At 65.7% G+C, this 56750-nt stretch carries 51 protein-coding genes (1 of these 51 running past the window's edge); 18 read left to right on the forward strand and 33 right to left on the reverse strand.

Annotation, left to right across the window (positions count from 1 at the left end; translation table 11 throughout):
• On the reverse strand, positions 1-550 hold the 5' end (the start) of the coding sequence (gene fliF / locus ACH2CY_RS08410) for a flagellar basal-body MS-ring/collar protein FliF (RefSeq protein ID WP_395018108.1). The gene continues 1148 nt to the left of window position 1, outside the view; the window shows 550 of its 1698 coding nt (coding positions 1-550); the start codon lies at positions 548-550; its stop codon lies off the left edge, out of view.
• A 405-nt stretch (positions 551-955) separates the two neighbouring features.
• On the opposite strand from fliF, the gene ACH2CY_RS08415 reads away from it, so the two are divergent.
• Entirely contained in the window at positions 956-2731 is a 1776-nt protein-coding gene (locus tag ACH2CY_RS08415; RefSeq protein ID WP_395018109.1) for a hypothetical protein, read from the forward strand.
• A gap of 102 nt (positions 2732-2833) precedes the next feature.
• Here ACH2CY_RS08415 and ACH2CY_RS08420 read toward each other — a convergent pair whose 3' ends face one another.
• The 16 genes from ACH2CY_RS08420 to ACH2CY_RS08495 form a co-directional block, all read right to left on the reverse strand.
• Entirely contained in the window at positions 2834-3316 is a 483-nt protein-coding gene (locus tag ACH2CY_RS08420) for a chemotaxis protein CheD (RefSeq protein ID WP_395018111.1), read from the reverse strand.
• A complete protein-coding gene (locus ACH2CY_RS08425) occupies positions 3316-4398 on the reverse strand; it encodes a chemotaxis response regulator protein-glutamate methylesterase (RefSeq protein ID WP_395018113.1) in 1083 nt (360 codons plus the stop codon). Before ACH2CY_RS08425 ends, ACH2CY_RS08420 begins: the two co-directional genes overlap by 1 nt.
• Before the next feature lie 5 nt (positions 4399-4403).
• Positions 4404-5294 (reverse strand): CheR family methyltransferase, encoded by an 891-nt coding sequence (locus ACH2CY_RS08430; protein ID WP_395018115.1) that lies wholly within the window; start codon positions 5292-5294, stop codon positions 4404-4406.
• Entirely contained in the window at positions 5294-7033 is a 1740-nt protein-coding gene (locus ACH2CY_RS08435; RefSeq protein WP_395018116.1) for a methyl-accepting chemotaxis protein, read from the reverse strand. Before ACH2CY_RS08435 ends, ACH2CY_RS08430 begins: the two co-directional genes overlap by 1 nt.
• Before the next feature lie 23 nt (positions 7034-7056).
• Complete coding sequence (locus tag ACH2CY_RS08440) at positions 7057-7569, reverse strand: chemotaxis protein CheW (protein ID WP_395018117.1); 513 nt, start codon at positions 7567-7569, stop codon at positions 7057-7059.
• Between the two features lie 4 nt (positions 7570-7573).
• A complete protein-coding gene (locus ACH2CY_RS08445; RefSeq protein WP_395018118.1) occupies positions 7574-9430 on the reverse strand; it encodes a methyl-accepting chemotaxis protein in 1857 nt (618 codons plus the stop codon).
• 27 nt (positions 9431-9457) lie between these two features.
• Complete coding sequence (locus ACH2CY_RS08450) at positions 9458-9967, reverse strand: chemotaxis protein CheW (protein WP_395018119.1); 510 nt, start codon at positions 9965-9967, stop codon at positions 9458-9460.
• A gap of 11 nt (positions 9968-9978) precedes the next feature.
• Positions 9979-11976: a chemotaxis protein CheA gene (locus ACH2CY_RS08455; RefSeq protein ID WP_395018120.1), complete on the reverse strand. Its 1998-nt coding sequence runs from the start codon at positions 11974-11976 to the stop codon at positions 9979-9981.
• The gene (locus ACH2CY_RS08460) at positions 11976-12341 is read right to left on the reverse strand and encodes a response regulator (protein WP_395018121.1); all 366 of its coding nucleotides are present in this window, start codon (positions 12339-12341) and stop codon (positions 11976-11978) included. The genes ACH2CY_RS08455 and ACH2CY_RS08460 overlap by 1 nt, the downstream gene beginning before the upstream one ends.
• 16 nt (positions 12342-12357) lie before the next feature.
• On the reverse strand, positions 12358-12654 hold the full coding sequence (locus ACH2CY_RS08465) for a lipid asymmetry maintenance protein MlaB (RefSeq protein ID WP_395018123.1): 297 nt from the start codon (positions 12652-12654) through the stop codon (positions 12358-12360).
• A 478-nt stretch (positions 12655-13132) separates the two neighbouring features.
• Positions 13133-13459, reverse strand: coding sequence for a DUF1153 domain-containing protein (locus ACH2CY_RS08470; RefSeq protein WP_395018125.1), 327 nt, complete (start codon positions 13457-13459; stop codon positions 13133-13135).
• Between the two features lie 147 nt (positions 13460-13606).
• Positions 13607-14374: a flagellar hook assembly protein FlgD gene (locus ACH2CY_RS08475; RefSeq protein WP_395018126.1), complete on the reverse strand. Its 768-nt coding sequence runs from the start codon at positions 14372-14374 to the stop codon at positions 13607-13609.
• A 3-nt stretch (positions 14375-14377) separates the two neighbouring features.
• Positions 14378-16027 (reverse strand): flagellar hook-length control protein FliK, encoded by a 1650-nt coding sequence (locus ACH2CY_RS08480; RefSeq protein WP_395018127.1) that lies wholly within the window; start codon positions 16025-16027, stop codon positions 14378-14380.
• Between the two features lie 11 nt (positions 16028-16038).
• Entirely contained in the window at positions 16039-18585 is a 2547-nt protein-coding gene (locus tag ACH2CY_RS08485; protein ID WP_395018128.1) for a hypothetical protein, read from the reverse strand.
• A 10-nt stretch (positions 18586-18595) separates the two neighbouring features.
• Positions 18596-20308, reverse strand: coding sequence for a flagellar hook-associated protein FlgK (locus ACH2CY_RS08490; protein ID WP_395018130.1), 1713 nt, complete (start codon positions 20306-20308; stop codon positions 18596-18598).
• 28 nt (positions 20309-20336) lie between these two features.
• Positions 20337-22610: a flagellar hook-basal body complex protein gene (locus tag ACH2CY_RS08495; RefSeq protein WP_395018132.1), complete on the reverse strand. Its 2274-nt coding sequence runs from the start codon at positions 22608-22610 to the stop codon at positions 20337-20339.
• A gap of 260 nt (positions 22611-22870) precedes the next feature.
• Between ACH2CY_RS08495 and rfbF the strand changes: the two genes are divergently transcribed.
• The 4 genes from rfbF (at position 22871) to ACH2CY_RS08515 (ending at position 26350) form a co-directional block, all read left to right on the forward strand.
• Positions 22871-23656 (forward strand): glucose-1-phosphate cytidylyltransferase, encoded by a 786-nt coding sequence (gene rfbF / locus ACH2CY_RS08500; protein WP_395018133.1) that lies wholly within the window; start codon positions 22871-22873, stop codon positions 23654-23656.
• 262 nt (positions 23657-23918) lie between these two features.
• A complete protein-coding gene (rfbG, locus tag ACH2CY_RS08505) occupies positions 23919-25007 on the forward strand; it encodes a CDP-glucose 4,6-dehydratase (protein ID WP_395018135.1) in 1089 nt (362 codons plus the stop codon).
• Positions 25004-25555, forward strand: a complete 552-nt coding sequence (gene rfbC, locus ACH2CY_RS08510; RefSeq protein WP_395018137.1) for a dTDP-4-dehydrorhamnose 3,5-epimerase — start codon at positions 25004-25006, stop codon at positions 25553-25555. The genes rfbG and rfbC overlap by 4 nt, the downstream gene beginning before the upstream one ends.
• A gap of 39 nt (positions 25556-25594) precedes the next feature.
• Positions 25595-26350, forward strand: a complete 756-nt coding sequence (locus ACH2CY_RS08515) for a hypothetical protein (RefSeq protein WP_395018139.1) — start codon at positions 25595-25597, stop codon at positions 26348-26350.
• 128 nt (positions 26351-26478) lie between these two features.
• On the opposite strand, the gene ACH2CY_RS08520 is transcribed toward ACH2CY_RS08515, so the two are convergent.
• Positions 26479-27039, reverse strand: a complete 561-nt coding sequence (locus tag ACH2CY_RS08520; protein WP_395018141.1) for a hypothetical protein — start codon at positions 27037-27039, stop codon at positions 26479-26481.
• A gap of 79 nt (positions 27040-27118) precedes the next feature.
• On the reverse strand, positions 27119-28063 hold the full coding sequence (locus ACH2CY_RS08525; protein WP_395018142.1) for a formylglycine-generating enzyme family protein: 945 nt from the start codon (positions 28061-28063) through the stop codon (positions 27119-27121).
• A gap of 336 nt (positions 28064-28399) precedes the next feature.
• On the opposite strand from ACH2CY_RS08525, the gene ACH2CY_RS08530 reads away from it, so the two are divergent.
• From ACH2CY_RS08530 to ACH2CY_RS08550, 5 genes are read left to right on the forward strand one after another with little or no spacing between them, the layout of a single operon-like run.
• Positions 28400-29263, forward strand: coding sequence for a hypothetical protein (locus ACH2CY_RS08530; protein WP_395018144.1), 864 nt, complete (start codon positions 28400-28402; stop codon positions 29261-29263).
• A gap of 14 nt (positions 29264-29277) precedes the next feature.
• Positions 29278-30162: an NAD-dependent epimerase/dehydratase family protein gene (locus tag ACH2CY_RS08535; protein WP_395018146.1), complete on the forward strand. Its 885-nt coding sequence runs from the start codon at positions 29278-29280 to the stop codon at positions 30160-30162.
• The gene (locus tag ACH2CY_RS08540; protein WP_395018147.1) at positions 30159-31016 is read left to right on the forward strand and encodes a CmcI family methyltransferase; all 858 of its coding nucleotides are present in this window, start codon (positions 30159-30161) and stop codon (positions 31014-31016) included. The genes ACH2CY_RS08535 and ACH2CY_RS08540 overlap by 4 nt, the downstream gene beginning before the upstream one ends.
• 1 nt (position 31017) lies before the next feature.
• A complete protein-coding gene (locus tag ACH2CY_RS08545) occupies positions 31018-31515 on the forward strand; it encodes a hypothetical protein (RefSeq protein WP_395018148.1) in 498 nt (165 codons plus the stop codon).
• Positions 31516-31525: 10 nt separating this feature from the next.
• Positions 31526-32029: an acyltransferase gene (locus ACH2CY_RS08550; protein WP_395018150.1), complete on the forward strand. Its 504-nt coding sequence runs from the start codon at positions 31526-31528 to the stop codon at positions 32027-32029.
• Here the strand turns inward: ACH2CY_RS08550 and ACH2CY_RS08555 are convergent.
• From ACH2CY_RS08555 to ACH2CY_RS08575, 5 genes are all read right to left on the reverse strand, one after another.
• The gene (locus ACH2CY_RS08555) at positions 32026-32748 is read right to left on the reverse strand and encodes a hypothetical protein (protein WP_395018152.1); all 723 of its coding nucleotides are present in this window, start codon (positions 32746-32748) and stop codon (positions 32026-32028) included. The two genes, ACH2CY_RS08550 and ACH2CY_RS08555, sit on opposite strands and share 4 nt — an antisense overlap.
• Before the next feature lie 18 nt (positions 32749-32766).
• Positions 32767-33630, reverse strand: a complete 864-nt coding sequence (locus tag ACH2CY_RS08560) for a hypothetical protein (protein WP_395018154.1) — start codon at positions 33628-33630, stop codon at positions 32767-32769.
• Positions 33631-33654: 24 nt separating this feature from the next.
• Positions 33655-34137 (reverse strand): flagellar biosynthesis regulator FlaF, encoded by a 483-nt coding sequence (locus ACH2CY_RS08565; RefSeq protein ID WP_395018155.1) that lies wholly within the window; start codon positions 34135-34137, stop codon positions 33655-33657.
• A 67-nt stretch (positions 34138-34204) separates the two neighbouring features.
• Complete coding sequence (locus tag ACH2CY_RS08570; protein WP_395018157.1) at positions 34205-34543, reverse strand: flagellar biosynthesis repressor FlbT; 339 nt, start codon at positions 34541-34543, stop codon at positions 34205-34207.
• Between the two features lie 155 nt (positions 34544-34698).
• On the reverse strand, positions 34699-36984 hold the full coding sequence (locus ACH2CY_RS08575; protein WP_395018159.1) for a flagellin: 2286 nt from the start codon (positions 36982-36984) through the stop codon (positions 34699-34701).
• 389 nt (positions 36985-37373) lie between these two features.
• Between ACH2CY_RS08575 and ACH2CY_RS08580 the strand changes: the two genes are divergently transcribed.
• Complete coding sequence (locus ACH2CY_RS08580) at positions 37374-40781, forward strand: tetratricopeptide repeat protein (RefSeq protein ID WP_395018160.1); 3408 nt, start codon at positions 37374-37376, stop codon at positions 40779-40781.
• A gap of 11 nt (positions 40782-40792) precedes the next feature.
• Positions 40793-41875: a tetratricopeptide repeat protein gene (locus ACH2CY_RS08585; RefSeq protein ID WP_395018162.1), complete on the forward strand. Its 1083-nt coding sequence runs from the start codon at positions 40793-40795 to the stop codon at positions 41873-41875.
• A gap of 109 nt (positions 41876-41984) precedes the next feature.
• Here ACH2CY_RS08585 and ACH2CY_RS08590 read toward each other — a convergent pair whose 3' ends face one another.
• Complete coding sequence (locus tag ACH2CY_RS08590) at positions 41985-44225, reverse strand: hypothetical protein (protein WP_395018164.1); 2241 nt, start codon at positions 44223-44225, stop codon at positions 41985-41987.
• 517 nt (positions 44226-44742) lie between these two features.
• On the opposite strand from ACH2CY_RS08590, the gene ACH2CY_RS08595 reads away from it, so the two are divergent.
• Entirely contained in the window at positions 44743-45195 is a 453-nt protein-coding gene (locus ACH2CY_RS08595; RefSeq protein WP_395018166.1) for a hypothetical protein, read from the forward strand.
• Positions 45196-45201: 6 nt separating this feature from the next.
• On the opposite strand, the gene ACH2CY_RS08600 is transcribed toward ACH2CY_RS08595, so the two are convergent.
• The 3 genes from ACH2CY_RS08600 to ACH2CY_RS08610 are packed head-to-tail and all read right to left on the reverse strand — an operon-like array spanning position 45202 to position 47077.
• Positions 45202-45642: a hypothetical protein gene (locus ACH2CY_RS08600; RefSeq protein ID WP_395018167.1), complete on the reverse strand. Its 441-nt coding sequence runs from the start codon at positions 45640-45642 to the stop codon at positions 45202-45204.
• A gap of 14 nt (positions 45643-45656) precedes the next feature.
• On the reverse strand, positions 45657-45989 hold the full coding sequence (locus ACH2CY_RS08605) for a rod-binding protein (protein ID WP_395018169.1): 333 nt from the start codon (positions 45987-45989) through the stop codon (positions 45657-45659).
• Complete coding sequence (locus ACH2CY_RS08610) at positions 45986-47077, reverse strand: flagellar basal body P-ring protein FlgI (RefSeq protein ID WP_395018170.1); 1092 nt, start codon at positions 47075-47077, stop codon at positions 45986-45988. Before ACH2CY_RS08610 ends, ACH2CY_RS08605 begins: the two co-directional genes overlap by 4 nt.
• A gap of 357 nt (positions 47078-47434) precedes the next feature.
• Here ACH2CY_RS08610 and ACH2CY_RS08615 point away from each other — a divergent pair, with 357 nt between their 5' ends.
• A complete protein-coding gene (locus ACH2CY_RS08615) occupies positions 47435-47866 on the forward strand; it encodes a flagellar assembly protein FliX (RefSeq protein WP_395018172.1) in 432 nt (143 codons plus the stop codon).
• Positions 47867-48031: 165 nt separating this feature from the next.
• Complete coding sequence (gene dksA, locus ACH2CY_RS08620; RefSeq protein ID WP_395018174.1) at positions 48032-48448, forward strand: RNA polymerase-binding protein DksA; 417 nt, start codon at positions 48032-48034, stop codon at positions 48446-48448.
• 13 nt (positions 48449-48461) lie between these two features.
• Here the strand turns inward: dksA and ACH2CY_RS08625 are convergent, their stop codons facing one another.
• Positions 48462-48989 carry a PAS domain-containing protein gene (locus tag ACH2CY_RS08625; RefSeq protein ID WP_395018176.1) on the reverse strand — a complete coding sequence of 176 codons (528 nt, stop codon included), beginning with the start codon at positions 48987-48989 and terminating at the stop codon, positions 48462-48464.
• Between the two features lie 285 nt (positions 48990-49274).
• Between ACH2CY_RS08625 and ACH2CY_RS08630 the strand changes: the two genes are divergently transcribed.
• The 3 genes from ACH2CY_RS08630 (at position 49275) to ACH2CY_RS08640 (ending at position 53440) form a co-directional block, all read left to right on the forward strand.
• Positions 49275-49730: a (2Fe-2S)-binding protein gene (locus ACH2CY_RS08630; protein WP_395018178.1), complete on the forward strand. Its 456-nt coding sequence runs from the start codon at positions 49275-49277 to the stop codon at positions 49728-49730.
• A 3-nt stretch (positions 49731-49733) separates the two neighbouring features.
• Complete coding sequence (locus ACH2CY_RS08635; RefSeq protein WP_395018179.1) at positions 49734-51950, forward strand: molybdopterin cofactor-binding domain-containing protein; 2217 nt, start codon at positions 49734-49736, stop codon at positions 51948-51950.
• Between the two features lie 143 nt (positions 51951-52093).
• Complete coding sequence (locus ACH2CY_RS08640) at positions 52094-53440, forward strand: hypothetical protein (protein ID WP_395018180.1); 1347 nt, start codon at positions 52094-52096, stop codon at positions 53438-53440.
• On the opposite strand, the gene ACH2CY_RS08645 is transcribed toward ACH2CY_RS08640, so the two are convergent.
• From ACH2CY_RS08645 to ACH2CY_RS08660, 4 genes are all read right to left on the reverse strand, one after another.
• Positions 53441-53671 (reverse strand): hypothetical protein, encoded by a 231-nt coding sequence (locus ACH2CY_RS08645; protein ID WP_395018182.1) that lies wholly within the window; start codon positions 53669-53671, stop codon positions 53441-53443.
• A 102-nt stretch (positions 53672-53773) separates the two neighbouring features.
• A complete protein-coding gene (locus ACH2CY_RS08650; RefSeq protein WP_395018183.1) occupies positions 53774-54694 on the reverse strand; it encodes a pseudouridine-5'-phosphate glycosidase in 921 nt (306 codons plus the stop codon).
• A 1-nt stretch (position 54695) separates the two neighbouring features.
• Complete coding sequence (locus tag ACH2CY_RS08655; RefSeq protein WP_395018184.1) at positions 54696-55649, reverse strand: carbohydrate kinase family protein; 954 nt, start codon at positions 55647-55649, stop codon at positions 54696-54698.
• A gap of 70 nt (positions 55650-55719) precedes the next feature.
• Complete coding sequence (locus ACH2CY_RS08660) at positions 55720-56367, reverse strand: DUF1013 domain-containing protein (protein WP_395018186.1); 648 nt, start codon at positions 56365-56367, stop codon at positions 55720-55722.
• Between the last annotated feature and the right edge of the window lie 383 nt (positions 56368-56750).

Consider the following 56750-nt stretch of genomic DNA (forward strand, 5'->3'; position numbering starts at 1 on the left):
GCTCCTTGTCGAGGGTCGAGCCCTGCAGGATCAGCACCACCGAGGCGGTGGGCTCGGCCTGGTCGCGGGAGAACAGCTCGCGCTTCGGCATGACGAGATGGACGCGTGCCGACTTCACCTGCTTCAGCGAGCGGATGGTGCGCGAAAGCTCGCCTTCGAGCGCGCGGATCTGGTTGATCTGCTGCACGAAGTTGGTGGTGCCGAGCGCGTCCGCGCGGTCGAAGATCTCGTAGCCGATCGAGCCGCCGCTGGGGATGCCTTCGCCGGCGAGGCTGAGGCGGAGTTTGGTCACCTGGTCCTGCGGCACCAGGATCTCGGCGCCGTCGGCCTTCAGCTGATAGGGAATGTTCTGGGTGTCGAGGCGCTGCACGATCGCCGAGGAATCGCTGGGATCGAGGCCGCTGTAGAGCAGGCCATAGCCGGGCGAGGTCATCCGCGCCACGACGAAGACGAAGAACGCAATCAGCGCAAAGCCGATGGCGCCCAGGCTGGCCAGCCGGAGCGGTCCGAGGTTGCGCAGGGTCTGCAGCAGCGAGTTCACGTCGTTCACCTTCTTTGCCGCGCCACGATCGTCACCGAAGCGAGCCGTTCAAATCCGTCGCAAATGCTCCGAAAACACCGATAAAATTTTAGGCGAATCTCGGGTTTCCAATCGCACAGCGGCTTCCGCGGGGGGCAAAATATGCCGCCACCTCCTAAAGAAAGATTAACACCGGGAAATTCTTGCCTAGCGCGGGCGATTCGGTCGGTCGGCCGCCAAATCCCCGTCGGAAGGGCCGAACCGGGGCCGTGGCGGCCGCCGGCTTTACCCATCCTTAAGCGCCGAACCGCTACTTTCGCGATCAGGGAACGCAGGCAATCTCGACGCGCCATCTGGCGGCCCAACACGTCGACAGCGGATCATCACAGTATGAATCTAGGGACTGAAGGCGGAGCCCAGACCGTTGTTGCGGGCGTGACAGCGCCCCGCAGCCACGCCGGCGCCGACCGCGCGCTCGACACCCTTGAGCGGGTCCTGGGCGAGATCGGCCAGGCCGCCCGCATGACCGAGGGCACCTTCGTCGGCATCGGCCAGCGCCTGGAATCCTCGATCAACACCATCGACGGCCTGACCGCGACCTTCAAGACCCTGATGGAAGAGCTCGGCAGCGACGCGCTGGTGCAGGCCACCGCGGACCTCTCGCAGGTCTCGGCCCGGATCGGCGCGCTGGCCCACGCCCCGCGCGACAGCGAAGCGGTGCTGGGCAAGATCGCCGGCTTGACCGAGGCGATGACCGGCCGGGTCGGCCGGATGCGCAAGGCGGTGCAGGCGGTGGACGTGCTCGCGGTCAACGCCAAGATCGCCGCCGCCCATCTCAGGACCGGCGGCGAGGGCTTCGCCACCTTCGCCGAGGAGATCACCCGCGCGATGAAGGTCGCCGAGGAGAATCTCGACGGCTTCGCCGAGCAGCTCGACGCGATGGCGGAGCGGCTCAAGGCCGCGACCGCCAACCAGCGCGCCTTGTCGCAGCAGCGCGACCAGGCGATCCGCACCATCCCCGACCAGCTGGCCCGCAGCGTTTCGGCGATCGCCGGCCGCCGCCGCCAGGCCGAGAGCACCGCCGCGGCGATCCAGCAGAAGACCGTCGAGGTCGGAACGCGGGTCGGCACCGCGGTGATGGCGATGCAGATCGGCGATACCAGCCGCCAGCGCATCGAGCATTCGGAATTCGCGCTGACCCTGGTCGCACGCCTGTTCGGCCGCGCCACCCGCAGCGCCGTCGATTTCGACCTCGCTGCGGTCCCGGCCGAAGAGAAGCATCGGCTGCTGGATGCGATCGGCGCCCTCTCTCTGGCCCAGCTCACCGACACCGCCGAGGAGCTCGACGACCAGTTGGGCGAGATCGCGGCGTCGCTCGGCCAGCTGGCCGGCGACGCGCATGAGATCGCCGGGCTCGGCCAGCAGACCTATTCCTCCGACGGTGCGCAGAGTGGGCGTGTGGCGGCCGGCAGCTTCCTCTCCGAGCTGGAAGAGGATGTGCGCCATGCCCGCGGCCTGCTCGAGGATCTCGGCAATGCCCAGACCGAGGGCGACGGCGTCATGGCCGGCGTGCTCGAGACCACCAAGGCGCTGGTGCGCAACATCAGCGCGATCCAGTCCCTGGAATCCGACATCCGCCTGATGGGCCTCAACACCACCTTGCGCAGCAGCCGCCTCGGCAACGAGGGCAGGGCGCTGACCGTGATCGCCCAGGAGCTGCGCACCTGCTCGAATCTCACCGCGACCGAGGCCGAGGCGGTGCTGGCCGATCTCGACGCCATGGTCGCCGCCGCCGGAACCTCTTCCGGCGCCGACCCGGAACGCCGCCTGGCCGAGATCACCGATCTCACCAACATCCTGGTGACCTCGGTCGATCGCCTGTCGCAGACCGCGAACGCGCTCTCCGCCGCCTTGGGTGCGCTCGACCGCGACAGCAGCAGTGTTGCCGAATCCCTGCAGCAGACCTCCAGCGAGATCCGCGCCAAGGCGGAGATCGGCGCCATCCTGAAACAGGCCTCGGCCGCGCTCGCCGGCGTGCAGAGCGGCGCGCCGCTCGACGAGGAGATGGGCGATCCCGGCGGCATCCTCGCCGCCATCTTCGGCAAGTACACGATGGCCCGCGAACGCGAGGTCCATGCCCGCGTGCTGAAATGCGAGCTCCCCGCCGTCACCGAAGCGCCCGCCGCCGCGGACGACGACATCTTCTTCTGACGAAGGCAACGCTTCCTTGATCGTCATGGTCCGCGCAGGCGGACCATCCACGAATTTGCATCCGTCGCTCTGAAGAGAAGATGGCGTGCAGCGGAACTCGCTCTAGGAAGCCGCTGGCAGCTTTTCGTGCTCGGCGAGCCAGCGGACGAAGGCCTCGCCGGTCCCGGTGTTGAACACCAGCAGCCGGCCGCGCTCGCCGCCGGTGCGCCGTCCCGCCACGGGAATCCCGCGCCGCGCCAGCTCGCCCAAGGCAAAGGCGACGTTGTTGCTGCCGACCGTGCCTTCGCCGCCGACCGGCAGCACCGCGGCGCCGCCGAACACCTTCGCCTCCAGGCTGCGCAGATGCGCGCCGAGGTCGAGCACGCCTTCCAGCAACTCCAGCATCGCGGTTTCGCCATAGCGGGCGCCGGCGCCGCCCTTGGGCAGCACGAAGTGATTGAGGCCGCCGATCCGGCGGTCCTTGTCCCACAGGGTGACCGAGACGCAGGAACCGAGCACGGTGGTGACCAAGGTCGGCTCCGCCCTGCAGATGACGTCGCCCGGGGAGAGGAACACCTTGCGGATGTCGGGTTCGGCCAAGGCCATCACTGCCTGCCGATCCGGACGATCTCGCCGGCGAGACTCTGCAGCGGCATGATCTTGTCGGCGGCGCCCCGCGCGATCGCCTCCTTCGGCATGCCGAAGACGACGCAGCTGGCCTCATCCTGGGCGATGGTAGTGGCGCCGGCCTCCTTCATCTCGGAAAGGCCGCGGGCGCCGTCGTCGCCCATGCCGGTCATGATGATGCCGACCGCATTCGCCCCGGCATAGCGCGCGGCGGAGCGGAACAGCACATCGACCGAGGGGCGATGGCGCGTCACCAGCGGCCCGTCCTTGACCTGCACGTAATAGCGCGCGCCGCTTCGTTGCAGCAGCGTGTGCTTGTTGCCCGGCGCGATCAGCACCTGGCCGCGCAGCACGGTGTCGCCGTCGCGCGCCTCTTTCACCTCGACCGCGCAAAGGCCGTTCAGCCGGCGCGCGAAGGCCTCGGTGAATTTCTCCGGCATATGCTGGACGATGACCACGCCGGGGCAATCCGGCGGCAGGTCCTCCAGCACCACGCGCAGTGATTCGGTGCCGCCGGTCGAGGCGCCGATGCAGATGATCCGCTCGGTGGTGCGCGCCATGGCGGCGCCCTTGGGCGGCGGCAGCATGGCGTCCGCCGTCAGTTTCTTCTGCGCGCCGCGCCGCTCTTCCGCATTGCGGGTGCGCGGCACGTTCTTGAGGCGGGCGTGGCCCGCCGCCTTCACCACGTCGCAGATCCGGATCTTGGAATCCTCGAGGAACTTCGGGATATCGACCCGCGGCTTCAGGATCACATCGACCGCGCCGGCCTCCAGCGCCTGCATCAAGGTCTCCGAGCCTTCCTCGGTCAGCGACGAGCACATCACCACCGGGATCGGCCGCTGCTGCATGATCTTCCTGAGGAAGGTGATGCCGTCCATGCGCGGCATCTCGACGTCGAGGGTGATGACGTCGGGGATCTCATCCTGGATCCGCTTCGCGGCGACGAAGGGATCCGATGCCGTTCCCATCACCTCGATGCTAGGATCAGATTCCAGGATCCGGGTGAGCGTCTCGCGCACCGACGCCGAATCGTCGACGACCAGGACTCGCAGCTTTTGCATGGCACTCAGTTTCGGCGAAACACCGTCGGACCGGCAAGGGTCAGCGGCAGGTCGAATCCGGCCAAGGTCTCGGAATGGCCCATGAAGAGATAGCCGCCCGGCCGCAGATGGCTGCATAGCCGCTGCAGCACTGCGTTCTGGGTCGGCTTGTCGAAATAGATCAGGATGTTCCGGCAGAAGATGACGTCGAAGTCATTGTCCAGCGGATAGCTCGTGTCCATCAGGTTCAATCGCGCATACTGCACCCGGGCGCGCAGCTCCGGGACGATGCGGGCGAGGCCGCGCTTCGGATTCTTGTCGCGCAGCACATAGCGCTGGTAGAGCGCATCCGGCACCGGCGCCATCATGGCTTCCGGATAGATGCCGGCGACCGCGGTCTCCAGCACCTGGGTGCAGAGATCGGTCGCGAGGATCTCGTATTCGAAACCGCGGTTGCGCGCGGCGAACTCGGCCAGCACCATCGCCAGGGTATAGGGCTCGGCGCCGATCGAGCTCGCCGAGCTCCAGACCTTCACCGACTTCTTGCCGGCGCGGTGGCGCGCGACGTCGGCGAGCACGCTCTCTTCCAGGATACGGAAGTGATCGGGCTCGCGGAAGAACTCGGTCTTGTTGGTGGTGACGGCGTCGATCAGGTGGACCTGCTCGTCATCCAGGCCGCCTTCCTCGAACAGGTAATGGCAATATTGCGCGAAGGTCGCATAGCCGGTCGCCTTCAGGCGACGGCGCAGTCGGCCTTCGACCATGGTGAGCTTGTTCGGCGGCATCTTGATGCCGCTATAGCCCTGGATGAACTTCGCCAGCTTCTCGAAGTCCTTCCGGCTCAGGGAATTACCGTGGGAATTCCCGTGGGCATTCCCCGAGCCGGCACTCGCGGTGTTGCGCGTGATGGCGTTCATCACACGCGTTCGAACTCGGCGTCACGGGCATCGGCGCCGCCCGAGGTCATGTCGAGCGAGAAGCCGCCGCGGCCGTTGGCCCGCGCCTTCGCCTTGACCGGCGTCTTGGCGGGCGCCGACTCATTGGCATTGGCGTGGCCGTTGCCCTTCGCGGCCTTGGCCGGCTTCGGCGTCATGGCGACGACGTTCGGCCGCGCCGGAGCGGCGGCGCGGGCCGGCGCGGCGGCGCGGGTCTGGGTCGCCTGGTCGTTGGTGCGGAAATAGGCGATCGAGGACTGCAGCTGTTCGGCCTGGGCGGCGAGCTCTTCCGAGGTCGCCGACATCTGCTCGGAGGCGCTGGCGTTCTGCTGGGTCACCTTGTCGAGCTGCTGGATCGCCTGGTTGATCTGGTCCGAGCCGATGTCCTGCTCGCGGCAGGCGGCACTGATCTCGGAGACCAGCTCCGCCGTGCGCTTGATGTCGGGCACCAGCTTGGTCAGCATCTCGCCGGCTTCTCTGGCGACCTTCACGGTCTGCGAGGAGACGGTGCCGATCTCGGCCGCCGCCGCCTGGCTGCGCTCAGCGAGCTTGCGCACTTCCGAGGCCACCACCGCGAAGCCCTTGCCATGCTCGCCGGCGCGCGCCGCTTCCACCGCCGCGTTCAAGGCCAAGAGGTCGGTCTGGCGGGCGATCTCCTGGACGATGGTGATCTTCTCGGCGATGGTCTGCATCGCATCGACCGCCCGGCCGACCGCATCGCCGCTGGCCTGCGCATCGGTCGCGGACTGGCGGGCGATCTTCTCGGTCTGGGTGGCGTTGTCGGCGTTCTGCTTGATGTTGGAGGCCATCTCCTCCATCGAGGACGAGGCTTCCTCAGCGGCCGAGGCCTGCTCGGTCGCGCCCTGCGACAGCTCCTCGGCGCTCGACGACAGCTCCTGGCTCCCCGCCGAGACGTTGTCCGAGGCGCTCAGGGCATCGGCCACGACAACGCGAAGCTGCTCCACCATGCGGTTCACATGGCCGATCAGGTCGCCGATCTCGTCGTTGGGGACCTTCTCGATCGTGGTGGTGAGGTCGCCGTTCGCCACCGCCTGCGCGAGGTTGCCGGCGCGGGCGAGGCCGCGGCTGATGATCATCGAGATCCAGATGCCGGAACCGATCGCGACCAGCAGCGAGGCGACCACGGCGGCGATCAGCATCATGCGGTTGCGCTCGTAATCCGCTTCCGCGTCCAGCTTGGCCTGGTCCATGAAGGCCTGGCTGAGCGTCGCGATCTCCTCGAGTTGGGTCTCGCCCTGCTGAACCAGCGTGCGGCCTTCGCCTTCGGAAACCGCTTCCGCCTGCGCACGACCATCGACGCCGGCCATCAGGCTGCGGATCTTGTCCTGCACCGGCAGCCACTGCTCCCAGGTCGCCTGGAAGGCCACGAGCTTCTGCGCCGCCTCGTCATGCGCGACGGCGGAGAGCTTCTTCTGCAGCGCGACGCCGTCCTGCCGCAGTTTCTGGAGCCGGTTGTCGTATTCCTGCACCTGGCTCGGCGAGTCGGAGAGGATCATGTTCTTCTCGGCCCGCACCAGGGCCAGAAGGTTGATGCCGAGCTTCTCGGAGAGCGAGACCTCCTGGGCGGCGACGTCGACCAGCGAGTCGACCGAATCGCGCAGCGCCGCGAGGCCGCTGATCGCCACGAAGGAGGAGACTGCCGAGAGCAGGATGACCACGACGAAAGTCACCCCCAGCTTCAGTTTGATGGTTGCACGCATGGGTTTCGTTCCTTTCGCTAAAATCAGGCGGCGGTCTTGGTCTTCGCGGTGGCGCTGATCAGGGCCACGTCGCTCGATGAGAACAGCCGGGCTAGCTCGAAGATGATGACGAAGTTGTCGTTGCGCCGGCCGACGCCGGCGATGTAGTCGGAGCGCCACTGCAGGCCGATCGCCGGCGCCGGCTGGATCTCGCGGCGGTCGAGGGTGATGACCTCGATCACGCGGTCGGCGATCAGGCCGAGCACCAGATTCTGCTCACCAACCGTGAACTCCAGCACCAGGATGCGGGTCATCTCATTGGCGGCCTGCGCGGGGAGCCCCAGCTTCAGCCGGAGATCGATCACCGGCACGCCGCGGCCGCGGACGTCGATCAGCCCCGCCAGATAGCCGGGCGCTTCCGGGATGCGGAACATCGGCCGCATGTCCAGGATCTCCAGCACCGCATCGACCGGTACGGCGAACACCTCGCGGTCGATGCCGAGCGTCACGAATTGCGCGTCGTGGCTGTGGCTGGCTGCCGTGGGGGATTGCGCCATGGCGTCAGACCCTTTCGAACTCGGCGTCACGGGCATCGGCGCCGCCCGAGGTCATGTCGAGCGAGAAGCCGCCGCGGCCGTTGGCCCGCGCCTTCGCCTTGACCGGTGCCTTGGCGGGCGCGGTGGAATCGTTGGCATTGGCATGGCCGTTGCCTTTGGCGGCCGGCTTGGCCGCAGCAGCCGGTTTCGCCGGAGCGATATGCGCGACCGTCGGCCGGCTCCGCGCGGGTGCCCGGGTCTGGGTCGCCTGGTCGTTGGTGCGGAAATAGGCGATCGAGGACTGCAACTGCTCGGCCTGGGCGGCGAGCTCTTCCGAGGTCGCCGACATCTGCTCGGAGGCGCTGGCGTTCTGCTGGGTCACCTTGTCGAGCTGCTGGATCGCCTGGTTGATCTGGTCCGAGCCGATGTCCTGCTCGCGGCAGGCGGCACTGATCTCGGAGACCAGCTCCGCCGTGCGCTTGATGTCGGGCACCAGCTTGGTCAGCATCTCGCCGGCTTCTCTGGCGACCTTCACGGTCTGCGAGGAGACGGTGCCGATCTCGGCCGCCGCCGCCTGGCTGCGCTCAGCGAGCTTGCGCACTTCCGAGGCCACCACCGCGAAGCCCTTGCCATGCTCGCCGGCGCGCGCCGCTTCCACCGCCGCGTTCAAGGCCAAGAGGTCGGTCTGGCGGGCGATCTCCTGGACGATGGTGATCTTCTCGGCGATGGTCTGCATCGCATCGACCGCCCGGCCGACCGCATCGCCGCTGGCCTGCGCATCGGTCGCGGACTGGCGGGCGATCTTCTCGGTCTGGGTGGCGTTGTCGGCGTTCTGCTTGATGTTGGAGGCCATCTCCTCCATCGAGGACGAGGCTTCCTCGGCGGCCGAGGCCTGCTCGGTCGCGCCCTGCGACAGCTCCTCGGCGCTCGACGACAGCTCCTGGCTCCCCGCCGAGACGTTGTCCGAGGCGCTCAGGGCTTCCGAGACCACGCCGCGCAGCTTCTCCAGCATGCGTTCGAGCGCCTGGCCCAGGGTATCGCGGTCGGAGAGCGGCTTCGCCTCGACGGTGAGGTCGCCGTTGGCGATGGCGTCCGCGATACCCGCCGTGTTGCGCAGGTTGTCGGTCATGGTGTTGAGCGCATCGACCACATCCTTGATCTCGTCATTCGACTTGACCGCGATGGTCTGGTCGAGATCGCCGATGGCGACCGCGTTGGCGAGCTTGACCGCTTGGCCGAGGCCGCGGCTGATGGCGAGCGAGATCCAGACGCCGGCGCCGGTCGCGATCAGCAGCGAGGCGATCACGGCGGAGAGCAGCATCAGGCGCTCTTCCTCGTAATCCGTCTCCGCGTCCAGCTTGGCCTGCGCCATGAAGCCCTGGCTGATCGTGACGATCTCGTGCAGGTCGGCTTCCGCCTGCTTCACCAGGTTGCGGCCTTCGCCTTCCGAGAGTTCTTCCGCGGCGGTGCGGCCGTCGATCCCGGCCATCAGGCTGCGGATCTTGTCCTGCACCGGCAACCATTGCTCCCAGCTGGACTGGAAAGCGTCGAGCTTGGTCTTGGCCTCGCCTTCGGCGACGGCGGCGAGCTTCTCGTGGATCGCGACGCCTTCCTGGCGCAGCTTCTGGATCATGTCGTCGTATTGCCGGACCTGGCTCGGGTCGTTCGCCATGATCAGGTTCTTCTCGGCGCGCACCAGCGCCAGCAGGTTGATCGCGGAATCCTGCGACAGCGCAACCTCCTGGGCGGCGCCGTCGACCAGTTCGTCCACCGAATCGCGCAGCGAGCCCAGGCCCGCGATCGCAAAGGCGGCCGAGATCGCCGAGAGCAGGATGACCACCAGGAAGGCGATCCCGAGCTTCAGTTTGATGGTTGCGCGCATGTGTCCCCTAGCTCCTCAATAATGTCTTCAGGCCGCGTCCTGCGCCGGCGCTGTCGTCTGGCTCGCCGAGGCCGCGCCGCGGTCGCCTTCGTCGAATACCCGGTCGATGTCGAGGACGGCGATGAAGTCGCCGCCATGCTTGCCGATGCAGCGGATGAACTCTGGTCGCCAGCGCATGCCGATCTTCGGCGTGTCTTCCAGCACCTCGGCACTCATCTCGGTCACTTCATGGACCTTGTCGGCGAGCAGGCCGACGGTGGTCATTTCTCCGTCCAGCAGGACGTTGATCACGATGATACGGGTGTCGATGGTCGCCGCGGTCGGCGTCATCTCGAACTTGAGGCGGAGGTCGGCCAAGGGCACGACCTTGCCGCGCACGTTCACCAGGCCGTTCAGGAAGGCCGGGCCGCCGGGTACTTCCGTCACATTGACCAGATCGAGGATCTCCTGGACCCGTCCGGCCTCGAGCGCGAATTTCTCGCCCTGCAGGGTCAGGGTCAGCACTTCCAGAGAGCGTTTGCCTTGCCAGATGGCCATGGTGTGCTCCGTTAGCTCGCCAGCTTCAGGTTGCGCTCGCGTTGCCCGCGCGCGACCAGATGGCCGATTTCCAGGATGAGGGCGACGGTGCCGTCGCCCAGGATCGTGGCGCCGGAGAAGGTGCCGACGCCCTTGTGCAGCTTGGAGAGCGACTTGATGACGGTCTGGTGGTCGCCGATCACCTGATCGACCACCAGGCCGACCCGCATGTCGTTGGCGGAGACGATGACCACCTTCTGGTACTTGTCCGGGGGCGTTGTCGCATTGAACATCTCCCTGAGGCGCAGGAACGGCACCAGGTCGCCGCGGATGTTGAGGAAATTGCTGCCGTTGACGCGGCTCTCCTCGACCGGCGGCAGCTCGACGCATTCCTCGACCGCGGAGAGCGGGATCACGTAGCGGCCCTGGCCGATCCGCACCAGCAGCCCGTCGATGATCGCCAGCGTCAGCGGCAGGCGCAGCGTGATCTCGGTGCCCTTGCCCGGGGTGCTGGCGATATCGATCGAGCCGCGCAAGGCGTCCAGGGTCCGCTTCACCACATCCATGCCGACGCCGCGGCCGGAGAGGTTGGTCACCTTCTGCGCCGTCGAGAAGCCCGGCTGGAAGATCACCTGGAACAGTTCGGAATCCGACATCTCCTGGCCCGGCTGGATCAGGCCGTTCTCTTCGGCCCGCGCGCGGATCCGGGCGCGATCCAGGCCCTTGCCGTCATCGGTGATCGAGATCAGCACCTTGTCGCCGGTATGGCGCGCCGAGAGATGGATATGGCCCTGCAGCGACTTGCCGGCTTCCTGGCGCTGGTCCGGCCCTTCGAGGCCGTGGTCGATCGAGTTGCGGATCAGGTGCACCAGCGGGTCGTTGAGGCGCTCGATCACGGTCTTGTCGAGCTCGGTCTCCTCGCCGCTGGTGGTGAGGGTGATCTCCTTGCCGAGCTCGCCCGCGAGGTCGTGCACCAGGCGGCGGAAGCGACCGAACAGCTGGGCGATCGGCACCATGCGGACACCCATCGTGGTGTCCCTGAGCTCCAGCGCCAGGCGTTCGATTTCCTCGGAGATGGACTTGAACTCGCCGTCCTGGCTGGCGGCGGCGATCTGCTTCAGCCGCGACTGCGCGATCACCAGCTCGCCGACCCGGTCCATCAGGTTGTCGAGCCGCTCGGCCGGAACGCGGATGCTGCCGCCGCTCTTCAGGGCTTCGGCGGTGTTCTTTGCCGGCTGGGCCGCCGGCGCGGGCTTCGGCGCGACGGGGGCGGGGGCGGCCGTAACGGCAGCCGGGGCGGGCGCCGGCTTCGGCGCGGCGATTTCCTCGATCTTCAGCTCCATCTCGTCCATGACGAACATGAAGACGTCTTCGATCGCGGTCTTCGGCTTGTCGGTCTCCAGCGTCACGTCCCAGCCGATATGGATCTCGGTGGCGTTGAGGGCGGCGAGGGGCGGGATCTTGTCCAGCAGCGGCGTGACCGTGGCTTGGCCCAGCGAGCGCAGCTCATCGATCAGTAAAAGCGGGTTGGTCCCGGTCGCCAGCGCGTCGGTCGGCAGGCGGAACTGCACGCGCCACTTCGCCCTGGGGGCGGCCGGCGCGGCGGCGGTCGGTGCGGCGGTCTCGGCCGGCTTCGGCGCTTCCGCCGCGCCATGGCCGCCGACCGTCGCTTCCAGCCGCGCCAGGATCGCCTGGCCGGCGGCGGGATCGGCGCTTTCCGGGCGTTCGATCAGGTTGCGGATATGGTCCTTGCCGGCCAGCGCGATGTCGGCCAGCGCGGCGGTCATCGCCACCTTGCCCTTGCGCACCAGGTCGAAGGCGGATTCGACGTGATGGGTGAAGCCCGCGACTTCGTCGAAGCCGAACATCGAGCCCGAGCCCTTGATCGTGTGCAGCGCCCGGAAGGTGCTGTCGACCAGCTCCGGATTGTCCGGCGTGCGCGTCAGGTCCAGCAGGATCTGCTCGAGCTGCTCCAGCAGTTCCTGCGCCTCCTGCCGGAAGGTGTCGGTCGGATCCCCCGCGCCGCTCATCAGCCGAGCACCTTCTTCACCACCGAGATCAGCTGGTCCTGCTGGAACGGCTTGGTGATCCAGCCGGTGGCGCCGGCCGCCTTGGCCTCGCTCTTCAGCGCGGCGTCGGATTCGGTGGTGAGGAACAGGATCGGCACGCCCTGGTAGGCGGGCAGCTTGCGCAGCTCCTTGATCAGCGCCAGGCCGTTCATGACCGGCATGTTGAGGTCGGTCATGACCATATCGACCTTGGCGCCCTTGGCCTTGGCCAGGCCCTCGGCCCCGTCATTGGCCTGGATCACGTCATAGCCGGCGCCGGAGAGGGTCAGCTTCACCATCTGGCGAATGCTGGCGGAGTCATCGACGCTCAGAATGGTCTTGGCCATTTCAATTCTCCTGAATTCAGTGCCCTGGGGCCCAGATCGTGGCGCCGGCGGCATCGATGCCGCTGCGCGCCAGCACCTGCTGGACGACTTCCGGATAGGGCTGGACGAGGTGGATCGCAGCGCCGCTCTTCTCGGCGGCAAGGATCAGCTGGATCAGGCTGATATCCGCCTCGGTGACGCCGCTCATGTCGATCTCCAGCGGAGTCTTCGCTTCAAGCCTGGCGAGGAGGTCGCGCCGGATCGCTTCGATTTCGCGGATGGTGATTGCGCCGGTGAGTTCGATCCGATCGGCGGCGCTGCGCGGTTCGGTCATGTGCGGGGTCTGCTTTTCTGCTGCGCGGTCACAACTTTCTGTGGCGCGATCTAACCACCCGAAAGTGAACAAACCGTTAGTCTGTAATCACTCTCTCAATTTGTGCGCGCAGGAACGCGGTATATGAGCTAACTGCCCCACGATTGTGGCCGACAGGAATGGCATGCCTGTGCTGTGAAAGTTGGCCTGTAGAATCGCTGATTTCGGAACATAAGCGCAGAACAAGCGCTTATCGTGAGAATGTTCATGCTGTGCGTGAATTGCTTCCCGCTGCGCGTTGTGCCGTTACAGTTTCGCGAAGAATGGTTGCAGGAGTGGAATTATAACAGCTGCGCTCCGGTCGGGTCTGATCCGACTTTTTCTCGCAACTCGGGTTGGCAGATGGACGTGCGCCGGACGCGTCGCACGCGGTGACGCGTCGATGCTGACGATCGAACTGCGGATCAAGGTATAATGGAGGCGAAGCGGGCCGCCGGCCTCAGCCGTTCGGCGTCTCGTCGGCGGCGGTCTGCTCGGTCGCGCGATAGTCCTGGAGACGCGTGGTGCGCAGGCCGCGCAAGCCGTGCCGGTCGATCGAACGCTGCCAGGAGAGGAATTCCTCCACCGAGAGCGTATAGCGCTGACAGGCTTCCTCGAGGCTGATGATGCCGGCGCGCACCGCGGACACGACCTCGGCCTTGCGACGGATCACCCAGCGCTTGATGCCGGGCGGCGGCAAGTCCTCGATACGCGCGATCCGCCGTTCGCCATGCCGGGTGAGGGCTGGCTTTTGCGGCAGCGGGGCGGGCGAGTGGTTCGGCCTCATGCGGAGTCCACTGGTTCAGACCGACGACAGGCTAAGACCGGCCGCTTAACAAAACGCTAAGCCGGTGAAGAGAAAGGAAAACTCGGATTTAGCTAAAATTGTTGGTAATCCCGGCCCGGAACCGCGCGGAACCGCGGGATCGGGGCCTCAGGTGCCGGTGGTTTCGTCGGTTTCGTCGCCGGTGTCGGTCTCATCGGTGGTCTCGGTCGGCTTGGAAATCCGGATCACGTCTTCCAGCGGCACCGAGACGTCGCCCATCTTCAGGAACACCTTGCCGTCGGCGATCACCGCCTGGTCCACCTTGCCGTAGCTGGTGATGGCGGCGTCGGTCGCCTTGCCGGTGGCGGGGTCGGTGACACTGACCGCCACGGTGTATTTCCCGTCGGGCAGCTGGTTGCCGAAATAGTCGGTGCCGTCCCATTCGACCGGGTGGGTCCCGACCTGGGCATCGACCTGCTTCAGCATGACGACGTTGCCGGCGGCATTCAGGATCTTGAGGGTAGCGGAGCCGGCCTTCTCGACCGTGTAGTCGAACTTGGCCTTGCCGTCCTGCAGCGCCACGTCGCCGCTGTCGGCGGCGATGGTGGTGCCGACGAAGCCGACCGCACCGTATGCATTCGCGGTGGATTGCAGCCCGATCAGCTGGTCCAGCTTCTTGTTGCCGTTGATCTGCTGCTCGACCGCGGAGAACTGCACCAGCTGCTGGGTGAACTGGGTCGCGTCCATCGGCGAGAGCGGGTCCTGGTTCTTCAGCTGCGCGGTCAGCAGGGTCAGGAAATTGGTGTAGTCGCCGGAAAGGCTGGCCAGCGCGTCATCGCCGGTCTTGGCGGTCGAATCCGTGCCGCTGCTCTTCGCCTGCTTGGAAATGATGTCGTAGGCCGAGGTCCCGGATGCGGCTGCGGTCGTCGTCGTCATGGCTCAGGTCTCCAGATCCACCAATCCGTCGGCGGTCGCGACCACGTCGGCCCGGACCTCCGCTTTCACCTCAGACCCGCCGGCGCCATTGCCCAGGCCCGAGCCGTTGCCCGTACCCGCGCCGTTCTGGGAACCGCCGTTCTGGCCGTTGCTGTCCCGCAGATTGAAGGACAGGCTGCCGTTGCCGGTCTGCAGCCCAGCGTCTTGCAAGGCGCGTTCCAACGCCTTGGCATCGTTGCGGAGCAGGTCCAGGGTCCCCGGCCGGTCCACCACGATGGTGGCGGTGACGTTCTTATCCTTGTCAATATCGAGCTTTACCTCGACCCGGCCGAGCTCCACCGGGTGGAGCGCGACCGTCAGCCGGCTGTTTCCATTCTGCATGGCATCCCTGATCTGCACTGCGATCTGCTCGTGGGGCGGCAAAATCTGCAGGTTCTGCCTCAGCTGGGCCATGAAGGCGCTTTGCTTGGCGGCAATATTGTTGCTCAGGCCCGTGGCGCCGGACCCGAGATACTGAGACCAGTTGGAAAGCTCGGCCTCGTCGGCGCCGAAGCTGGCGCCGGCCTGGACCGCCATGCTCTCGGCCAGCGCGTTGCGGACGCTGGTGGTGCCGGACCAGGTGACGCCGGTTGCACGCGCCATCGGCTGGACCATCGCGGCCGCGGTCTTGGCGTTGAGCTCCGGGGTGACGGTGGTGGCGGCCTTGTCCGGCGCTGCCTCGGCCTTCCTGGATCCGACGGCCGGCTTCTCCTCGCCGGCGGCGGGCTTCAGCGTGGCCAGCGGATCGGCGGCCTTGGCGAGTTCCTCGGCGGCATCCTGCAGGGCGGCGACGGCATCCGCCGCGGCCTTCTGCGTCTCCGGTCCGCCGGCATTGAGGATCGCGCCGAACTTGAGGCCGGCGGTCGCGGCCTGGCCCTGGGCCTTGCCGCCGACGGCCGCACTGAAATCGACCGCGTCCGCAAGCTGCGCTGCCAGCCCGGCCTGCAAGGCGGTGGCGGCATTGCCGCCGGCGGCGAGCGCCGGCGCATCGACCGCGACATCGGTATCGACGCTGAGCGCCTGGATCGGCAGCGGCACCGCGAGCATCGCGAGCAGGCTGGGATCGGCGCCGGGCACGACCGTCTCGCTCGGGTCGCTGCCGTCGCCTTGCTGCTGCTGCGTGCCGTCATTCGCCTGCTGCTGGCTCTGGTCGCCCGACCCGTCCGGCTGGCCGTCGCTCTCGGTCGTCCCGGTCGAAGCCGTGTTCTCGGTCGTGGTCTGCTTGCCGGCCGCGGCCTCGGCGGTCTGCTCCGTCTCGTCGGTCTCGGGCTTGGCCGCCGGCTTGGCGCAAGTCGCGTGCCCGCTTGCGGTCTTCTCCGGCTGCTTCGCCTTCGGCGCCGGCTTGTCCTGCGCCGTCGTCGGCGTGCTCTTCGCATCGCGGCGCTTCGGCGCCTGCGGCCGCGGCGTGTCGGCGCGATCGCCGGCCTCGCTGCGGTTGCTGCGCGGCTCGGCGGCGCGGCTCTTGACGGCGTCCTCGCCGCGGCGGGCGATCTGCTGGTCGAGGATCCGGGCGAAGGCGTCGCCGCTCTGCTCGGCGGCATGGCTGTTGGCGGTGCTGCTGCGGTTGTTGCCGCCGTTCACGCCGGTCAGGAAGTCGAAACGAATCTGCTGCATCGATGCCGATCTCACGTCAGGAAGTTCACCAGGGACAGCCGGCCGGTGGTGCCGACCACGCTGAACACCGCTTCGAGCTGGGTCTGCGCCGCCTGGACCTTGGCGGCGACCTCGTTCTTGTCGACCCCTTCGATCTTGTCGCTGCTGTCGACCGAGACGCTGATCTGGGTCTGGTGCGCCAGCGTGGTCGCCGACATCAGGGTGTCGTTGACCGTGTTCGAGGAATGCAGCGCCCGGAGCCCGTTCAGCGCGTCCTTCATCAGCGACTGCGCCTGGGTCATCTTGGTCTGGTAGGTGTCGGGATCGGTGACCGCCGACTGGGCGATCCTGAGCGACATGATCATCTTCTGGATCGCCGGCGCGTTGGCCGAGAAGGTGTAGTCGATGGTCAGCTGGTCGGCGATGGTGATCTGCGAACGGTCCCAGGCGCGGTCGCTGTCGCCGACCGCCTGGTGCACGTTGTAGTCGGTCGGCTTCGGCTCGCCGATCACCTGCGGCCGCGCGACCTTGGCCTCGGTGGTCAGCGCGACGCCGCCGGTGGTGCCGGTGATGACGACCTGGCCGGAGCCGACCGGGCCGGGCAGGGCGGTCGCCGCCATCGGCGGGTTGGCCGCGTTGATCTGCGCCGCGAGGTTGATAGCGATCGCATCCATGTCGGGCTCGGTGCCGTCAGTGGTGTAGCGCACCGTGCGGCCGTTGACCGTGATCTCGTAGACGTCGCCGACCCGGCCGACCGGGCCGCTGAGGGTCACCTGGTCGGTCTGCGGCGTGGCGCCGGCCGGGATGTTGGCGACCAGCGTGGTGGTGGTCGGGTTGAGGCTGGGCTGGCCGACGTCGGTGGTGAGGGCCGCCGTATAGGTGAAGGCGGTGCCCGGCGTGTCGGACTTCAGCAGCAGCTTGCCGTCCTTGACCGAAGCCGTCACGCCGATCGCCGCGGCGTTGATCTGCGACACGAACTTCGCCGCGATGTCGGACTCGGTGTCGTAGGAATTGGTGGTGACCGTGAACGGCCCCACGACCGGCGCCGTGAAGTTGATGGTGTAGATGTCGCCGTTGTCGCCCTGCAGGCTCGGGAAACCGACCAGATCCTGCTGGGCGACCGGCACCACGGTGCGCTGGGTGGTCTTCACCGTCGCCGTGTTCTCCACCGCCGAGGTCGTGGTGAAGGCGGTGGCATTGGTGAGCTGCAACTTGCCATTGCCGAGATTGGCGGTGGTCACCGAGAAGGGCGGCTGCTCGGCCGCGATCTTGGCGATGAGGCCGTTGACCACGTCGTCGATGCCGGCCTCGTTGCCGGTGGTGCGATAGGTGATCGTCACCGGCGACGTGTGCGACGGCGGGTCGGTGATGGTGATGCTGAATTCCTCGCCGATGGTGCCGATCGGGCCGGTATAGGTGGCGACATCGACCTGGTTGCCGCCCAGCGGCACGTTCGCCTGCACGGTCGCGATCACCGACGGCGTCGGGTCGTTGCCGGTCAGGCTGGAGGTGAAGGCGGTGCCCGGCGTCACCGCGGTCATGGTGAAGCCGGTGGCATCGACATCGGTGAAGTTGACGACGCCGGTCAGCGCCGGCAGGCCGCCGTAGTAGGTCGCGACCTGGTTGGCGACCTCTTGGGCGGTCAGCGGGCCGTTGACCGTGAAGTTGTTGCCGTTGACCGTGAAGGTCTCGCTCTGCAGCGCGCCGAGGTCGTCGGTGGTGACCCGCATCTGCTGCACGATCGTGCCGGGGGCGAGCTGCGTCGTGGTCGCGGTCGAAGCCGCGTTCTTGCTGCCGGTCGGATCCGGCAGCCGGGTCAGGTCCACCACCGGCGCCTGGGCGCTCGAGGAGACGCCGCCGAACAGATAACGGCCGTTGACCTGCTGGTTGAGCAAGGTCTGCACGGTGGTGAGGTTGCCGCCGACCTGGGCGATGATCGGCGAGATCTTGCCGGCCGTGGTCAGAGTCGAGACCATGGTGTTGTCCTCGCCGCCGGAGACGTTGGTGACCGAGGCGGTGACCTGGAACTGCGGGCCGGGCAGGGTGCCGGTCAGGATCAGCTGCTCGCCGTTGGCCTTGGCGGTGACCTTCAAGGCCGGCACATGGCTGTTGATCTGGTTGGCGATGTTGCCGACGATCTCGTCGAAGCTGCCTTCGGTGCCGTTGGTCACATAGGTGAACAGCGTGCCGTCGACCGAGAGCTTGTAGATGTCGCCGGTGTCGCCGACGTCGCCGCTGAACTGGATGGTGTTGACCTGCTTGGTCGGCACGTCGGAATCCGGCGAGGTGAAGGCCTGGAACATGTCCGAGGCGATCTTCTCCATCTGCGTGAAGATGCTGTCGTAGCTCTTCACGTCGGTCGAGGCGGCGTTGATGGAATCGATATAGCTCTGGCGCTTGGTCGCCTCGGCGCGCAGGCCCAGCAGGCTCTGGCCGTCGGAGCCGTAGTTGACCAGGCTGAGCGACTTCTTGCCCGACGCGAGCTGCTGCGTCAGCTCGTTCAGCGAGCCCTGCAGGTTCTTGAAGCCGTTCAGGTTGCTGAGATAGACCGCGTAGGAGCTGAATGCGTTGATGGCCATGGGCTAGCTCCTACCGCACCGCGTTCTGCAGCGTGTCGAACATCTCCTGCACCACCGTCAGCAGGCGGGCGGAGGCGGCATAGGCGTTCTGCAGAACCTGGAGATTGGCGATCTCCTCGTCGAGATTGACGCCGGTATCCGACTGATAGCGCTGGGTCGACATGTTGAGCGCGTCGCTGTCGAACTTGGCCTGGTCGCTCAGCATCTTCGCGCCCGAGATCGAGTTGCCGACCACGCCGCTCATCATGCTGGAATAGGAGACGCTGGTGAGCGCGATCCCGGTCGCGAGGAAGTTGCGGTCGGTGGTGGTCATCGCATTGACCACGTCGGCGGCCGAGTTCTTCTTCAGCTGCAGCGAGCCGTTCAGCAGTGCGGCATTCATCTGGAAATCGTAGCGGTTGCTGCCGGTGAAGAGATTGCCGTCGAGTTCGGGGATCTGGTTGTTGACCGTGGTCTGCACGGTGAACGACTGGCCGAGATTGTTGCCGACCAGCTGCAGCGAGGCGGTGCCGGGGATCGCGGTGATGCCGAGCGTGGTGTCGGCATTGATCTGGGCCGCGATCTGGGCCGCGATCTGGTCCAGGCTCTTGTCGCCGTCGGTCGCGGTGTAGCTGAAATTCTTGCCCTGGACCGTGACGGCGAAGATGTCGCCGGTCTGCAGCGCGCCGCTGAAACTGACCGTGCTGTATTGGGCCTGGGTCGGCGTCGGCTTGACCGTGGTCTGGAACGAGGCGGAGACGCGCTGGCTGGTGCCGGCCGCGTTGTAGGCGGCCGAGAGGCTCGGCGGGGTGCCGGCGGTCGTGGTCAGCGCGCCGACAATCATGTCGAGCTGCGCGCGCAGCTTGCGGATCACCTCGGTGCCGGGATCCATGCTGACCGGCTTGCCGCTGGCCGAGGAGTCCTGGCGGAAGTTCAAGAGCGCGTGGATGCGCCCGCCGTTCAGCTGGTTGTTGATCGAGGCGCCGTCGGAGACCCGGATGACGTTGGTGCCGTCGAAGGCGAACAGGCTCGGCGGGCCGTCGAGCAGCTGCAGGCCGGCGGCGGTGAACAGCGAGACCGAGCCGTCATCCTGCTCGACCGTACGCACATCGACGTATTGCGCGATCTGCTTCACCAGGTTGTCGCGCTGGTCCATGAGATCCGCGGAGGCCGAGCTGTCGGTCTGCGCGGTCTTCATCTGCAGATTGACCTGGAACAGCTGCTTCAGCAGGTCGTTGAGCTGGTCCACCGAACTGCCGAGGTCGGTGCGGACGTCGGTGTCGATCTGGTCGATGCCGGCGGCGACCCGGTGGATCTCGTCGCCGATCTGCGCGCCGGCGCCGATGATCGCCTGCTGCGCGGCGGCGGAATCCGGCTCCGACTGGAAGTCCTGCCAGGCGCTGAGGAACGAGTTCATCGCCTTGGTCAGGCTCGACTGGTCGGCGCTGGTGCCGAGCAGGTCCTGGATCCGCGCCATGTAGTCGTTGGCGGCGTCGCTGGCGCCCGAGGTCGCGGTCTGCGCCTCGACCTGCTTCCTGAGCGTGACCGAAAGCGTGCTCGCATAGCCGGAGATCATCACGCCGCCGACCTGGCCGTTGCCGAAGGTGACGGACTCGGTCTTCAGCGACTTCTTCGTGTAGTTCGGGTCCTGGGCATGCGCGATGTTGGCCGAAGCCAACTGCACCTGGGCCTGGTTGACCCGAAGCGCCGAGACCGCCGAATTGAGCGCGGCTGTGAGCGACATTTCGCCTGTTTCCTACGCTAGCTTTCCATTACCGCTTGATGTTGATGACTTCCTGCAGCATGTCGTCCGCGGTGGTGATCACGCGGGCGTTCGCCGCATAGGCGCGCTGGGTGACGATCATCTTCGAGAATTCCTCGGCGATATCGACGTTCGAGCCCTCGACCGCGCTCGAACGCACCGTGCCGGCGCCGCTGGCGCCCGGGTTGGTGATGCGGGCGGTGCCGCTGTCGAAGGTCTCGGTGAAGGCCTGGCCGTTCTCGCGTTTCAGCGCGGTGGGGTCGTAGAACTGCGCCAGCGGCACGCGGAAATAGACCGTGCTGGCGCCGTTGTCGTAGTTGAGCTCGACATCGCCGTTGTCGCCGATGTTGATGCCGGTGAACAGACCCTGCGGCAGGCCGTCCTGGGAGAGGCGCTGGATGTCGACCTGGGTGCCGGAGAACTGGGTCAGGCCGTCGGTCGATTGGAACCGGCCGAGATCGAGCTCGACGATCTGCGGGCCGGAGCCGTAATCGACGGTGAAGGTGATGACCGCCGGATCGTTGGCGTTCTGCGAGGCGGGGACGGTGGCGTCGCCGGACGGGTTGTACTGGTTGCTGATGCCGACGATGGTGCCGGCGGTGGTCGGCGTCTCGCCGAAGGTGATGTCGATGAAGCCCGGCACGTTGCCGTTGACCGCCGTTACGGTCTCGGCGAAAGCCGTGCCCGGGACCTTGGCGGTCAGCACGACCTGGCTGCCGACAACCGTGGCGGTGACCGGCAGGCCGCTCGCGGCGTTGATGCGGGCCGCGAAGCCGGTGGCGATGTCGGCCAGGCTGGTCTCGGTGCCGTCGTTCACGTAGGTGACGGTCTGGGTGCCGATGGTGAGGCTCCAGGTGTCGCCGATCTCGCCGGGGCCGACGGTGCCGCCGAGTGTGATCGTATCGACCTGGGCGACCGGGATGACGTTGGCGACCGAGTTGGCGGTCGCGGTCGGCGGATTGGAGGTGTAGGTCACGCCGGCAAGGGTGTTGGTGCCGTCCGGCGCCGCCGCGGCGAAGAGGCCGCCCGCGGTATCGGACTGGATCAGGATGCGGCTCGCATTGTTCGGGTCGGCGATGGCGGTGACGCCGAGCGCCAGGGCGTTGACCTGGTTGATCAACGAGGTGCGGGCGGCAGCCACGGTCATGGGACCGGTCACGCTGATCTGCGGCGCGCCGCTGCCGGCAACGTCGAAGGCGAGCACATCGCCGGCAAGAAGCGCGCCGGGAATCGTGACGCTGTCGATCTGGCCGGAGCCGTTGCCGGCGAAAGTGCCGGTGAACGGCGTGCCGGCGACGTCCGCGGTCACGTCCAGCGTGTTGCCGACCACGTTGCCGGCAGTCACGACCGCCGACATGCCGGCACTGGCGTTGATCTGCGCGGCCAGGGCAGTGGCGAGCTGGGCGCCGGTATAACCGCCGACCGGGGCCGTCACGGTGACGGTGTTCGCGCCGATCGTATAGGTCAGAGTGCGTCCCGGGGGCAGGCCGTTCGGTGCCACGGTGAGGGTTTCGACCTGGGCGACGCCCGGCACGTTGGCGGTGGTGTTGGCGGCAACGGCGGTCTGGTCGTTGGTGCCGCTGATGTTGCCGGCGACCGGATCGAGGGTGCTGTCGGCGGCGGTGATGTCGAGGTTCCAGATGTTGTCGGCGCGCTTCACCCAGGTCAGGCTGATCGTGTGCGGGTTGCCCAGCGCGTCGTAGACCTTGACGTTGGTCGGCGCCAGCGCCGGGTCCGGGTTCACGATCGAGGTCGCCGGCAGGTTGCCGACCACTTCGATCTGCGAGGTCGGGGTCGGCGGCGTGGTCAGCTGGGTGATCTGGATCGGGGCGAGCGAGCCGGTGTCGGGAACCCCGGTGGTCTGATCGACGGTCCAGCCGTTGAGGTAATAGCCGCCGCCGTTGACCACGTAGCCGTCGCGGTTGACCTCGAAATCGCCGGCCCTTGTGTAGTAGGGCAGGGCGCTGAAGGTGGTGAGCGTGCCGTTTTGCGAGGTCGGGCGGCTGACCACGAAGAAGCCCTGGCCGCTGACCGCGAGGTTGGTCGAGCTCTGGGTCTGGTTTATGTTGCCCTGCAGCGCGTTGGCGTAATAGGGCGAGGCGACGACGCCGCCCGGCAGGTTCAGGCTCTTGTTGGAGATCGTGATGATGTCCGAGAACCTGGTGTCGACCTTCTTGTAGCCGACGGTCTGGGAGTTGGCGATGTTGTCCGAGATGTTGCCGAGGGACCGGGACTGTGCGTTCAACCCGCTCACTGCGGTGAACATCGCGCCGAGAATGCTCATGGAAGGCCTCGCCTTGGGTAACCTTGCGTCAGGTGTCGGACGGATTAAGCAACTGCCGGGCCAACTCTCGGAGCCGCGGTTTCCCAAGGGTTATCAAATGATTGACGCGGGCCGGCGGGCCCGGGCGGCAGAAACTGCCCGGTCGAAGTTCGGCAAGAACTGCTGTTGGCTCCGGTTCACGCTGTCCGAAGTTGGCCTCGACTCACCGCATATGGCACAGTCATTGCGTACCGATTCGCGCATATCTGTCGCGAGGACTTATGAATCTGCACGAGATGGAGGCCGTCATTCTCTGTGGCGGCCAGGGCACCCGGTTACGGGAAGAGACGGAATTCAAGCCGAAGCCGATGGTCGAGATCGGCGGGCGGCCGATCCTGTGGCACATCATGCAGCGCTACGCCAGGTTCGGCGTCCGGCGCTTCATCCTCTGCCTCGGCTACAAGGGCGAGATGATCCGCGACTATTTTCTGCAATACCGCTACCGCAACGCCGATGTGGTGGTCAGTCTCCGCTGGAACGACGTCCAGATCATCGGCCAGGAGCCGGCCGAGGACTGGGAAGTGGTGCTGGCCGATACCGGCCAGGACACCATGACCGGCGGCCGCATCAAACGGGCGCTGAAGCATGTCAAAGGCGACCGCTTCTTCGCGACCTATGGCGACGGCGTCGCCGATGTGGATTGCGCGGCCTTGTTGAAGACGCATATGGACTGCAAGCGCCTCGCCACCGTGACCGCCGTGCACCCCTCGTCGCGCTACGGCGAGATCGACATCGAGGAAGGCTCGGTCTCCGACTTCATGGAGAAGCCCCAGGTCAACAACGGCTGGATCAACGGCGGCTACTTCGTGTTCGAGAAGAAGGCCTTCGCCGACGTCAGCGACGATCCCGCGGTGGTGCTGGAGAACGACGTGCTGCCGAAGATCGTGCGGCAGAAGCAGCTCACCGCCTATCACCACGACGGCTTCTGGCAGTGCATGGACACCTACCGCGAAATGCTGATGCTGAACGGCCTGATCGCCCAGGGCAAAGCCCCCTGGCTGTCGTGATGGCTGGTCGCAGAAAAGAAGGAATCCCCTCTCCCCCTGTGGGAGAGGGTTGCGAAGGCTTAGCGAGCGCCAGCGAGCTTAGCCGTAGCTGGGTGAGGGGGCGCGCACCGCAAGGTGCGCAGCGCGCAAGCGCTCTGACGAGCGCGCGCACCTACCGGTGCGCAACCCCTCATCCAACTCCGCCTAGGCTCGGCTACGCCTCGCCAAGTCTCCGTATCCTTCTCCCACAAGGGGAGAAGGGCATCCATCGCCACCACGCGCAATGACCCACCCGATCCCCGATCCCAACTTCTGGCGCGGCCGGCGCGTCTTCCTGACCGGCCATACCGGCTTCGTCGGCGGCTGGACCGCGCTCTGGCTGCAGAAGATGGGGGCCGAGGTTCACGGCTTCGCCCTCAACCCGCCGACTGCCCCCAGCTTCTTCGCCGCGACCAATCTGCCGGACCGCATCGCCGCCAGCACCATCGGCGACATCCGCGATCCGGCGCCGCTTGCCAAGGCCGCGGCCGCCGCCAAGCCCGGCATCGTGCTCCATCTCGCCGCCCAGCCCTTGGTGCGCGCGGCTTTCCACGACCCGGTCGCGACCTTTGCCACCAATGTGATGGGCACCGCGCATCTGCTCGACGCGGTGCGCAACCTCTCCGGCCTCGCGGCGGTGGTGGTCTTCACCACCGACAAGGTCTATCGCAACGTCAACTGGCCCTGGCCCTATCGCGAGAACGACCCGCTCGGCGCCGACGAGCCCTACAGCGCCAGCAAGAGCGGCGCGGAGCTGGTCACCGAGGCCTTCCGCAACAGCTACTTCTCCCGCGCGGAGCCGCCGGTGCCGGTCATCACCGTTCGTGCCGGCAACATCATCGGCGGCGGCGACTGGGCCGAGGACCGGATCGTGCCCGATGCCGTGCGCGCCTTCTCGGCCAGGCAGCCGCTCATCATCCGCAACCCCAAGGCGGTGCGGCCCTGGCAGCATGTGCTCGACGCCGCGCGCGGCCTGCTGCTGATCGCCGAGCGCACCGCGGCGAAGAAGCTGCCGGCCGAAACGCTCTCCTGGAACCTCGGCCCCGGCGACGCCGAAACCACGCCGGTCTCCGACCTGGTCGAGCATCTGGTCCGCGGCTGGGGCGAGGGTGCCCGCTGGGAACATCGCGGCGACAACGAAGTCAAGGAAGCGCATTTCCTCACCCTCGACAGCCACCAGGCGGCACGCCATCTCGGCTGGAAGCCGATCTGGAACGTGGCCGCTTCGGTCCAGCATTCGGTCTCCTGGTATCGTGGCCATCTCGCCGGCGACGACATGGCGAAGGCCAGCCTGGCCGAGATCGATCGTCACGTGGCGGACGTCGCGCCGTGAAGATCACCCGGCTGAAGATCCCCGGTAGCGTCGAGGTCGCGCTGCAGGCCCGCGGCGACGAACGCGGCTATTTCATGCGCACCTATGACGAGGCGATCTTCGCCGAGCATGGCCTGCCGACCCGCTGGGTGCAGATGAATGAATCCAGGTCGGTGAACGTCGGCACGATCCGCGGGATGCATTTCCAGCGCCCGCCGCATACCGAGGCCAAGCTGGTGCGCTGTACCCGCGGCGCTTTGCTCGACGTTTTCGTCGACTTGCGCCAGGGCTCGCCGACATACGGCCAGTGGGATTCGGTCGAGCTGCGCGCCGACCGCCACAACGCCGTGCTCGTGCCCCGCGGCTGCGCCCACGCCTTCTGCTCTCTGGAGCCGGAGAGCGTCGTCAATTACATGGTCGACAATTTCTACACGCCCGCGGCGGAGGAGGGGGTGCGCTGGAACGACCCCGCGCTCGCCATCCGCTGGCCGCTCACCGGCGAGCCCACCATCTCCGCCAAGGACGCCGCCTGGCCGCTCTTCAAGGACGTGGCCCCGGTCGCACTTTGACTTGACACCACTGCCTGCGGACTTTCTACGATCGCGCGCATGGGAAGCTACATCCAACGGCTCCGCCTTGCCGGCTCGAGAATCGCCGTGATCGCGCTCTGCCTTTGCGGCGGCGCCGCGAACGCGGATGACTACGACTGGACCAAGGATTCACCCGCCTGTGGCTATCCGAGCGATCCAGAGGCAGCGATTGTCGCTTGCAGCCGGATCATCTCCGCCGCGGGCGTCCCGGCTGAGAACCTCAGTTATTTCTACCTCTACAGGGGAAGGGCCTTCGCCCGCCTGCAGAGGTGGGATGAGGCTCACAAGGATTTCAGTCTCGCCGTCGAGCGGAACATTCAGGACCAGGACCGTCGCGCGAGTGCGGAATTCGACCTACAGGTGGTCCGCGTGAAACTCGGGCAAGCCAAGGCGGCCAGAGAGGGCTTCTGGAAGTTCGCCGGCGATGCCGATACCGGGCGCGCGAGCTCTGCCGTCTGGGCGATGACTGCGGATCCGAAGGTCGGCGAAACGGATTTCCGCCGCCTGGTCGAGGCGGCACGTGCGCTCGTCGCCAGAGGTGAGGCACCCGTCCTGACGCACGGCGTGCTTGGATTGGCGCTGGCCGCGGCGGGAAAGCCGAACGAGGCGGTTGCGGAGATCATGAAGGCGCACGATATCGTCGCGGCCTACGAAGTGAACAGTGACCTGGAAAAGGACTTGAGGGCGCACTCGTTGAAGACCATGGAGCGCAATATCGAGATGATCAAAGCCGGTCGTCCCATCATCACGGACGTGAGTGAGTTCCTGGACTAGGTAGTGGCCCCGCTCCAAGGCGAGCCCACCATCTCCGCCAAGGACGCCGCCTGGCCGCTCTTCAAGGATGTGGCCCCGGTCGAACTCTGATCAACGACGCCATCGATAGGTAGCCGGCGCGGGTCGCGCTACTGGTCCGGAGGCGATCCGGGTTTGAAGCTCTGCTTTGGCAAGGGTGCGCCGGTCAATCCCGCCAAGTTCGGCTCGTCGACCAGTGCGGCATAGCCGCCGGTGCGATAGTAACTCAGCGCATCTCCGACCAAATCAACCATCGTGGCGATCTCATCGATTTGATCGAGAAACGGCTGCTTCTTCGACTCAAGAGCTTCGATGTCCTTGTCAATTGAGTCGATTATTTCCTGGTACTTCTCTGGCGCCACCTCGTCCTTGCGCTTGAACGCGTTCTCCTTGACGATCTGATGCAGTAGGATTTCTCGCTTGATCGCCTTCCCCTGATCGATGATGCCTATTTCCGCTTCTCTGATCTGACCGAGAATGTGATTCGCTCGCTGCGAGGCTTCATCCATGGATCGCACCGGCTGGTCCGATCCAACAAACTTGTTGAAGAAGCTCAATACGGCTTTTTCAACCGGCTGCGCCTTATGCTTGGCGATCTTATCTGGCAAACTCGTAGAGCCGAATGTGTCGCCGTAGTCTCCGAAGGCGACGGGGCCGAGATAGCTGAACATCGACCTTGATGCCGGATGCACTGGGCACATCTGCCTCTCCATCTCCGTTGATTCAAACCTGCGCAGGACGATTCAGCGATCACCCAGGTGGCGGCAACTGCCAGCGCATGACGCGAAAGCCGATGAACGGCAGGTGTGCGTTCCATTGAGCTTCGCCGCTTGCGCTGGGGGACAGCGCGCTCACCCCGCTTAGCCAGTCTCCGCCTCGCGTGACGTGATAGCCACATTCCTCGTTGGAGTTTGGCTCCACGGTCTGTTCTTGCTGGAAACACGTCGTTGTCCACTCGGCGACATTTCCTGCAGTGTCAAAAAGGTCGAAGCCGTTGGGCAGGAAGGATCCCACCGGTGCGGTATACGCATAGCCATCCCGGCACGGTATCAGGTAAGGGAGATTCCTCGCCCAGGACTCTTCAGTCGTTGCGCTGTCGAACGTGTTCGCATAGTCGCAGATATTTCCTTCGCCCCAAGAGAAGCGGGATTTCGTTCCAGCTCTGGCGGCGTATTCCCACTGCTCTTGGGAAGGAAGCGCGTAGGGCTTGCCGGTCTTCCGTGCGAGCCATTTCGCATAGTCGTTCGCGGCGGCCCAGCTGACGCAAGTGACGGCGTCCCGATCGCTCTGGTGATAGTCGCCGAACGGCGGATTATCCCACGCGCTCGTCGGATCGGAGAGATGACTTTGATCCTTGGAGAATTTGGGAAAGTAGCACTCGCCGGTCATTTCGTACCCGGTATCCGCCACGAAGACGCGGAACTCGGCGACGGTTACCTCATATCTTCCCACGGCGAAGGGCGGTATCTCTGATCCGTCCGCCTGAATCATCGGCGGAAGAACGACCAATTCCGGACAATCGTCATTGCAATCCCGAACGACCGCGCCAGGTATCCAAGCGGCCTCGACGGTGGAACGACCGAGAGCGACGTCACCGTGCGGCTCTGTCTTGGCGCACGCCCCGACGAGGCTGCCAATCAGGAGACCGGAGAGCATTGTCTGCAACCACGCCCGAGAGACGGGTCCGCTGATCATGGAAGTACCTCCGCCATCGGTTGCGATCTCTATTTGTTCTCATTTTAGCCGGAGGAAGAGGCAATGGAACAGGGACCGAGTCGCGCCTTCCGGGATGCCTATTTTCTCTCGCTACTCCTGAGGTCGCCAAGACCGTACACCATTGTGTGCGTAAAATCAACAGCCTCGCAAGCCTGTGCGATCGTTGAGAAAAACGGAGGAGGCTGACGCAAGATTATTGCCGGCTCGGTATGTTACTCTTTGTTAACCTTAACACTCTAAGCCTAGCTCTGCCGTGGCATCTTCCTTGCTTCGCCGCGGCATCGATCGGATCGGGGCAAGAGCGTTTCTGACGTCATGAAGTTCGGCATTTCCTATTTCGGCCCGGAGCCGCTGTTTCATCTCCGGCGCGATTTCCTGCTCTCCATGAAATACGGGCTGGAATCCCTCGGCCATGACGCGGTGCTGAACGGGCTCTCGCTGGAGAGCGACCGCTTCAACTTCGTGGTCGGCGCCTATTTCCTCCCCGCCGCCGAGATCCCGAAGATCGCCCAGTCCGGCGTGAAGCATGCGCATGTGAACACCGAGGTCATCGCGCAGGACATGCTGAACTTCAACCCGCAGAAGACCGACTTCCTCGGCGCCTATCTGCCGGCGATGAAGGCGGGTTCCTTCGTCTGGGACGTGATCCAGGACAACATGACCGAGTACCAGCGCTATGGCGCCAACGCGCATTTCCTGCGCTGGGGCTGGGACCCGAAGCTGGAGGATATCGAGCACCGGAGCGAGAAGGATCTCGACTTCTACTTCTTCGGCATGATGAGCAACCGCCGCAAGCAGATCATCCAGACCGTGCGCCAGAAGGGTTTCCGCGGCGCCTCCGACCATTCCTGCCCGTATTTCCTGCGCAACGACCGGATCGCCCGGGCCAAGGTGCAGCTCAACATCGTCCAGGAGGAGAAATACACCCACGTGAACTCCTTCCGGGTCTGCTATCTTGCCAACAACGCCTGCGCCATCGTCTCCGAGCATGAGCAGGATCCCGCCGGTTATCTGGAGATGACGCGGCTGGCGACCGCCCAGGAGATGCCGGACGCGGTTGCCGACCTGGTCGCCGGCGACAAGTGGCGCCAGCAGGGCGAGAAGGCCCAGGCGATGATGCGCGAGCGCCCGATGAAGACCATTCTCGAGGCGCTCCTCGACACCAGCGGCTTGAAGTAGAGACGGGAAGCAGCTTGGCAAAGGTCGCGGTCACGGGTGCGAAGGGATTGATCGGCAGCGCGGTTGCCGCCGAGCTCGCCGCGCGCGGCCATGACGTGGTGACGCTCGGCCGCGGCGCCGGCAATGCCGTCACCCTCGACCTCACCGACCCGCTTCCGGCGCTGCCCGCTCTCGATGCTTTGATCCATTGCGCCGGCGTCACCGACGAGGAGGTGAAGGCCGACGGCGCCGCCGCCCTCATCCGCGCCGCCGCCGGCACCGAACGCCTGATCGCCGCCGCCGCCAAGGCCGGCGCCGCGCGCATGGCCTATGTCTCCAGCGCCCATGTCTACGGACCGCTCACCGGCCATCTCGACGAGACCAGCCCGGCCAATCCCTTGAGCGATTATGCGCTCGCGCATTACCTCGCCGAGCAGATGTTCCGCCGCAGCCACATCCCGACCCGCATCCTGCGGCCCTGCGCCGTGTTCGGCCCGCTGGCCGCGCCGCAGCGCTTCCGGCGCTGGTCGCTGATTCCGTTCTCCTTCCCGCGCGCGATCGCCGAAGCCGGCTCGATCCGCATCCTCGGCACCGGCCGCGACCGCCGCAACTTCGTCGGCAGCGACGTGGTGGCGATGCTCGCCGCCGACTTCGTCGAGATGCAGACCGGTGGCGTCAACCTGCTCAATCCAGTCGGCACCGCGGACCTGACGGTCGCGGAATTTGCCGAACTCTGTGCCCGCCTCGGCGGCGACGTGCTGGGCCGCGCCTGCCGCGTCGAGATCGCCGGCAAGGGCGATGCCGCGGCGGCGGCGCTCGAATACCGCTCGGTCATGGGCGGCGCCCGCAACGGGCGCAGCCTCGAAACCCATATCGTCGAACTGGTCCGCCAGTGTTCCCAGCTTGGAGCGACTGCATGAGCACCCCGAACCCCGAACTCGCGCTGGATAAAGAGATCGCCCAGCGCTACGTCGCCTTCCTGGTCGAGAACGGCCGGAACGACGATCCCGACGCCCGCCGCGACTACTGCGAGAAGGCCGGCGTGCACCAGAAGCTGCTGCACAACAACCCGCATATCGCCGCGATCGAGAAGCTGTTCCAGGACCAGTCCAGCATGGAGCGCCTCGGCGACATGACGCTGCGGCAATACATGATGTACCACTACTACTATCTGCATCAGGGCTATCGCTACGGCGCGCCCAAGCTGCAGCAGAAGTGGCTCGGCCACGACATCATCAAGACGCCGCAGGATTGCTGGGTCTACCAGGAGATCATCGCGGAGACGAAGCCCGACGTGATCATCGAGCTCGGCATCATGTTCGGCGGCGCCACCCATTTCTTCGCCAGCATTCTCGACCTGGTCGGCCATGGCGAGGTGCTCGGCATCGACATCTCGCTCGCGAAAGCCAAGCCGCCGCAGAACAAGCGGATCACCTACATCGAGGGCTCGAGCACTTCCGAGGGCGTGCTGGAGCAGGTGCGCAAGAAGGCGCAAGGCAAGCGCACCCTGGTGATCGCCGATTCCGACCATGAGAAGCTGCATGTGCTGGGCGAGATCCGCGCCTATGCGCCTTTCGTCCATGTCGGCGGCTATTTCGTGGTCGAGGACTCGCTGAACGACGTCATGGGCTACCACCCGGTGCCGAACGAAGGCCCGAAGGCGGCGGCCGACGTCTACCTGACCGAGACCGACGATTTCGTTTTGGACCGTCGCTGGGGCGAGCGCTACGTGATGTCGCTCAATCCCAACGGCTATCTCTTGCGGGTGAAGTGACATGCGCCTGGTAATCGCCGCGCCGCCGACCATCGACGTCTCCAAGCTCGCCAAGGACCTGGCGGCCAAGGAGAAGGCGACCCTGATCGCCGATCCCAGCCGCGCCGCCTGCGAGCGCTATGGCTACCAGACGCTCTACGAGATGCCGCTCGCTCTGCAGAAGCAGGTCCGCCGCAAGCTGATCACCGACCATATCGCCGCTCTGCAGAAAGGCGGCTCCCTGGTCTGCGACCATTCGATCTTCCAGTGGCTGGCCGACTGGATGCGCTGGATCTGGGGCAAGACGCCGACCGAGGAATGGGAAGCCGTGCTGGCCGAGGCGAAGCCGGCGTTGAAGCTCTACGACCGGATCGAACACATCTCGGAGGGGCCGGCCGCCAGCTACAACGGCTATACTTGGCTGGACCAGCGCAACGGCGCGGAGATCGACCGGCTGATGCGGCATCTCTACATCGACCTCGGCTGCGCTGACCGCGTTCACTTCAACGGCAAGGCGTAACGCGCAGCCGATGCTGGTGATCTCGCCGACCGCGCAGATCTCGAAGCTGGCCGACATCGAGGATTCGGTGCGCGGCACCAAGATCACGATCGGCGAAGGCGTCTTCATCGACGCCTTCGTGAAGCTCCGGGTCGCCGGCGGCACCGGCGACGTGACGATCGGCCCGAACTGCTACATCAACGCGGGCTCCGTGCTCTACAGCGGCAACGGCATCACGCTCGGCGAATACGTGCTGATCGCCGCCAACTGCACCTTGGCGCCCACCAATCATGAATACCGCGATCCCGATGTCGTCATCCGCAAGCAGGGCTTCGCGCCCAGCCGCGGCGGGATCGTGATCGAGGACGATGTCTGGATCGGCGCCAACTCTGTGTTGCTGGACGGCGTGCGGATCGGCCGCGGCGCAGTGGTCGCTGCGGGCTCGGTGGTGCGCGGGACCTTGCCGGCCTATTCGATCTCGGCCGGCAATCCCGCGAAGGTCGTCAAATGGCGGAAGAAGCCGACTGAATCCTAGCCGTTGTTGGCGTCGGGATGCAGCTTGGCGACGATGCGGCCGTCGTTGGTCTTGGCCGAATGCACCGAGCGCGCCATCAAGTCCTGCCAGCCCTGGGTCTGGTTGGCCTTGGTATGCTCGGTCTTCCACTCCTCGGCATACTCGCTGCCCTTGGTCTCCTCGAAGATCGGCATGCCCTGGGTGTAATGCACCATCTTGGCGTCGCTGCGCGGCGCGTCGTAGCCGACCAGGTGGTTCCACTCGCGCGGCAGGTCGCCGATCAGGTCCTCGGAGACCCAGTCGATGCCATGCGGGTTGCGGCACTGCTTCGGGTCCTGGACGTATTCCGGGGTCAGCACGCGGTTGGCGGGGTGGCCGCAGTTGAACAGGATCAGGCTCGCCCATTCGAACCTTTTCGCGTTCTTCGAGACCATGACCGCGTATTTGTCGTCGGTCAGCGCGAAGAGCTCCGAAACGTCGTGGCGGCAGAGATAATCGAGGTCGAGGAACAGGGCCCAGCCCTGGAAGCCGGCCAGCCAGGGCGTCAGGAAGCGGCTGTAGGTGAACGGGGTGAGGCCGGTGCGGGTCAGCGGCAGGCTCGGCAGGAACAGCGGGGTGATCGCCACCGGCTTCGAGCAGCGGCGGAAGATGCTGAACTGCAGCACGTTGTAGGAGATCGCCTGGCGGTGGTCATAGCCGATGAAGATGCGCAGGGGCTGCGCGAAAGTCTGTGCGGACATGGTGGCCGCTTCCTCCAATTAGAACGAGCCGGTGTAGATCATCCCGAGCAGCTTGCTGGTGCCCGAGGTGCCGATCGGCGGCAGTGAGTTGATACGGCTGAAGGCGTCCGCCAGCGAGTCCGTCAGGATGTTGGCCTGGCTGTTGGCGTTGTTGGTAAGGCCGAACGGATCGTCGGTGCCCTCGGTATAGGCCTGCTCGGTGGTGGTGAAGTCCTTGGTGTACTTCGTACCCTGAGTCATCTGGATGGCGTAGTTGTACGTGCCCTTGGCCTGTGTATCGACGCCGTCGGCGCGGGTCACGCGAATCACGTACTGGCCGCTCGACATGCTGAACGTGCCGTTCTTCAGGGCCTTGTAGTTGTCGTTGGCGGTGCCGGCGCCGGCGTCGCTGTCGGCGACCAGGCCCTTGCCCTTGGCGAAGATCTGCACCCGCACCTTGCCGCTCGAATCGGCGAGCGGGTTGGGGTTGCTGGGATCGTTGACCAGGATCGAGAACTTGGTGTTGCCGTTGGTCGCGACGTTGACGGAGAAGGTATCGACCTTGTCGGCCTTGTTGAGCGCGCTGATGACATTGAGCCGGCTGCTGTTCAAGCTGAGCTGGCCGATCTGCCGGGCGGTCGCGTTGTTATCGTAGAGGACGTCCTGGCTGGTCTTCTCGAACTCCTGCACGTCGCCGGAGGCCGAGGCGCTCAGGGCCGCGATCTGGTCGGAAATCTCCTGCAGGGCCGCGCTGGTCTGGTCGGCGATGGTCTGGGAGGCGTTGCCGGTGAGCGCGCTGTTCAGGTTCGACGTGGTGGAACTGCTGCTGTTGGACGACGAGGTGCCGAGCAGTCCGCTGCTGCTGCTCGAGGTCAGTCCACTCGTCACGGGGCTCACGGCCATGCTCGGTACTCCAGTTGCCGGCCGCTAGGCCGAGACGTTCACCGCCATCCGGGCGCCGCCGACCGCCGCCTGGGCGGGGTGGGGCTGGGGATGTGCTGGAACGGCTTGCACCGATTGTGCCATCGCGGCCTCGGGGACCTGCGGCTTTTGCGCCAGGCCCTCGGCCACGCAGCGGTTGATGTCCAGGATCGGCTGCAGCTTGGACCCGTCGAGGTCGCCCAGGCGCTGCAGAATCTGCCGGTCCATCATGATCGACAGGGCGAGGACGTTGTCGCGGATCTCGGTCGGGAGCGGGCAGTCGGGCTCGGCCATGGCGGTCTGGAAGATGGTCCAGAGCCGCTGGTTGAGGATCAGGGCGTCGCGCAGCGACTTGCCGCCGTCCTCGGTCTTGGCGCCGACGACGAGCCGGCGCGAGGCCTCGGACAGGGCCCAGGCCTCGGTGCTGCGCGGATCCGTCCCCGCGGGCTGGCTGACATAGCCGGTTTTTTTTGCCCCTTGGTTCATCATCTTGCGTACTCCGTGCTCCTAAACGCCGCGTTAGCCTTCCGGCTCCGTTGGCGCTCGGAGCCGCGGGTCAGAACAGTTTCGCGGTCAGTTTCAGCGCTCGGTAATAGTCCTCGGACTGCACGAGCCGTGCCACGTCCTCGAGCTTCTCCCGGTCGCCGGGCCGCTGCCGCAGAACCTCGCCCCAGATCTGCTCGAACTTGACCACGTTCTCCGCAGCGTTCTCCGGGAAGAGGTATATCAACTGAATGATTAAATAGAGCTTGCGCTCCAAAGTGTCGGCCTGCTCCTCCTTCATGACCTCGCGGCCGCGGAGAAACTTGACCTTGTTGTAAAGGTAAAAACTGCCCGGCTCCTCGCCGCGGCCGATGACCGCGCCGTTGACGATGACTTTCTCGCCGGGTTTCAAAGTGAATTTCAGGGGCAAAACTGGAACTCCGTGGCCGAAGCGAATCAGCCCGGTCCCCCCGAAACTCGTTATGATATTGATTTTCCATCACACTTGGCCGGGGGAGCCTGGGCGGCGGGTTGCCCCGCCGCCCAAGTTTACCCAACCCCTTGCGGTTAGAACAACCGCAGGATCGCCTGCTGAGCCTGGTTGGCCAGCGAGAGGGCGATCGTGCCGAGCTGCTGCCTGGTCTGCAGCGTCAGCATGTTCGCGCTCTCTTCGTTCTGGTCCGCGGCGGTCAGCTTGGAAGCACCTTCCGTGAGCACGTTGGAGAACTCCAAGGTGAAGTCCTGACGCGTCTGGATGATGTTCAAGTTGGTGCCGAGGTTGGACGAGGCCGTTCGCAGCAGGTTCTTGGCCTTGTTCAGCTGGTCGATGGCGTTCTGAATGTCAGAACGGTCGCCCCAGCTGTTCTGGGCCTGGTCGAGCTGCAAGCCTTGTCCGTTGGTCTGGACGTTCTGGCTGACCACGTTGACGATCGAGGTGTTGGTCTCGTTCAACTGGACAGTCAGGTTGTTCTGGTCGGAAGCATCGACCAGCTGCTTGGTGGTCAACGAAGCATCGCTGCCGGTATGCGCACCGCGGACGTCGAACTTCGCGTCACGGGAAGCCGTGTACGCGCCGCGCACCTGAACGGTGTAAGCGGCGTGGGCCCCGGCGTAACCGCCAACAGACACCGCCTGCGAGATGGCGGAGTCCTGGAAGTTGATATTCAGCCTGGCGCCGTTGTTCGTACCGCTGGTGAAGGCGATCGAAAGGACGCTGGCCGACGACGCCTGAGCGGCGGTCAGGGTGAAGCTGGCAGTGCCACCCAAGCCGTCGGAGACTTGGATGTTCGTGGAACCACCGGTGCCCACGGTCACGTCGATGCTGAGCTTCGTCACCTGGTTCGCCGCGAACGAGGCGACGGTGCCGACGCTGTAGAGCGGCGCGGTCGAGATCGTGCCGGTTGCCCCGCTCTGCTGCTGGATCGTGGTGGTAACCTCGGCCGAACCGGCCGCGGCTGCCGTCGCGATGTACTTCAGCTCGTTGTAGTTGAACGAGATGCCGATCGAGCTGCCGTTGGCGGCGCCCGCCGAGCTGAAGTTCACGTCGCTGGCATTTCCGGTGCTGACGACGCGGGTGGTGAGGCCGGCGGAGCCGTTGCCGTCCAGCGACACGCTATACGAGTCGAAATTGCCGGTCGTATAGTTGAAGCTGTTGGCGTTCGCCGTCACCAGGTACGTCTCATCGACGGTGACGCTGGCCGGCGTGGTGATCGTCGGCGTTCCGGTAATCGCAGCAGCGCCGGTGCCGTAGGCGCCGGAAGCCGCCGCGCTGTAGGTCGAGGCCTGCAGGATCTGCCGTTCGTCCAGGGTGACGCGCGCGGTGCCGGTGCCGAACGAGAACGAGTTCTCGCCGTCCGAGACCTTGCCGTTACCAACCGACTGGAGACCGTCGCGAGTGACCTTTTCACCGGCCGAGTTCTCGACGGAAACCTGGAGGTTGATGTTCTTCTGGATGGTCGACGTACCCACGCCGGCAGTATCCGGCACGTCTTCGATCGAGTCGAAGTCGACGTCGAAGCCGAGGTTGGTGCCGCTGCTGAAGCTGTGCGAGAACTTCAGAACGGTGCCGTTGCCCTTGGCCGTGGCCCACTCCGCCTGGGTGAAGGTCGTGGTGAAGGACTCGTCGCCTTCGGTAACCGTGAAGGTCTTGTCCTTACCCGTGCCGCCGCTCAGCTTGATGGTGACGTCGGAGAGGGTATTCTTCGTGGTCGAGGCGAAGCCGTTGATCACGATGTTGCTGATGCCGCGATCCGTGGCGGCGTTGGCGATGTCGCCAGCGTCACCGGAGATCGCACCGTCGCCGGCCACCGAGATGGTGTAGGTGTCCGCCTTGGTGACGTTGGTGACGGTCGCGCCGCTGATGCCCGCCAGCGCGTTGACGTCGAGCTGGCTGCTCGCGGTCACGCCGAGGCGCAGGCCGCTGCCGATCAGCAGGTTCTTACCGGCATAGTTCGCATCCTGTGCCTGGCTGTCGATCTGGCGCAGGAAGGCGTTGTACTGCTGGGCAAGGCTCTTACGGGTCGCGACCGAGTTCGCGTCCGTGCCGAGGTTGCTCAGCGCCGACTGCGTCAGCGCGGTGGCGTTGTCGATCAGGTTCTGAATCGCCGTGATGCCTTTGTCGCCGGCGCTGATCGTGCTGATCGCCTGGCCGATGCCGTCCTTCAGGCTGGTCAGGTCGGAAGCCCGCTGGTTCAGCGCCTTGGCGGCGAAGAAGGCGGTCGGAGAGTCCAGGGCCGAGTTGACCTTGTTGCCGGTCGACAGGCGGGTCTGGGTACGGTCGAGAGAGGTCTGGGTCGTCTGCAGCAGGAGGAGGTTGCTGCGAATCGAGCCAGAAAGCTGGACTTGAGTAGCCATTCGAGTGTGCTCCCTTTTGGAGGCTGGGTTTCAGCGCCGACCTTTGTCAGGCGCACCCGCCGCGGACATGCGGCAGGCCTCGATAGGAAGCAATTTCCCTGCCAGGAGGAAAAAGTTTCCAAGCCGGGCAGAAATGGCGGAAATCCGCGCCCCCAGAGTTAACCATGTTAGGATGAACCTGCTCGCGCCCGGCAATTCTTGCCGGACGGGGCAGGAATTGCCGCCAAATGCCTTGGAGTAGCGGCAGAATATGCCGCGTTAACGAATCCCAATTTCCTCGCGGATTCATCGAGTTAGAGTTTATTTTTTGTTAACGCCCGGCGGCTAGGGTAGATCCGAACCGAAGGGCTTCGGCCCCGATCTACAATCCGCAGGCCAGGCGAAGCAGGATGCCGACCACCTACACGATGAACGAAACCGGGCTGGTGCCATATCCGACCGCACCATCGGCGCCGGACCATTCCGGCCCCGATAAGGACCTCACGCTGAAGCAACAACGCCAGCGCCAGATCGAACTGGCGCATGAGGCGAGTCTCCTCAACAAGGCCGGGCGCACCGAGGAGCTGAAGCGCTGCCTGGAGACGCTGCTCGAGCTCGATCCCAACGACGCACAGGCTTTATACAATCTAGGATTGCTGGTCTACAAGGCGGACGAGAAGCCGAAGGCCGAGCGCATGCTGCGCCGCGCGATCGAAAACGAGCCGGACTATGCCGATGCCTACCTAGCCCTCGGCAACATGCATTTCGACAGCCGGCATCTGCTCTCGGCGATCGAGATCTATGAGGCCGGCCTGCGCCAGGTTCCGACCCGGCTGCAGCTGCTGAGCAGCCTGCTGCGTGCCGCCGCGACGATGCGCTCGGCGCAGCGTGTCGAAAAGGTCGCCCGCCGCATCCTCGACATCGACGAGGACGACAACAGCGCGCTCAACTACCTTGCCTGGGCGCTGATGACGCGCGGCGGCGGCCTTGACGAGGCCCATCAAGCGCTGGAACACGCGCTCGCAAAGTCTCCGGACAAGCCCGAGACGCTCGCCCTGGCGGAAACGCTGGCCGAAATGCGCCAGGATGCCGAGGGCGTGCGACGCCACCGCGCGCGCCTGGAGAAGCTGGCGGTCGCGGTCTGGAATACGGCGCACCTGGCCGCCGAAATGTTCGCTTCGCTCAACCGGCACGATCGCGCGGCCGGCATCGTGCGGGAATACATCAAGGCGCATCCCGACGATCCGTCGGCGCACCGCTATCTGGCCGTCGCACTCATGCAGGACGGCGACTTCGCCGGCGGCCATGAGGTGGTGTCGGAAGTGTTGAAGCTCATGCAGCGCCCGGCGCTGCAGATGATCTACGCGCTCAACGCCTTCCGGCTCGGCGATCTTGAGGGGTTCCATCAATATCACCACACCCGCTGGTTGCGGGAGGGCGCCGAGGCGCTGTGGAAGCTTCCGGTCCCGGAATGGGACGGCAAGCCGATCGAGCACGGCAAGCTCATCGTGCAGTGCGAGCAGGGCGTCGGCGACTACGTGATGTGGGCGGTGCTGTTTCCCGGCATCGCCGCCAAGGCGCACGACGTCGTGACCAAGGTCATCCCCCGGATGGCCAACCTGTTTCGCCGCAGCTTCCCGGAAATGCAGTTCATCTATGAGGACAAGCTGCCGCCGGATATCCCGCTGGAGGCTGTCGCGGCCCGCACCACGGCGGGTGACCTGCTGGAAGTCCTGAAGCCGGATATCGAGGACCTGCCGGGCAAGGCCGGGTTCCTGGTGGCCGACCCGGCGCTGAAGTCCAAGCTCCGCAAGCGCTATGAGGCGCTGTTCCCGGGTAAGCGGTTGATCGGCATCTCCTGGCGAAGCGGCAATCGCGACAGTGCCGCCACGCGCTCGCTCGAGCTCCCTTATTGGAAGCCGCTGTTCGACATGCAGGACTGCGCCTTCATCAGCCTGCAATACGGCGATCTCACCCGCGACCTGGAAGAGCTGAAGGCCCAACTCGGCGATCAGGTCTACTGGGACAAGGAGGTCAACCCGATGGGGGACATGGATCCCTTCACGGCGCAGATCTCGGCCATGGACATGGTCATCTCGGTCGACAACAGCACCATCCACTTCGCGGGCGGCCTCGGCAAGCCGTGCTGGGCGATGCTGCCGCTCAACTCCGACTGGCGCTGGCAGACCGACCGTTCGGACACGGTCTGGTACGAAAGTCTCGAACTCTTCCGCCCCGACAAGGAAGGCGGCTGGGACGGCCTGGTGGAACGCGTCGCGGAGCGCCTTGGCAAGCTCGACGGCGAGGTCCTGAAGCAGGCGGAAGTGGCCTATCTGCGGCGCGCGTTCGCCACCATGGTGAAAGCGCAACGCGTCGGCGACGCCGAGCAATACGGGCGGATGTTGCTGGCCCATGATGTCGACAAGGCGCAGGCGATGCGCGCGGTGGCGAAGGCCGCGGTCGGCGCCGGGCAGGCCGCGGATGCCGTCGGCATTCTGCACCGCGCGATCGAACTCGACCCCGATGATCCGGAGATTCAGGCCGACATGGCCCAGGCGCTGGCGAAGGCCGGGGATGCGGATCACGGCCTGGCAATGGCCCGCGAGCTCACGCGGCGCTTTCCGACCAGCAACGAGGTTTCCATCGCTTGCGGACGCATCCTCTCCGATCTCGGCCGCTATGACGAAGCGACGGATTATTTCGCGCGCGTCTTGCGTCGTGACCCGGAGAACGTCGCCAGCCGCATGGCGCTGGCCGGGCTGCAGGCGGCGCAGGGCGATTTCGATCTCGCGCGCAAGAATTACGAGCGGGTCCTCGCGATCGAGCCTTCCAATGCCACGGCGCATACCGCAGTGGCCGAAATCATGCTTCGGCTTGAAGACTGGTCGGCTGGCTGGCCCAATTTCCGCTGGCGTTTCGGGGTGCGCCCCGAGGTCCTTCCGGTCTGCTTCGCAGCCCTGGATCCCGATAAGCAGCCCAAGGCGTGGTCCGAGGGAGGCTTGCGCAAGCAGCGCCTGTTCCTCGCCGCCGAGCGCAATCTCATCGAGCAGTTGCTGTTCGCCGGTCTGGTGCCGGAGGCGGCGAAGGAAGCCCGCAAGACCACGCTCGAATGCGATCCCCGGCTCGTGCCACTCCTGGCCGGAAGCTTCCCGGCGATCGAGGTGATCACGCGCAATGACCTCACGCCCGAGCTTCTCAAGGACCGCAATTTCCAGGTGGCGAGCTCGCTCGGCAATCTGGCCGGCCGGATGCGCGCCTCGAGCGGACAGTTTCCGGCACGCCCGAAGCCTGTAGTGACGGCCGACCCGGATCGGGTCGCGGCGCTGCGCCGGGAGTATCAGGCGACCGCGCAGGAGCGGAAGCTCATCGGCCTTTCCTGGCGCCATGCCAAGGCTTCGCCGCAATCGCCGGCGCCGCTCGATGCGTGGCTGCCGCTGATCGATCGCCCGGATGTCATGGTGGTGGCGCTGCACCCGGGATCGGCCGAGGCGGAGCTCGCAGAGTTTGCGCAGCGCACCGGTCGGGACCTGATCTTCGACCGCCGGGTGGACTTTTCCCGCGATCTCGGCGAATACGCTGCCCAGGTGCAGGCTTGTGATTCCGTGATCGCGGTGGAAGATCTGACGGCCGTCCTGGCGGGGACCATGGGCAAGCCGACGATCAAGCTCAGGCGACCGGTGGATCATTGGTGGTGGGGCATGAGCGGGGGCGACAATCGCTGGTTCCCGGCGCTGAAGATGGTGACGGCGCCGCAGGTTCCGGGTGAAGCCGAAGTGGCGGAGGTCTTGACCCTCCTGGATCGAACGCGCACTAGTTGATCGGATTGCAGATGGCCATGAACCGCAAGGATCGCCGCGCCGCGGCGAAGCAGGATCGAACCGGGCGCGGCAAGGCCACCTCCGGCGCGCTGATCTCAAAGATAAACCAGGCGATTTCCCTGGCGCAGGCCGGCGATCTGGCCGGCGCGGAGGCGGTGCTCGATGCCGCCCGCAAGAGCGATCCGGACCAACCCGAGATCAACCACCAGCTGGGCATGATCCATGCCCGCACCGGCAGGACCGATTCCGGCCTCGAACTGTTGCGCAGAGCGGTCGAGAAGTGTCCCGAGGAATCCCTCTATTGGAACAACCTCGCGGCGGCGTGCCTGGCGATCGAGCGGTCGCAGGAAGCGGTCGATGCCGCGCGCAAGGCTCTCGCGCTCGATCCGAAGAATTTCATTGCCTGTCAGAATCTGGCGCTCGGGCAGCGCGATCTCGGCGATCGTGCCGCTGCCGCTGAGGCTTTCGCCCGGGCGGAGACACTCGGCAGCCTGGACGCCGGTGCCTTGGCGAGCTGGGGTGAAAGCCTCGCAGCGCTCGGTCGGTTCGCCGAAGCTGAAGCAGTGGTGCGACGCGCTCTCGCCATGGTCGCCGATGAGGCGCAGATCCTGACGCTGCTGGGCTGGATCTTGAGCGAGCAGGGCAAGAACGAGGAAGCCCGGGACACTTTCCGGCGCAGCCTTGACCTGAAGGCGGATCAATTTCTCGCCGCCTTCAACTACGCCATCCTTTCGCTCCGCGCCGGCGACGGCGTGGTGGGCCTGCGTTGGCTGCGCCGCGCGACCTCAATCGATCCGAAATCGGCGGTGGCCTGGCGGATCCTGGCCCAGGAGCTGGCAAACCAGGGCCTGGCCGAGGAAGCTCTGCCGGTCGCCGAGCGCACCCTGCGCCTCGCCCCGGACGACGCGGAGATCAAGAGCCTGATCCGCAAGCTCAAGGGCGAGGCGGAGCCCGAAACGCCGGCCTTCACCATCGACTTCGGGGAGATGGCGCCTGCCGCGGCGGTCGAACCCAAGGCCCCCGAGGCCAAGCCGCTCGCCGGCTCCGGCGTCTTCGATCTTTCGGTCGTGAAGATCGGCGGCGACGACAACTGAGCTTCGGGCACCGCTGCCCCCGCCGCGCCACCTCTCCATCGGAAAAGAGAAGGCCCGGCGACTGGGGCAAGTCGCCGGGCCGGTCTGTCGCCGTCAGGGTCGATGGCGATCAGAACAACTTCAGGATGGCCTGTTGGGCCTGGTTCGCGAGACTTAGGGTGATGGTGCCGAGCTGCTGCCTGGTCTGCAGCTGCAGCATGTTGGCGCTTTCCTCGTTCTGGTCCGCCTGGACCAGCTTGTTGGCGCCTTCCGCCAGGATGTTCACGAAGGAGTCGGTGAACTTCTGTCGTTCCTGGATGATGTCGAGGTTGTTGTTCAGGCCCGAGGTCTGTGCCTGCAACTCGATCTTCGCGGCCTGGATCATCTTGCTCGCGACCTCGAGATCCGCACGGTCGAGCCAGTTGTTCTGCGCATTGTCAACCGCGAGGCCCTGTCCGTCGGTCTGCAGGTTCTTGCTGATGACCTGGATGTGCGCGACGTTGGTTTCGTCGAGCTGGACCGTCATGTTGTTGGCGTCGGTGGCATTGGTCACCTGCGCCGTGCTCAGCGTGGACGTGTATCCGGTCTGGCCGGCGCGCACGTCGAACGCGACCTGCCGGGGTGCCGTGTAGGCGCCGATCGCGTTCATGATGATCTGGCCGGTGGCGTTGGACTGCAGCACGCTGCTGCCCAGGCTCAGGACCAGGGTGGCGCCGCTGTTGACGCCGCCGGAGATCACGAAGTTGATCACCTGCGAGGAGCCGAGCGTGCCGTTGTAGGTCGCCTTGCCGCCGAACCCGTCGTCGAGCACGAAGGTCGAGGCGCTGATATCGGTCTTCATGTTGATGGTCATGCGCGTCGCCACGTCGTTGGCGAAGCCCGAGACCGCACCGACCGAGATGTTGCTGACGTCCAGCACGCCGCCGAGGACGATCGCGGTCGACTGCACCTGGGACGCGTCCGAGGCCGAGGCGACCGTGGTGCGCGCCAGGCCGGCGGTGCGGAAGTCGATGGTGACACTGCCCGCCGGCGCGCCGTCGGCGATGCTGTTGATCGAATAGAGGCCGTCGCCGTTGACCACGATGGTGGAGGTGCCGGCCGGGCCGGTAACCGTCACGCTGTAGGCGGTGAACTTGCCGGCGATGAAGTCGAAGTTCGCCGGGTCGGCATGCGCCGTCACCGTGTAGGTGAAGTCGTTGGAGATACCGGCGAGCGGGATGGTCGGGGTGCCGGCGATCGCGTCCGCGGCGCCGCCATAGGCGCCGCCGACGATCGCGTTGTACTGCGACGACTGCAGGATGGTCTTCTCGTCGATGGTGAGGCGCGGCGTGCCGGTGTCGAAGTTCCAGGAGTTCTGGCCGTCCGCCAGCTTCTGCTGACCCGAAAGGTTCGATGCGCTGCGCGTGACCGTGGCGCCGATGCCGTTGAAGTTGGTGACGCCGATGCCGAGGTCGGCGAACTTCTCGATGACCGAGGTGCCGACGCCGGCGGTGTCCGGCACCGCTTCGATCTGCTCGAAGTCGACATCGAAGTTGATATGCGTGCCGCTGACGAACTGGTGGTCGAAGTTGAGCGTCTGGCCGGTCGAGTTCGCGGCCTTCCACTGCGCCTGGGTGAAGGTCTGGGTGAAGGCGACCGTGCCCTCGGTGACCGTGATGGTCTTGTCCTGGCCGACGCCGCCGGTGATCTTCACCGAGAGCGAGCTGAAGGTGGCCTGCACCTTGCTCTGGAAGCCGCTGACGACGACGTTGCTGATGCCGCGGTCGGCCTCGGCATTGGCGACGTCGGTCGCGTTGGCGGAGATCTTGCCGTCGCCCTTGATCGCAATGACATAGTCGTCGGTCGTCATCACGTTGGTGACGGTGGCCCCGGTGACGCCCGGGATCGCGTTGGTCGAGCTCTTGGTCGACGAGGTCGCGTCCATCCGCAGGCCGTTGCCGATCACCAGGTTCTTGCCGTTGTAGTTGGCGCCCTGGGCGAGCTTGTTGATCTGGTCAAGCAGCGTGTTGAACTGCGTCGCCAGCGATTTGCGCAGGCTGATCGAGTTGGCATCCGAACCGAGGTTCTGCTGCGCCTGGTTGATCAGCGCCTGCGCCTGGTCGAGATAGTTGCCGATCGTGGTCGCCGCCGTATTGGCGGTCTGGATCGTGCTGACCGACTGGCCGATCGAGTCTTTCAAGGCCGAAAGGTCGTCGGCCCGGTTGTTGAGGCCCTTGGCGGCGAAATAGGCGACGGGCCCATCGAGCGCGCTGTTGATCTTGTTGCCGGTCGACAGCCGCTGCTGCGTCCGATCGAGCAGGGACTGGGTCGACTGCAAGAGCAGCAGGTTCCCGCGGATGCCGCTCGTCAATGGGATGTCGTTCGTTGCCATCAGGGTTCTCCCGTAATCTCGGCTGACCGAAGCCTTTGGCCCCGGCTAGGCTGGTCAACCCAGCCCTCGGACCCCTTAATGCAGTCGCCATGCCAACTGCTATTTCATTGATGTGGCGAGAGAAAATGACGTTTCTGGGATGCCCGGGCGGGGGCGCCACCCTGCAATAATCGCCGGGAGGGAACAGAATTGCCGACCGGATCGTTGGCTTCAGGTGGGTAGAAAGCTCCGGGTTGCTTATGAATCGGAATGGTAGAGGAAGACTCTTCGCCCGGTTTCTGAAGAATCACACCATTGGGTCGGGCTTCCCAGGGTTAAAGTCTTGAAGTCAAGTGTTAACAGGCCTATTGTAACCCTGCCCGGGTTCTAATCTGGATCCATATTGCCGGGTGAAGAGGTTTTTAGTTGAATACGTGGCGAAACAGCGGGTTAGGTTGCCCGTTCGCGGATAGACAAGATGCTGAGTGTAAGCAACACGTTGGGAAGTTCTGGCGGTTCGCCCTCGCTTGATGCGCGGGTGGCGGTCGGTGCTGGCGTGTTCGCCGTCAGCGCCGCGGAAGCCAGCGTTCCGGAGCCTCAGCCCCGCGTCATAACGACGCCCACGCCGACCCCCGAGCAGAAGATTTTCGCCTACAACGCCTTCGAGTTCAGCTATCGCTCGGACTTCGGCAAGGTGATCCTGCTGCAGCAGAATGTCGAGACCGGCGCGGAAGTCACCCAGGTCCCCACCGAATATCACCTCCGGCAATATGCGGCGTCGCAGCGCGAGCAGCGCGTGCAGCTGCAGCAGAAGCTCTACAAAGGCGCCGGCGGGGAAACCCAGACCGCGCCGCAGACCGTCGTGGTGAGTACCGGCGCCAAGCAGGCCGTATCGACCAGTGCGCCCGCGGCCTCGCCGCCGGCTTCGCCTTCCGTCGCACCGAGCACCGCCGCGGCCGCGACGGCTCCCCACGTCGACATCAAGGCCTGATCCTCTTCAAGCGCGTTGTTGCACGGTCGCCGGCTCCGCGGCGACGGAGCGACGTCCCTTGCGCAGCGAACCACGCTGATCATAGCCGGTGACGCTGGAGCGCTTTTCGTCCAGGGCTGAAACCACCGCCCGCATCACCCGCTCGTTGACGTCGCGCATGGCGCGCAGCGCACGCAAGTTCTCGCTGACCGCCGCCTGGACCCGCTCGGTCGCCTCGACCAGCTCGTCCTTCAAGGCGGCGCTGATCGCCTGGTTCTCGCCGCTCGGCTCTTTGAGCGCCAGGGTGAAGGCGCGGTAGGTGTCGGCCAGCGCGATCTTCTCGACCTGCATCTGCTTCAGCGCTTCCGGCCGCATGGCGCGGATCGCTTCCATCTCCTGCTGCAGGCAGCCGATCAGCCGCGAGGTGATGGCCAGGAGCTCGGTGACGCGCGACGACGGTTTGGGCATGGACGAGAAATCCCCTATTGCTGCTCCTGCAGCTGCAGAAGCTGACGCTTCACGACATCGGCGATGCCGAGCACATGCTGCCGAGCGACCGCCTTGCCGTATTCCTGGACCATCAGCGAGCGGAACATCCCTTCCGCCTCGCCGCCGCCGGTGACCGAGTCCGGCTTGATGCCGGACAACATCTGCTCGAAATAGGCGCCGGCGAAGAAGGCCTCGAAGTCCTCGGCGACCTTGTCGATCGCGGCTTCGTTCTGCTGCTTCGCCATCGCCGCGCGCTGCTGTGCCAGCTGGCGCGGATCGGGCGTGTAGGTCGGCCCAAGGGACGGCAATGGCGAGACCGTGTTCATTGCGTGACGATATCCGCCTGGAGGGCACCCGAGGCCTTGATCGACTGCAGGATCGAAATGAGATCCCGCGGGCCGACGCCGAGCGAATTGATGCCGGTCACCAGCTGCTCGAGGGTCAGGCTGGTCGGCAGCACCGCGAGCTTGCGGTTGCGGTCTTCCTGCACCTCGATATCGGTGCGCGGCACGACCACCGTGACGCCGGTCGAGGAGAAGGGCGAGGGCTGCGAGACCTGCGGGGTCTCGGTCACGCGGATGGTGAGGTTGCCCTGCGCCACCGCGACCTTGCTGATCCGCACGTTCTCGCCCATCACGATGACGCCGGTATTCTCGTCGATCACCACGCGGGCCTGCTGGTCGGGCTCGATCGGCAGCTGCTCGACATTGGTGATCAGCGCGGCCGGGCCGCCGGGGAACTGGCTGGAGTTGAGCTGCACGGTGCCGCCGTCGAGCGGCAGCGCGGTGCCGGCGCCGACCGCGGCGTTGATCGCATCCGAGATCCGCTGGGCGGTAGTGAAATCCGGGTTGCGCAGCGACAGTTTGAGGCTGCCGAGCTGGTTCAATTCGAACGGGATCTCGCGCTCGACGATGCCACCGCGCACGATCCGGCCGCTGGTCGGCACGCCGCGCACGATGGTCTCGGCGGCACCCGCCGCCTTGAAGCCGCCGATGGTGATCCCGCCCTGGGCCACCGCATAGACTTCGCCGTCGGCGCCGATCAGCGGGGTCGCCAGCAGGATGCCGCCCTGCAGGCTGGTGGCATCGCCCAGGCTGGAGACGCTGACGTCGATCTCGCTGCCCTGGCGGGAGAAGGCGGGGAGGTTGGCGGTCACCATCACCGCGGCCAGATTCTTGGTCTCGAGGTCGGCGTTGTCGCGGTTGATCTTGACGCCCAGGCGCTCGAGCATGCCGATCAGGCTTTCCCGGGTGAACGGCGCCTTCTTCTTCATATCGTCGCCGGTGCCGTCCAGGCCGACCACCAGACCGTAGCCGACCAGCTGGTTCTCGCGCACACCCTCGAAATCGGCGATGTCCTTGATCCGCGAGGTGGCGGCGGCGGGGATCGCGGTCGCGGCCAGGGCTGCCAGCATCACGCCCAGGCGGGCCAACCTGAGGCAAGCGGAACGGGGTCTGCTGGAGGTCGGTCGCGGCATGTTCGGTCCGATTTCTTCGGCGGTTGACTGGCTTTGCGCCCGCTAACAAGCGAATCCCATGCCACGCGTCCCCATAACACTTATGATAATGATTTCAGCTGGTTAAGAGATATGCCCTGGGCCGGCTGCGGCGCCCGGGCCACGCGCGCGCAGGACCGACCTTAACCTTCCGGCAGTTTCTGCCGGGACCCCGGGAGCGATCGGCAAGCCTTTGGATTTCTTTATAGAATGTTAAGGATACGGTGACTAAAAGGGCAGGCAGGGCGTTGCCCGAATGGAGTCGCTCCCCGACCGATGAAAGTCGAACCCACCGCACCGAGACCGACGACGACCGTCCGCAAGACCGGCGGCACTTCGGCGACCGGTTCCGGCGCCTTTGCCAAGGCGTTGAGCGATACCCAGCAGAGCCATGGGCCGGGCATGCCGGTCAGCGTCGGCTTCACCGACCTCAATACCGTGCTGGCCCTCCAGGAGGCCCCGGACGCCACCCGCGGCCGGGCCCGCAAGCGGGCCCAGGAACGCGGCAACATGATGCTGGACCACCTGGAGGAGATCCGGTTGGGCCTGCTGCTCGGCACTATCCCGATGGCGAAGCTGGAGCAGCTCGCCAGCCTGGTGCGGGCCAAGCGCGAGCAGATCGACGATCCCAAGCTCCTCGCCATCCTCGATGAGATCGAGCTCCGCGCCGCCGTGGAGCTGGCCAAGCTGAGCCGCCCGGCGCCCTGAGCGCTGCGATATAGAATCCTTAAATTACAATAAGTTGAACGGCAAGCTCGGCGCCAAATCGGACTTGCGAGGACAACTTTATTCCCTTATTACTCCCCGCGCCCGGCCCCCAGGGACTCGCCTTGGGGTGTAACCCGGGAACCGGCGTATCCAATCGAGCACTGCATGAAACCGTTGCTTTCGCCCGACTATCGGCCGACCGAAAAAGAGTCCTTCATGAACCCGATGCAGCTGGAGTATTTCCGGCAGAAGCTGCTCGGATGGAAAGCCGAGCTGCTCCGGGAATCGAACGAGACCCTGAGCCATCTCCAGGAAGAGAGCCTTTCGGAACCGGATATCGCCGACCGCGCCTCGCTGGAGACCGACCGCGCCCTCGAGCTGCGCACCCGCGACCGCGAGCGCAAGCTGATCTCCAAGATCGACGAGGCGCTGCTCCGGATCGAGGACGGCTCCTACGGCTATTGTGAGGAGACCGGCGAGCCGATTTCGCTGAAGCGCCTGGAAGCCCGCCCGATCGCGACCCTGTCGATCGAGGCCCAGGAACGCCACGAGCGGATGGAACGCACCCACCGCGACGACTGAGGACGGCTCCGGCCTATTCCTCTTCGTCCTTTTCCCAGCTGTGGTAGCGCAGCAGGACCGAGGATTCCTCCACCCGCGGGTGGAAGCGGTAGTCGTAGTAGAAAACCAGGATGATGCTGACCGTCTCGCCGTCTTCGGAGAGCGGGAGGAAGATCACGTCCTGCTTCTCCAGCGCGCCGTCCGGTGCGCGGTAATCGCCGCGAAAGCAGCAAGGCGCGCCGGTCTCTGCGACATGTTCATAGTAGAGCAGCGATTCCTCCGCCGAGGAGGCGAAGAACGCCTCGGCGACCGAGCGTCCGGTCGGATCGTTGCCGCGGGACGCCACTTCCTCGGTCCCGACCAGCCGATAGACGAAGCGCCGGGCGTCCGGAACGACATCCACCAGGGTGATCCGCGGCAGGAAGGCCTTGATCTCGGTGGGGTCGATGTCGGTGCGGCGCGGCATGCGGCGGTCGCCGGCCTTCAACCGCCAGTAATCGACCATGGCGCGGATGTCCGGATGGCACGCGGCGATCCGGCTTTCGGTTTCCTGCTGGCTCACCCGCTCCAACACCCGGTTCCGCCCTTTCCGGCATAACCCCTGACGCAATCTATAACTTTCGGCGGAAGGTCGGATACGGCGCCCGCGGCTTTATCCCCAGGGAATTCAGGGCCTGGGCAAAATACTGCCCATCTCGCCATTGCAAAAGCGGAGGCGCCTCCTGATATACTCGGGGCTAGTGACCTTCGAGCCTTGCCTAGACGCATATTCTCCCGCCATCGGCCGCGCCGGTGTCGGGACATCGCCGTTTCTCATCCGCACCGCCCTCGGGAGGGGCCACGCGCCATGATCACACTGAAAGTCAATGGACAGGACCATCAGGTCGATGTCGATCCCGCGACGCCCTTGCTCTGGGTGCTGCGCGACACAATTGGACTGACCGGCACGAAATACGGGTGCGGCATCGCCGCCTGCGGCGCCTGCACCGTCCATATGGACGGCCAGCCGACCCGCTCCTGCAGTGTCACCGTGGGCGATGTCGGTCCGGCCAGCATCACCACGATCGAGGCGGTGGAGAGCAAGGCCGCGAAGGCGGTGCAGACCGCCTGGCAGAAGCTCGACGTCGTGCAATGCGGCTACTGCCAGTCCGGCCAGATCATGGCGGCGACGGCTTTGCTCGAGAGCAACCCGAAGCCGACGCAGGAAGACATCGAGGCGGCGATGACCAACATCTGCCGCTGCGCCACCTATCAACGCATCCGAACCGCGGTCGATGAAGCCGCCCGCATCATGGAGGGCTGAGTCATGTTGATCCGCAAGAACGACGCACTGCCCATCAACGCCATCACCCCGAGCCGCCGCAACTTCCTCAAAGCCGGCGTCGTTGCCGGCGCCGGTCTCGTGATCGGCTGGCATGGCCTGGGAGGCCGCATCACCAGTGCGCAGGCCGCGGGGGCCGGCAGTCCCTTCGAGGGCTATATCCGTATCTCGCCCGAGAACAAGGTGACCGTGCTCGCCGCACATCTCGACATGGGCCAGGGCATCTACACCGGAACCGCGACCCTGGTCGCGGAGGAGCTTGAGTCCGACTGGTCGCAGATGGAGGTCGAAGGCGGCTACGGCAACCCGGCGCTCTACGGCAATGTTGCCTTCGGCGGCAAGTTCCAGGGCACCGGTGGTTCAACGGCGACGATGAGCTCGTTCGACCGCTATCGCCGCGCCGGCGCCATGGCGCGGGTGATGCTGGTCAACGCCGCCGCCAAGCAATGGAATGTGCCGGCGGGCGAGATCACGGTCGCGAAAGGCGTGGTCAGCCACGGCAGCGGCAAGACCGCGACCTTCGGCGAGCTCGCCGAAGCCGCGGCCAAGGAAACGCCGCCGGCTGACGTCACCTTGAAAGACGCCGGCGCCTGGACCCTGATCGGCAATGCCGATCTCCGCCGTCTCGACTCTCCGGCGAAGACCACCGGGCATCAGACCTTCACGCTCGACGTGAAGCTGCCGGGCATGCTCTACGCCGTGGTCGCACGTCCGCCGCTGTTCGGCGCCACGGTGAAGTCCTTCGATGCCGCGGCCGCCAAGCAGGTGAAGGGCGTGGTCGATGTGGTGCAGATCCCGCGCGGCGTCGCAGTCGTCGCCGACAGCACCTGGAACGCCATGGAAGGCCGCAAAGCCTTGAAGGTCGAATGGGACGACAGCAAGGCCGAGAAGCGCGGCTCGCCGGAGCTGATGGCGGAATACAAGAAGCTCGCCGCCGGCAGCGAGGCCGCGGTGGCACGCCATGACGGCGACGCCGACGCGGCGATGAAGTCGGCGGCCAAGGTGATCTCGGCGGAGTTCGAGTTCCCCTACCTCGCCCATGCCGCCATGGAGCCGCTCGATGCCGTCGCCCGCAAGGACGGCGACAAGATCGAGATCTGGGGCGGCCACCAGATGCCCGACCTCTACCAGGGCATCGCGGCCGGGATTGCCGAGACCACGCCGGACAAGATCGTGCTCCACGTCATGATGACCGGCGGCAGCTTCGGCCGCCGCGCGGTCGGCGACGGCGATGTGATCGCCGAAGCGGTCGCGACCGCCAAGGCGATCGGTTGGAAAGCGCCGGTCAAGCTGGTCTGGACCCGCGAGGACGACATGACCGGCGGCCGCTATCGCCCGATGTACTTCCACAAGATGTCGGCCGGTCTCGACGGCGCGGGGAAGCTGGTCGCCTGGCAGCACCGCATCGTTGGCCAGTCGATCATGGCGGATGGCCCATTCGCCGGCATGATCCAGAACGGGGTCGATCCGACTTCGGTCGAGGGCGCTTCGACGCTGCCTTATGCGGTGCCGAACATCCATGTGGACCTGGTCACGACCAAGGTCGGCGTGCCGGTCTTGTGGTGGCGCTCGGTCGGCAGCACCCACACCGCCTATTCGACCGAGGTGGTGATCGACGAGGTGGCGCAGGCCGCGGGCCAGGACCCGATCGAGTTCCGCCTCGCCATGCTCGGCGACAAGCCGCGGCACAAGGCGGTGCTCGAGAAGGTGAAGGAGGCTTCCGGCTGGGGCCAGGCCTTGGAGAAGGGCCCTAATGGATCCCTTAGGGGCCGCGGCGTCGCCGTCGCCGAATCCTTCGGCTCCTATGTGGCGCAGGTGGTCGATGTCTCGGTCGATCAGGGCACGGTCAAGGTCGAGCGCGTGATCTGCGCGGTCGACTGCGGCACCGCCGTCAATCCGGACGTGATCAAGGCGCAGATGGAAGGCGGGATCGGCTACGGCTTGAGCGCCATCCTGAAGGGCGAGATCACCCTGAAGGACGGTGCGGTCGAGCAGACCAACTTCGACGGCTATGAAGTGCTGCATCTCGACGAGATGCCGCAGGTCGAAGTGCATATCCTGCAGTCCAAGGAAGGCCCGACCGGTGTCGGCGAGCCCGGCGTCCCGCCGATCGGCCCGGCTGTCGCCAACGCGGTCTTCGCCGCCACCGGCAAGCGCATCCGCGTCCTGCCGATGAGCAAGTTCGACTGGACCGCGGCGTAACGAACAGAGACAGGCTGCAGCTGTGACCGCGGTCACGGCTGCAGCCTGCGCTGCATCACATTTCCACGCTTGAACCGTTGCGCTGACTCGCGAGACCCATATGCTGCGCCGCATTCGGGGTCTCTGGAAAAGCGAGTCAATTCATGTTCCGCTGGTTGGCGATCGCCGCCGTCATCTTCCTTTCATCACCAGTCTTCGCCGCCGATCTCTCGCCGGACCAGCAGTCCGCGATCTGTGGCGCGCGCAAGACCTGCAAGACGACCACGGTGGATGCCGGGCAGGGGCCGGGCAACGTCAAGCTGACGGTGGTCGACGTGCATTTCGACGTCGTCGACAAGCCGGCGGAAGCGCCCGAAGACGGCTGCATCGGCGATCCGGAAGCGACCGACGCACCGGACCATGATGGCGGCCGCGAGCTCTGGCTGATCGCCGGCGCCGAGGCGCCGAAGCGCGTCCTCGCGCTGTGCAACGACGGCTATGGCTCCGCCGGCATGGGCGAGGACATGATCGAAGTCACCCCCAACATGATCACCTGGGACCAGAGCGGCGGCTCCGCCTGGCGCTGGGTCTCCACCAAGCAGATTCGCCTCAGCCCGCTCGCCGTCGTGAAAGAGTTCGACTGCAGCTATCACAACGCCATCCCCGGCAGCGGCACCTATACCGAAGTCGACCGCACCACCTTGTCGGCGCGCCAGGTCGGATCGGTTGCCGGCTTCAAATACAAGGAAGACGACGAGATCGGCTGTCCGGATTGGCCGAACGGCCCGGATGCGACCTTGCCGACCGGTCCCAAGATCGCCGGCGGCTACGCGATCCCGTTCCCCAATGCCGGCCCCGACGACGACGGCAACGGCTACCCCGAGGGCACCGTGCTCGGCGATTGCGCCCGCGAGCTCACCACCGACGGCCTCCACGGCTTCATGGTGTTCGGCAAGCCGATCGACGAGGGCGCGGCGACCGTGCGGGCCATCAAGGAAAGCGAAGCCTCGCTGCTGATCCAGGTCTTCGACCCGACCGCCGAAGCCGAATTGAAATCCGGCAAGGCCAAGTCCTGGGTGGGCCAGCCGCATATCGAGGTCTGGGTTTCCGAGATGGCGAACCCGGAGGACAATGACGGGCCGAACGGCGAGACCTACATCTATCGCCAGTTCGCGATCGGCCTGGACGGCAAGACCTATCCCGGCGCCAATGCCTTCGAGCCGCTGCCGACCGTCACCCATTGGCCGTCCAAGGACGAACTCGGCCACGACGTCACGGTCTATCGCGTGAAATGGGAAGGCGACAACGCCCGCCCGAGCTTCGGCATCGGCGTGGTCTATTCGCAGGCCAAGAACGGCAAGCAGGCGCGCATGGTCTCCAACGCGCAAATCAAGAAGAACAAGCCGCTCTATCTGCCCGACTCTTGGGCCAACGCTCCGGAGGACCAGGGCATTCCCAGCGCGACGTGCGCTGTGAACGCGGACAAGCGGCTGGACATCGTCAAGAACTGATCAGCGCGCCTGGCTGCGGGCGGATTGTGGCGACTTCTTGGTCGTCGCGGTCTGCCCCTGCTTGGGCCGGCCCTTGCTGTGCTTTTCCAGCGCGCCGAGCCCATGATGGGCCGCTTCGCCCTCGGCCGTGTCGCGCCTGTGCTTTTCGGGTGAACTGCGCCCGCGCTCGACCTGGTTCTGCTTGTCGAGCGCCCGCTTGAACTTGCCCACGTCGCCGTTCTGATCCGCCATGCTTCGGTGCTCCTTTCGGGACTAATCCGAGGCCAACGGTATGGGTTCCGCACCAATAAGACTCCCTCCCCCAATCTTGGGGGAGGAGAATGGTGGCTAGCGCTATCGCTCGGCCAGGGCGACGGCGATCTCGGCGGCCAGCCGCGCGTTGTTCTTCACCAGCGCGATATTGGCCTTGAGGCTGGCGCCGGCCGTCACTTCGTTGACGCGCTTCAGCAGGAAGGGCGTCGTCTCCTTGCCGGCGATGCCTTGCTTCGCGGCCTCTTCGAGCGCGGCGCGGATCGTGCCTTCGATCTTCGCCGCCGGAATCTCGTCGCCGGCCGGGATCGGGTTGGCGATGCTGACTCCGCCCCTCTTAGGTTGGCCGGGGGGCGAAAGCTCCCAGCGCGCCTTCAGGAAAGTCGCGATCTCCAGCGGCGTGTCGAGGCGCATCGGCGCGGCGAAGCCGCTCTCGCGCGAATAGAAGGCGGGGAAGCGGTCGGTCTTGTAGGCGATCACCGGCACGCTCAGAGTCTCCAGCATCTCCAGGGTGCGGCCGATGTCGAGGATCGACTTGGCGCCGGCGGAGACGACGGCGACCGGCGTCTCGGCGAGCTCGGTGAGGTCGGCGGAAACATCGAGCGTGGTCTCAACGCCGCGATGCACGCCGCCGATCCCGCCGGTGGCGAAGACGCGGATCCCGGCGCGGGCCGCGAGGCGCATGGTGGCGGCGACCGTGGTGGCGCCGTGCAGGCGCTTCGCCGCCGCCAGCGGCAGGTCGCGCACGCTGAGCTTCATCACGTCCTTTTCGGTTGCCAGCACGAAGAGCTCGGCGGCGCTCAAGCCCACCTTGTAGTCGCCGGCGATGACGGCGATGGTCGCCGGCACGGCGCCATGGTCGCGAATGATCTGCTCCAGCGCCTGCGCGGTCTCCAGGTTCTGCGGATGCGGCATGCCATGGGCGATGATGGTGGATTCCAGCGCCACCACCGGCCGGCTCTCTGCCAGCGCGTCCTGGACCTCGGTTGCGATCTCGAATGCCATGTCAGAGCTCCTTCACGCGGCGCTTCAGCGCCGCTGCCGTGCTGGTCAGGTTCTTCATGCTCATCTTGCGGCTGACGCTCTCGGAAGCGCTGACCGCAAGCCCCGCCGCCGCCTGGCCGAGCAAAGCCGCCTGCAGCGGCTTCATGCCGCCGACCAAGCCGGCCACATAGCCCGCCACATGCGCATCGCCGCCGCCGGTCACGTCCTGCGGCTTTGCCTGTGCGGCCGGGACATGGTGCTGCCTGATCTCGTCGCCCTGGATGGAAGATAGCAAGGCACCTTCCGGCCCCAGCCCGACCAGCACATTGGCGACGCCGCGATCATGCAGGCCACGCGCGGCCTTCGCGGTCGCTTCGAGCGACTTCACATCGCTGCCGGTCAGCGCGCCGAGCTGCTGCTGGTTCGGCGTGACGGTGTGGATCGCGGCGCCGCGGCGCAGGATGGCATTGAGTTTCTCGACCTTGACCGCCGAGACCGGCTCGACCAGGAAGGGGATGTCGTTCTGCTTGGCGCATTGCTGCAGCCATTGCAGGGAGTTGCGCTCGAGATTGCAGTCTGCCACCAGGAAGCCGGCGCCGGCGATCTCGGCGTGGCAGCGCTGCAGCAGGCGCTGGGTGATCTGCGCGGTGATGTCCATCGCCGAGACGCCGATCACCAGCTCGCCGTCACGGTCGAGCACCGCGGCATAGACGCCGGTTTGGCCGCCGCCGCGCCGCACCGCCGCGACATCGACGCCGGCCGCCTTGGTCGCGTCGAGCAGGTGATCGCCTTGCGCGTCGCGCCCCACCGCGCTGATCAGCTTCACCGCGACGTCGAGCCGGGCGAGGTTATGCGCGATGTTCCGCCCGACCCCGCCCGGCGACATCATCGCCATGCCGGGATTGGAGGTCGCGGGAATGGTCGGTCCCTTGATCGCGACCTTGATGTCGATGTTCGAACCACCGACCACCGTCACAAAAGAAACGCCGCGCCCGGTCGGGGCGCGGCGCGTCGGTTTAGCCGGCTTGCTCAAGAGAGCGAAGGCGTCAGTTCTTGCTCGGGAAGAACGAGCCGATGTCGAAGCGCGACTTCTCCTTCGGCTCCTGCATCGGTTCCTCGACGATCGGCTCGGCGCCGGGCAGCGGGTCGAGGGTCGCCGGCTTGCCGGCGGCCTTGCGGGCCTTGAGGATCGCGTTGTTGAGATCGGTCTGGGTGCAGAGGCCCAGCAGCACCGGATCGCGCGGGCGCAGGTTGGCCGAGTTCCAGTGGGTGCGGTCGCGCACCGCGGCGATGGTCTGCTTGGTGGTGCCGATCAGGCGCGAGATCTGCGCGTCGGTCAGCTCCGGGTGATGGCGCACCAGCCAGGCGACGGCGTCCGGCTTGTCCTGGCGCTTGGAGACCGGCGTGTAGCGCGGGCCCTTGCTGCGGGTCAGCGGCAGCGGGATCGCGACCTTGGCCATCTTCAGGCGCTGGGTCCCGTCCTTCTCGCAGCGCTCGATCTCTTCCTTGGTGAGCTGGCCGTTGGTGGTCGGGTCGAGACCGACGATGCCGATCGCGACCTCGCCGTCGGCTATGCCCTGGACTTCCAGCGGGTGCAGATTGCAGAAGGCGCCGATCTGGTCGAAGGTGAGCGTGGTGTTCTCCACCAGCCAGACGGCGGTCGCCTTCGGCATCAGAAGTTGCGGTGCAGCCATAAAATCCTCCTCCTCGGCCGCCGGGTTTCAGCCGGCGGGCGGCCAAGTCCGTTACTTGACCATTTGGGGTTTTGATCAGGGCGCGCCAATACGGCAGCGACACCAATTCAGCGCGGGAAATAGCATTTGGCGGGGGTTTCTCCAAGGAGAAACTAGACGTAGCTTTTTCAAATCGCCGACTGAATGACGGCGGTTCTTCTCGTCAAATGATTGATTTATTTAGTTTTTCTTGACAGCCTCGACCCGAGGCCAGTTGCTTTCGCGGCTTTAGTCGAACGCGATGTTCGCCGCACCCAGCGCACTGCGTCGGCAACGTCCTGCCGGGTCACCCCATCTGCGGCCAAGCGATCTCTGATCCTATCTGCCGGCATAACTTTAGCGCG

Source organism: Dongia sp. (assembly GCF_041905885.1).
Classification (GTDB): Bacteria; Pseudomonadota; Alphaproteobacteria; order Dongiales; family Dongiaceae; genus Dongia.

Coding starts and splice junctions, on each gene's coding strand:
- ACH2CY_RS08635 (WP_395018179.1), top strand. CDS start 49,734: ATGTTGATCCGCAAGAACGACGCACTGCCCATCAACGCCATCACCCCG.
- ACH2CY_RS08515 (WP_395018139.1), top strand. CDS start 25,595: ATGGGAAGCTACATCCAACGGCTCCGCCTTGCCGGCTCGAGAATCGCC.
- ACH2CY_RS08575 (WP_395018159.1), bottom strand. CDS start 36,984: ATGGCTACTCAAGTCCAGCTTTCTGGCTCGATTCGCAGCAACCTCCTC.
- ACH2CY_RS08645 (WP_395018182.1), bottom strand. CDS start 53,671: ATGGCGGATCAGAACGGCGACGTGGGCAAGTTCAAGCGGGCGCTCGAC.
- ACH2CY_RS08485 (WP_395018128.1), bottom strand. CDS start 18,585: ATGGCCATCAACGCATTCAGCTCCTACGCGGTCTATCTCAGCAACCTG.
- rfbF (WP_395018133.1), top strand. CDS start 22,871: ATGAATCTGCACGAGATGGAGGCCGTCATTCTCTGTGGCGGCCAGGGC.
- ACH2CY_RS08445 (WP_395018118.1), bottom strand. CDS start 9,430: ATGCGCGCAACCATCAAACTGAAGCTCGGGATCGCCTTCCTGGTGGTC.
- ACH2CY_RS08585 (WP_395018162.1), top strand. CDS start 40,793: ATGGCCATGAACCGCAAGGATCGCCGCGCCGCGGCGAAGCAGGATCGA.
- ACH2CY_RS08530 (WP_395018144.1), top strand. CDS start 28,400: ATGAAGTTCGGCATTTCCTATTTCGGCCCGGAGCCGCTGTTTCATCTC.
- rfbG (WP_395018135.1), top strand. CDS start 23,919: ATGACCCACCCGATCCCCGATCCCAACTTCTGGCGCGGCCGGCGCGTC.
- ACH2CY_RS08450 (WP_395018119.1), bottom strand. CDS start 9,967: ATGGCCATCTGGCAAGGCAAACGCTCTCTGGAAGTGCTGACCCTGACC.
- ACH2CY_RS08420 (WP_395018111.1), bottom strand. CDS start 3,316: ATGGCCTTGGCCGAACCCGACATCCGCAAGGTGTTCCTCTCCCCGGGC.
- ACH2CY_RS08605 (WP_395018169.1), bottom strand. CDS start 45,989: ATGAACACGGTCTCGCCATTGCCGTCCCTTGGGCCGACCTACACGCCC.
- ACH2CY_RS08555 (WP_395018152.1), bottom strand. CDS start 32,748: ATGTCCGCACAGACTTTCGCGCAGCCCCTGCGCATCTTCATCGGCTAT.
- ACH2CY_RS08425 (WP_395018113.1), bottom strand. CDS start 4,398: ATGCAAAAGCTGCGAGTCCTGGTCGTCGACGATTCGGCGTCGGTGCGC.
- ACH2CY_RS08470 (WP_395018125.1), bottom strand. CDS start 13,459: ATGAGGCCGAACCACTCGCCCGCCCCGCTGCCGCAAAAGCCAGCCCTC.
- ACH2CY_RS08430 (WP_395018115.1), bottom strand. CDS start 5,294: ATGAACGCCATCACGCGCAACACCGCGAGTGCCGGCTCGGGGAATGCC.
- ACH2CY_RS08650 (WP_395018183.1), bottom strand. CDS start 54,694: ATGGCATTCGAGATCGCAACCGAGGTCCAGGACGCGCTGGCAGAGAGC.
- ACH2CY_RS08660 (WP_395018186.1), bottom strand. CDS start 56,367: ATGGCTGCACCGCAACTTCTGATGCCGAAGGCGACCGCCGTCTGGCTG.
- ACH2CY_RS08440 (WP_395018117.1), bottom strand. CDS start 7,569: ATGGCGCAATCCCCCACGGCAGCCAGCCACAGCCACGACGCGCAATTC.
- ACH2CY_RS08495 (WP_395018132.1), bottom strand. CDS start 22,610: ATGAGCATTCTCGGCGCGATGTTCACCGCAGTGAGCGGGTTGAACGCA.
- ACH2CY_RS08600 (WP_395018167.1), bottom strand. CDS start 45,642: ATGCCCAAACCGTCGTCGCGCGTCACCGAGCTCCTGGCCATCACCTCG.
- ACH2CY_RS08475 (WP_395018126.1), bottom strand. CDS start 14,374: ATGACGACGACGACCGCAGCCGCATCCGGGACCTCGGCCTACGACATC.
- ACH2CY_RS08540 (WP_395018147.1), top strand. CDS start 30,159: ATGAGCACCCCGAACCCCGAACTCGCGCTGGATAAAGAGATCGCCCAG.
- ACH2CY_RS08435 (WP_395018116.1), bottom strand. CDS start 7,033: ATGCGTGCAACCATCAAACTGAAGCTGGGGGTGACTTTCGTCGTGGTC.
- ACH2CY_RS08480 (WP_395018127.1), bottom strand. CDS start 16,027: ATGCAGCAGATTCGTTTCGACTTCCTGACCGGCGTGAACGGCGGCAAC.
- ACH2CY_RS08520 (WP_395018141.1), bottom strand. CDS start 27,039: ATGTTCAGCTATCTCGGCCCCGTCGCCTTCGGAGACTACGGCGACACA.
- ACH2CY_RS08490 (WP_395018130.1), bottom strand. CDS start 20,308: ATGTCGCTCACAGCCGCGCTCAATTCGGCGGTCTCGGCGCTTCGGGTC.
- ACH2CY_RS08455 (WP_395018120.1), bottom strand. CDS start 11,976: ATGAGCGGCGCGGGGGATCCGACCGACACCTTCCGGCAGGAGGCGCAG.
- ACH2CY_RS08590 (WP_395018164.1), bottom strand. CDS start 44,225: ATGGCAACGAACGACATCCCATTGACGAGCGGCATCCGCGGGAACCTG.
- dksA (WP_395018174.1), top strand. CDS start 48,032: ATGAAACCGTTGCTTTCGCCCGACTATCGGCCGACCGAAAAAGAGTCC.
- ACH2CY_RS08560 (WP_395018154.1), bottom strand. CDS start 33,630: ATGGCCGTGAGCCCCGTGACGAGTGGACTGACCTCGAGCAGCAGCAGC.
- ACH2CY_RS08630 (WP_395018178.1), top strand. CDS start 49,275: ATGATCACACTGAAAGTCAATGGACAGGACCATCAGGTCGATGTCGAT.
- ACH2CY_RS08465 (WP_395018123.1), bottom strand. CDS start 12,654: ATGACCGAACCGCGCAGCGCCGCCGATCGGATCGAACTCACCGGCGCA.
- ACH2CY_RS08580 (WP_395018160.1), top strand. CDS start 37,374: ATGCCGACCACCTACACGATGAACGAAACCGGGCTGGTGCCATATCCG.
- ACH2CY_RS08565 (WP_395018155.1), bottom strand. CDS start 34,137: ATGATGAACCAAGGGGCAAAAAAAACCGGCTATGTCAGCCAGCCCGCG.
- ACH2CY_RS08610 (WP_395018170.1), bottom strand. CDS start 47,077: ATGCTGGCAGCCCTGGCCGCGACCGCGATCCCCGCCGCCGCCACCTCG.
- ACH2CY_RS08550 (WP_395018150.1), top strand. CDS start 31,526: ATGCTGGTGATCTCGCCGACCGCGCAGATCTCGAAGCTGGCCGACATC.
- ACH2CY_RS08545 (WP_395018148.1), top strand. CDS start 31,018: ATGCGCCTGGTAATCGCCGCGCCGCCGACCATCGACGTCTCCAAGCTC.
- ACH2CY_RS08525 (WP_395018142.1), bottom strand. CDS start 28,063: ATGATCAGCGGACCCGTCTCTCGGGCGTGGTTGCAGACAATGCTCTCC.
- ACH2CY_RS08640 (WP_395018180.1), top strand. CDS start 52,094: ATGTTCCGCTGGTTGGCGATCGCCGCCGTCATCTTCCTTTCATCACCA.
- ACH2CY_RS08615 (WP_395018172.1), top strand. CDS start 47,435: ATGAAAGTCGAACCCACCGCACCGAGACCGACGACGACCGTCCGCAAG.
- ACH2CY_RS08460 (WP_395018121.1), bottom strand. CDS start 12,341: ATGGCCAAGACCATTCTGAGCGTCGATGACTCCGCCAGCATTCGCCAG.